Origin of the sequence: Streptococcus pneumoniae (genome assembly GCF_001457635.1) — a bacterium.
In the GTDB taxonomy this organism is placed as follows: Bacteria; Bacillota; Bacilli; order Lactobacillales; family Streptococcaceae; genus Streptococcus; species Streptococcus pneumoniae.
This window is the reverse complement of the sequence record NZ_LN831051.1, coordinates 230,686-286,121: the sequence shown is the minus strand read 5'-3', so window position 1 is coordinate 286,121 and position 55,436 is coordinate 230,686. Positions and strand designations below refer to the sequence as shown.

At 39.7% G+C, this 55,436-nt stretch carries 66 protein-coding genes and 2 pseudogenes (2 of these 68 only partly in view); 62 read left to right on the top strand and 6 right to left on the bottom strand.

Annotated features, from left to right (window positions below):
- From AT689_RS01465 to AT689_RS01245, 44 genes are all read left to right on the top strand, one after another.
- Positions 1 to 170, top strand: the 3' portion of a protein-coding gene (locus AT689_RS01465; protein WP_000507059.1) for an IreB family regulatory phosphoprotein. Its footprint begins 97 nt before the window's first position; only the last 170 of its 267 coding nucleotides appear in the window; the start codon falls outside the window, past its left edge; the stop codon is at positions 168 to 170.
- Between the two features lie 3 nt (positions 171 to 173).
- Positions 174 to 593, top strand: a complete 420-nt coding sequence (gene ruvX, locus AT689_RS01460) for a Holliday junction resolvase RuvX (protein ID WP_001808830.1) — start codon at positions 174 to 176, stop codon at positions 591 to 593.
- Between the two features lie 15 nt (positions 594 to 608).
- Positions 609 to 914 carry a DUF1292 domain-containing protein gene (locus AT689_RS01455; protein WP_000017620.1) on the top strand — a complete coding sequence of 102 codons (306 nt, stop codon included), beginning with the start codon at positions 609 to 611 and terminating at the stop codon, positions 912 to 914.
- A 258-nt stretch (positions 915 to 1,172) separates the two neighbouring features.
- Entirely contained in the window at positions 1,173 to 2,423 is a 1,251-nt protein-coding gene (locus AT689_RS01450) for a folylpolyglutamate synthase/dihydrofolate synthase family protein (protein ID WP_000464314.1), read from the top strand.
- An 83-nt stretch (positions 2,424 to 2,506) separates the two neighbouring features.
- A complete protein-coding gene (locus tag AT689_RS01445; RefSeq protein WP_000769493.1) occupies positions 2,507 to 2,965 on the top strand; it encodes an SP_0198 family lipoprotein in 459 nt (152 codons plus the stop codon).
- Positions 2,966 to 3,110: 145 nt separating this feature from the next.
- Positions 3,111 to 4,643 (top strand): cardiolipin synthase, encoded by a 1,533-nt coding sequence (gene cls / locus AT689_RS01440; RefSeq protein ID WP_000877334.1) that lies wholly within the window; start codon positions 3,111 to 3,113, stop codon positions 4,641 to 4,643.
- Positions 4,644 to 4,900: 257 nt separating this feature from the next.
- Positions 4,901 to 6,439: a hypothetical protein gene (locus AT689_RS01430; protein WP_000118079.1), complete on the top strand. Its 1,539-nt coding sequence runs from the start codon at positions 4,901 to 4,903 to the stop codon at positions 6,437 to 6,439.
- A 119-nt stretch (positions 6,440 to 6,558) separates the two neighbouring features.
- Positions 6,559 to 8,766: an anaerobic ribonucleoside-triphosphate reductase gene (nrdD, locus tag AT689_RS01425; protein WP_001836397.1), complete on the top strand. Its 2,208-nt coding sequence runs from the start codon at positions 6,559 to 6,561 to the stop codon at positions 8,764 to 8,766.
- A gap of 11 nt (positions 8,767 to 8,777) precedes the next feature.
- Positions 8,778 to 8,918, top strand: coding sequence for a hypothetical protein (locus AT689_RS01420; protein WP_000521619.1), 141 nt, complete (start codon positions 8,778 to 8,780; stop codon positions 8,916 to 8,918).
- A 43-nt stretch (positions 8,919 to 8,961) separates the two neighbouring features.
- A complete protein-coding gene (locus AT689_RS01415; RefSeq protein ID WP_000423426.1) occupies positions 8,962 to 9,468 on the top strand; it encodes a GNAT family N-acetyltransferase in 507 nt (168 codons plus the stop codon).
- Positions 9,461 to 10,051, top strand: a complete 591-nt coding sequence (nrdG, locus tag AT689_RS01410) for an anaerobic ribonucleoside-triphosphate reductase activating protein (protein ID WP_001064208.1) — start codon at positions 9,461 to 9,463, stop codon at positions 10,049 to 10,051. The genes AT689_RS01415 and nrdG overlap by 8 nt, the downstream gene beginning before the upstream one ends.
- Positions 10,048 to 10,665 (top strand): uridine kinase family protein, encoded by a 618-nt coding sequence (locus AT689_RS01405; protein WP_000725993.1) that lies wholly within the window; start codon positions 10,048 to 10,050, stop codon positions 10,663 to 10,665. Before nrdG ends, AT689_RS01405 begins: the two co-directional genes overlap by 4 nt.
- Before the next feature lie 265 nt (positions 10,666 to 10,930).
- The gene (gene rpsJ / locus AT689_RS01400; RefSeq protein WP_001284513.1) at positions 10,931 to 11,239 is read left to right on the top strand and encodes a 30S ribosomal protein S10; all 309 of its coding nucleotides are present in this window, start codon (positions 10,931 to 10,933) and stop codon (positions 11,237 to 11,239) included.
- 215 nt (positions 11,240 to 11,454) lie between these two features.
- Positions 11,455 to 12,081: a 50S ribosomal protein L3 gene (gene rplC / locus AT689_RS01395; protein ID WP_000160197.1), complete on the top strand. Its 627-nt coding sequence runs from the start codon at positions 11,455 to 11,457 to the stop codon at positions 12,079 to 12,081.
- Between the two features lie 24 nt (positions 12,082 to 12,105).
- Positions 12,106 to 12,729, top strand: coding sequence for a 50S ribosomal protein L4 (rplD, locus tag AT689_RS01390; RefSeq protein WP_000024543.1), 624 nt, complete (start codon positions 12,106 to 12,108; stop codon positions 12,727 to 12,729).
- On the top strand, positions 12,729 to 13,025 hold the full coding sequence (locus AT689_RS01385; protein ID WP_001055347.1) for a 50S ribosomal protein L23: 297 nt from the start codon (positions 12,729 to 12,731) through the stop codon (positions 13,023 to 13,025). Before rplD ends, AT689_RS01385 begins: the two co-directional genes overlap by 1 nt.
- A 17-nt stretch (positions 13,026 to 13,042) precedes the next feature.
- The gene (gene rplB, locus AT689_RS01380; RefSeq protein WP_000512911.1) at positions 13,043 to 13,876 is read left to right on the top strand and encodes a 50S ribosomal protein L2; all 834 of its coding nucleotides are present in this window, start codon (positions 13,043 to 13,045) and stop codon (positions 13,874 to 13,876) included.
- Between the two features lie 103 nt (positions 13,877 to 13,979).
- A complete protein-coding gene (gene rpsS, locus AT689_RS01375; RefSeq protein WP_000533766.1) occupies positions 13,980 to 14,261 on the top strand; it encodes a 30S ribosomal protein S19 in 282 nt (93 codons plus the stop codon).
- Positions 14,262 to 14,272: 11 nt separating this feature from the next.
- Complete coding sequence (gene rplV / locus AT689_RS01370; protein WP_000818137.1) at positions 14,273 to 14,617, top strand: 50S ribosomal protein L22; 345 nt, start codon at positions 14,273 to 14,275, stop codon at positions 14,615 to 14,617.
- A gap of 12 nt (positions 14,618 to 14,629) precedes the next feature.
- Positions 14,630 to 15,283: a 30S ribosomal protein S3 gene (rpsC, locus tag AT689_RS01365; protein ID WP_000529931.1), complete on the top strand. Its 654-nt coding sequence runs from the start codon at positions 14,630 to 14,632 to the stop codon at positions 15,281 to 15,283.
- Between the two features lie 3 nt (positions 15,284 to 15,286).
- Entirely contained in the window at positions 15,287 to 15,700 is a 414-nt protein-coding gene (gene rplP / locus AT689_RS01360; RefSeq protein WP_000960946.1) for a 50S ribosomal protein L16, read from the top strand.
- A gap of 9 nt (positions 15,701 to 15,709) precedes the next feature.
- Positions 15,710 to 15,916, top strand: a complete 207-nt coding sequence (rpmC, locus tag AT689_RS01355) for a 50S ribosomal protein L29 (RefSeq protein WP_000772918.1) — start codon at positions 15,710 to 15,712, stop codon at positions 15,914 to 15,916.
- 24 nt (positions 15,917 to 15,940) lie between these two features.
- Entirely contained in the window at positions 15,941 to 16,201 is a 261-nt protein-coding gene (gene rpsQ, locus AT689_RS01350; RefSeq protein ID WP_000440801.1) for a 30S ribosomal protein S17, read from the top strand.
- A 25-nt stretch (positions 16,202 to 16,226) separates the two neighbouring features.
- A complete protein-coding gene (gene rplN, locus AT689_RS01345) occupies positions 16,227 to 16,595 on the top strand; it encodes a 50S ribosomal protein L14 (protein ID WP_000616545.1) in 369 nt (122 codons plus the stop codon).
- A gap of 77 nt (positions 16,596 to 16,672) precedes the next feature.
- Positions 16,673 to 16,978, top strand: a complete 306-nt coding sequence (gene rplX, locus AT689_RS01340) for a 50S ribosomal protein L24 (protein ID WP_000497691.1) — start codon at positions 16,673 to 16,675, stop codon at positions 16,976 to 16,978.
- Between the two features lie 23 nt (positions 16,979 to 17,001).
- Entirely contained in the window at positions 17,002 to 17,544 is a 543-nt protein-coding gene (gene rplE / locus AT689_RS01335; protein WP_000013542.1) for a 50S ribosomal protein L5, read from the top strand.
- 17 nt (positions 17,545 to 17,561) lie between these two features.
- Positions 17,562 to 17,831 (top strand): 30S ribosomal protein S14, encoded by a 270-nt coding sequence (gene rpsN, locus AT689_RS01330; RefSeq protein WP_001085703.1) that lies wholly within the window; start codon positions 17,562 to 17,564, stop codon positions 17,829 to 17,831.
- A gap of 284 nt (positions 17,832 to 18,115) precedes the next feature.
- Entirely contained in the window at positions 18,116 to 18,514 is a 399-nt protein-coding gene (gene rpsH / locus AT689_RS01325; protein WP_000245505.1) for a 30S ribosomal protein S8, read from the top strand.
- A 191-nt stretch (positions 18,515 to 18,705) separates the two neighbouring features.
- The gene (gene rplF, locus AT689_RS01320; RefSeq protein ID WP_000086630.1) at positions 18,706 to 19,242 is read left to right on the top strand and encodes a 50S ribosomal protein L6; all 537 of its coding nucleotides are present in this window, start codon (positions 18,706 to 18,708) and stop codon (positions 19,240 to 19,242) included.
- Positions 19,243 to 19,325: 83 nt separating this feature from the next.
- Positions 19,326 to 19,682: a 50S ribosomal protein L18 gene (rplR, locus tag AT689_RS01315; protein ID WP_000624044.1), complete on the top strand. Its 357-nt coding sequence runs from the start codon at positions 19,326 to 19,328 to the stop codon at positions 19,680 to 19,682.
- A 17-nt stretch (positions 19,683 to 19,699) separates the two neighbouring features.
- Entirely contained in the window at positions 19,700 to 20,194 is a 495-nt protein-coding gene (rpsE, locus tag AT689_RS01310; protein WP_000874201.1) for a 30S ribosomal protein S5, read from the top strand.
- A 13-nt stretch (positions 20,195 to 20,207) separates the two neighbouring features.
- Entirely contained in the window at positions 20,208 to 20,390 is a 183-nt protein-coding gene (gene rpmD / locus AT689_RS01305; protein ID WP_000057241.1) for a 50S ribosomal protein L30, read from the top strand.
- Positions 20,391 to 20,534: 144 nt separating this feature from the next.
- Complete coding sequence (gene rplO / locus AT689_RS01300) at positions 20,535 to 20,975, top strand: 50S ribosomal protein L15 (protein ID WP_000766087.1); 441 nt, start codon at positions 20,535 to 20,537, stop codon at positions 20,973 to 20,975.
- A 12-nt stretch (positions 20,976 to 20,987) separates the two neighbouring features.
- Positions 20,988 to 22,298: a preprotein translocase subunit SecY gene (secY, locus tag AT689_RS01295; protein ID WP_000465397.1), complete on the top strand. Its 1,311-nt coding sequence runs from the start codon at positions 20,988 to 20,990 to the stop codon at positions 22,296 to 22,298.
- A 150-nt stretch (positions 22,299 to 22,448) separates the two neighbouring features.
- On the top strand, positions 22,449 to 23,087 hold the full coding sequence (locus AT689_RS01290) for an adenylate kinase (protein ID WP_001050431.1): 639 nt from the start codon (positions 22,449 to 22,451) through the stop codon (positions 23,085 to 23,087).
- A gap of 116 nt (positions 23,088 to 23,203) precedes the next feature.
- A complete protein-coding gene (gene infA / locus AT689_RS01285; RefSeq protein WP_001029883.1) occupies positions 23,204 to 23,422 on the top strand; it encodes a translation initiation factor IF-1 in 219 nt (72 codons plus the stop codon).
- 24 nt (positions 23,423 to 23,446) lie between these two features.
- Positions 23,447 to 23,563, top strand: coding sequence for a 50S ribosomal protein L36 (gene rpmJ / locus AT689_RS01280; protein WP_001808836.1), 117 nt, complete (start codon positions 23,447 to 23,449; stop codon positions 23,561 to 23,563).
- A gap of 17 nt (positions 23,564 to 23,580) precedes the next feature.
- A complete protein-coding gene (rpsM, locus tag AT689_RS01275) occupies positions 23,581 to 23,946 on the top strand; it encodes a 30S ribosomal protein S13 (RefSeq protein WP_000090781.1) in 366 nt (121 codons plus the stop codon).
- Between the two features lie 17 nt (positions 23,947 to 23,963).
- Entirely contained in the window at positions 23,964 to 24,347 is a 384-nt protein-coding gene (rpsK, locus tag AT689_RS01270; protein ID WP_001118385.1) for a 30S ribosomal protein S11, read from the top strand.
- A 42-nt stretch (positions 24,348 to 24,389) separates the two neighbouring features.
- A complete protein-coding gene (locus AT689_RS01265; protein ID WP_000568988.1) occupies positions 24,390 to 25,325 on the top strand; it encodes a DNA-directed RNA polymerase subunit alpha in 936 nt (311 codons plus the stop codon).
- An 11-nt stretch (positions 25,326 to 25,336) separates the two neighbouring features.
- A complete protein-coding gene (gene rplQ, locus AT689_RS01260) occupies positions 25,337 to 25,723 on the top strand; it encodes a 50S ribosomal protein L17 (protein WP_000331493.1) in 387 nt (128 codons plus the stop codon).
- Positions 25,724 to 25,987: 264 nt separating this feature from the next.
- Positions 25,988 to 26,254 (top strand): ACT domain-containing protein, encoded by a 267-nt coding sequence (locus tag AT689_RS01255; RefSeq protein ID WP_000644124.1) that lies wholly within the window; start codon positions 25,988 to 25,990, stop codon positions 26,252 to 26,254.
- Positions 26,255 to 26,263: 9 nt separating this feature from the next.
- On the top strand, positions 26,264 to 27,601 hold the full coding sequence (locus AT689_RS01250) for a PFL family protein (protein ID WP_000354884.1): 1,338 nt from the start codon (positions 26,264 to 26,266) through the stop codon (positions 27,599 to 27,601).
- Positions 27,602 to 27,844: 243 nt separating this feature from the next.
- Entirely contained in the window at positions 27,845 to 28,537 is a 693-nt protein-coding gene (locus tag AT689_RS01245) for a histidine phosphatase family protein (protein WP_000241536.1), read from the top strand.
- 102 nt (positions 28,538 to 28,639) lie between these two features.
- Here the strand turns inward: AT689_RS01245 and AT689_RS12765 are convergent.
- The 5 genes and pseudogenes from AT689_RS12765 to AT689_RS01210 all read right to left on the bottom strand — a co-directional run bounded on the left by AT689_RS12765 (position 28,640) and on the right by AT689_RS01210 (position 33,772).
- Positions 28,640 to 30,292: pseudogene (locus AT689_RS12765) on the bottom strand (ABC transporter permease).
- The gene (locus tag AT689_RS01230; protein WP_001289683.1) at positions 30,282 to 31,373 is read right to left on the bottom strand and encodes an ABC transporter ATP-binding protein; all 1,092 of its coding nucleotides are present in this window, start codon (positions 31,371 to 31,373) and stop codon (positions 30,282 to 30,284) included. Before AT689_RS01230 ends, AT689_RS12765 begins: the two are co-directional and overlap by 11 nt.
- A gap of 150 nt (positions 31,374 to 31,523) precedes the next feature.
- A pseudogene (locus tag AT689_RS13205) lies at positions 31,524 to 32,333 on the bottom strand (extracellular solute-binding protein); the annotation flags it as partial.
- A gap of 390 nt (positions 32,334 to 32,723) precedes the next feature.
- Positions 32,724 to 32,921 (bottom strand): helix-turn-helix domain-containing protein, encoded by a 198-nt coding sequence (locus AT689_RS01215; protein WP_001867511.1) that lies wholly within the window; start codon positions 32,919 to 32,921, stop codon positions 32,724 to 32,726.
- A 74-nt stretch (positions 32,922 to 32,995) separates the two neighbouring features.
- Positions 32,996 to 33,772 (bottom strand): glycyl-radical enzyme activating protein, encoded by a 777-nt coding sequence (locus AT689_RS01210; protein WP_000406171.1) that lies wholly within the window; start codon positions 33,770 to 33,772, stop codon positions 32,996 to 32,998.
- A 121-nt stretch (positions 33,773 to 33,893) separates the two neighbouring features.
- On the opposite strand from AT689_RS01210, the gene AT689_RS01205 reads away from it, so the two are divergent.
- The 11 genes from AT689_RS01205 (at position 33,894) to AT689_RS01155 (ending at position 46,472) form a co-directional block, all read left to right on the top strand.
- Positions 33,894 to 34,640, top strand: a complete 747-nt coding sequence (locus AT689_RS01205; RefSeq protein WP_000824975.1) for a DeoR/GlpR family DNA-binding transcription regulator — start codon at positions 33,894 to 33,896, stop codon at positions 34,638 to 34,640.
- 12 nt (positions 34,641 to 34,652) lie between these two features.
- A complete protein-coding gene (locus tag AT689_RS01200) occupies positions 34,653 to 35,633 on the top strand; it encodes a sugar-binding domain-containing protein (RefSeq protein WP_001070849.1) in 981 nt (326 codons plus the stop codon).
- Positions 35,634 to 35,827: 194 nt separating this feature from the next.
- Positions 35,828 to 36,148: a PTS lactose/cellobiose transporter subunit IIA gene (locus AT689_RS01195; RefSeq protein WP_000402908.1), complete on the top strand. Its 321-nt coding sequence runs from the start codon at positions 35,828 to 35,830 to the stop codon at positions 36,146 to 36,148.
- 45 nt (positions 36,149 to 36,193) lie between these two features.
- A complete protein-coding gene (locus tag AT689_RS01190) occupies positions 36,194 to 36,502 on the top strand; it encodes a PTS sugar transporter subunit IIB (RefSeq protein ID WP_000238716.1) in 309 nt (102 codons plus the stop codon).
- Positions 36,503 to 36,518: 16 nt separating this feature from the next.
- A complete protein-coding gene (locus AT689_RS01185; RefSeq protein ID WP_000041347.1) occupies positions 36,519 to 37,817 on the top strand; it encodes a PTS sugar transporter subunit IIC in 1,299 nt (432 codons plus the stop codon).
- Positions 37,818 to 37,967: 150 nt separating this feature from the next.
- On the top strand, positions 37,968 to 40,406 hold the full coding sequence (locus AT689_RS01180) for a glycyl radical protein (protein WP_000248310.1): 2,439 nt from the start codon (positions 37,968 to 37,970) through the stop codon (positions 40,404 to 40,406).
- Between the two features lie 18 nt (positions 40,407 to 40,424).
- On the top strand, positions 40,425 to 41,093 hold the full coding sequence (locus AT689_RS01175; RefSeq protein WP_000395438.1) for a fructose-6-phosphate aldolase: 669 nt from the start codon (positions 40,425 to 40,427) through the stop codon (positions 41,091 to 41,093).
- A gap of 17 nt (positions 41,094 to 41,110) precedes the next feature.
- On the top strand, positions 41,111 to 42,199 hold the full coding sequence (locus AT689_RS01170) for a glycerol dehydrogenase (RefSeq protein ID WP_001217828.1): 1,089 nt from the start codon (positions 41,111 to 41,113) through the stop codon (positions 42,197 to 42,199).
- A gap of 454 nt (positions 42,200 to 42,653) precedes the next feature.
- Complete coding sequence (gene leuS / locus AT689_RS01165) at positions 42,654 to 45,155, top strand: leucine--tRNA ligase (RefSeq protein WP_000011773.1); 2,502 nt, start codon at positions 42,654 to 42,656, stop codon at positions 45,153 to 45,155.
- A 193-nt stretch (positions 45,156 to 45,348) separates the two neighbouring features.
- The gene (locus tag AT689_RS01160) at positions 45,349 to 46,044 is read left to right on the top strand and encodes a GNAT family N-acetyltransferase (protein ID WP_001144916.1); all 696 of its coding nucleotides are present in this window, start codon (positions 45,349 to 45,351) and stop codon (positions 46,042 to 46,044) included.
- Positions 46,045 to 46,055: 11 nt separating this feature from the next.
- A complete protein-coding gene (locus AT689_RS01155; protein ID WP_000628392.1) occupies positions 46,056 to 46,472 on the top strand; it encodes a GNAT family N-acetyltransferase in 417 nt (138 codons plus the stop codon).
- Positions 46,473 to 47,286: 814 nt separating this feature from the next.
- Here the strand turns inward: AT689_RS01155 and AT689_RS11300 are convergent.
- Positions 47,287 to 47,379, bottom strand: coding sequence for a type I toxin-antitoxin system Fst family toxin (locus AT689_RS11300; RefSeq protein ID WP_000970381.1), 93 nt, complete (start codon positions 47,377 to 47,379; stop codon positions 47,287 to 47,289).
- A 133-nt stretch (positions 47,380 to 47,512) separates the two neighbouring features.
- Here AT689_RS11300 and ruvB point away from each other — a divergent pair, with 133 nt between their 5' ends.
- From ruvB to bglA, 7 genes are all read left to right on the top strand, one after another.
- A complete protein-coding gene (gene ruvB, locus AT689_RS01150; RefSeq protein ID WP_001809468.1) occupies positions 47,513 to 48,511 on the top strand; it encodes a Holliday junction branch migration DNA helicase RuvB in 999 nt (332 codons plus the stop codon).
- The gene (locus AT689_RS01145) at positions 48,492 to 49,064 is read left to right on the top strand and encodes a nucleotidyltransferase family protein (protein WP_001098895.1); all 573 of its coding nucleotides are present in this window, start codon (positions 48,492 to 48,494) and stop codon (positions 49,062 to 49,064) included. The genes ruvB and AT689_RS01145 overlap by 20 nt, the downstream gene beginning before the upstream one ends.
- A gap of 230 nt (positions 49,065 to 49,294) precedes the next feature.
- A complete protein-coding gene (locus AT689_RS01140; RefSeq protein WP_000466719.1) occupies positions 49,295 to 50,053 on the top strand; it encodes an isoprenyl transferase in 759 nt (252 codons plus the stop codon).
- An 8-nt stretch (positions 50,054 to 50,061) separates the two neighbouring features.
- The gene (locus AT689_RS01135; RefSeq protein WP_000189857.1) at positions 50,062 to 50,865 is read left to right on the top strand and encodes a phosphatidate cytidylyltransferase; all 804 of its coding nucleotides are present in this window, start codon (positions 50,062 to 50,064) and stop codon (positions 50,863 to 50,865) included.
- Between the two features lie 21 nt (positions 50,866 to 50,886).
- Positions 50,887 to 52,146, top strand: a complete 1,260-nt coding sequence (rseP, locus tag AT689_RS01130; RefSeq protein ID WP_000900660.1) for an RIP metalloprotease RseP — start codon at positions 50,887 to 50,889, stop codon at positions 52,144 to 52,146.
- A 12-nt stretch (positions 52,147 to 52,158) separates the two neighbouring features.
- Positions 52,159 to 54,012: a proline--tRNA ligase gene (locus AT689_RS01125; RefSeq protein WP_000814064.1), complete on the top strand. Its 1,854-nt coding sequence runs from the start codon at positions 52,159 to 52,161 to the stop codon at positions 54,010 to 54,012.
- 98 nt (positions 54,013 to 54,110) lie between these two features.
- On the top strand, positions 54,111 to 55,436 hold the 5' portion of the coding sequence (gene bglA / locus AT689_RS01120) for a 6-phospho-beta-glucosidase (RefSeq protein WP_000943512.1). The gene runs 54 nt beyond the window's last position; 1,326 of the gene's 1,380 nt are visible here — the first part of the coding sequence; it begins with the start codon at positions 54,111 to 54,113; its stop codon lies off the right edge, out of view.

Sequence of the window (55,436 nt, the reverse complement as noted above, 5' to 3'; positions counted from 1 at the left end):
ATAAGGGTTACAACCCAATTAACCAAATCGTAGGTTACGTATTGAGTGGAGACCCTGCCTACGTTCCTCGTTATAATAATGCACGAAATCAAATCCGTAAGTATGAGCGTGATGAAATCGTTGAGGAATTGGTTCGCTACTACCTCAAAGGACAAGGAGTCGATCTATAACCTATGAGAATTATGGGATTGGACGTCGGTTCAAAAACGGTAGGGGTGGCGATTAGCGATCCGCTTGGTTTTACAGCTCAAGGGCTTGAAATCATCCAGATAAATGAAGAACAAGGCCAATTTGGTTTTGACCGCGTTAAGGAATTGGTTGATACTTACAAGGTGGAACGATTTGTAGTGGGCTTGCCTAAAAACATGAACAATACAAGTGGACCGCGCGTAGAAGCTAGTCAAGCCTACGGAGCAAAGCTAGAAGAGTTTTTTGGTTTACCAGTAGACTATCAGGATGAACGCTTGACAACAGTGGCTGCTGAGCGCATGTTGATTGAACAAGCAGATATCAGTCGCAATAAGCGCAAGAAAGTCATTGATAAGTTAGCAGCTCAGTTGATTTTACAAAATTATTTAGATAGAAAATTTTAATATAAAGGAGAGGCTATGTCACACGATCATAACCACGACCACGAAGAACGTGAACTAATCACACTAGTAGATGAGCAAGGAAATGAAACCTTGTTTGAAATCCTTTTGACAATTGATGGAAAAGAAGAATTTGGTAAAAACTATGTTCTTCTAGTACCAGTTAACGCAGAAGAAGACGAAGACGGACAAGTTGAAATCCAAGCTTACTCATTCATTGAAAATGAAGATGGAACAGAAGGCGAATTGCAACCAATCCCAGAAGACTCAGAAGACGAATGGAACATGATTGAAGAAGTCTTCAACAGCTTTATGGAGGAGTGATACAGTCTGGGAGACTGTATCAGCCCAACTCCCAGAAATGGGGAAGAGTTGGAACGTCCAGTGAACATTTTTACCCCAACTCTTAGAAATTGAGAAGAGTTGGAACATCTAGTGGATGTTTTTAGCCCATATTCACATTCATAGTGGCTAGTTATTAGCTAACCAGGTAAGAGGTCGGGACGAAAATCCTGGCCTTGTTTTTATTAGTAACCATACTTTAATGCGATAATTGATTGGACTTTTGTCAAGGAGATGTGTATGTTTGAAGTAGAAGAATGGCTTCATAGTCGGATTGGTTTGAATTTTCGATCAGGTTTGGGCCGAATACAGCAAGCGGTGGATTTGTTAGGAAATCCTGAGCAGTCTTACCCTATTATCCACGTAACAGGGACTAATGGGAAAGGATCTACCATTGCTTTTATGAGGGAATTATTTATGGGGCATGGCAAAAAAGTTGCGACCTTTACCTCCCCTCATATCGTCTCTATCAATGACCGAATCTGCATTAATGGGCAACCTATAGCAGACGCAGACTTTATCCGTTTGACTGATCAGGTCAAGGAGATGGAGAAAACGCTTCTGCAAACTCCTGCCCAGTTGTCCTTTTTTGAATTGCTGACCTTAGTTGCTTTTCTTTATTTTAGGGAGCAAGAGGTGGATTTGGTTTTATTAGAAGTGGGAATTGGTGGCTTACTTGACACGACCAATGTGGTAACTGGAGAGCTTGCTGTCATCACCTCCATTGGGCTTGACCATCAAGAAACCTTGGGTGATAGTCTAGAAGCAATTGCAGAGCAGAAAGCTGGTGTTTTCAAGGCTGGTAAGAAGGCAGTGATTGCGAAATTGCCTCCAGAAGCTAGGCTTGTCTGTCAGAAAAAAGCCGAATCTTTAGCTGTTAACCTTTATCAGGCAGGTCAAGATTTTTTAATGCTGAATGGTGATTTTTCAAGCTCTTTACTAAATCTTTCACAGCTGAACATAGGCTTAGAAGGAGTCTATCAGCAGGAGAATGCGGCCTTGGCGTTGCAAACTTTTCTTCTTTTTATGGGAGAAAGAAAGGAAGCTATTGATGAACAGTCTGTAAGAAAGGCCTTGGAACAGACCCATTGGGCTGGTCGCTTGGAGCGTATTCGCCCACAGATTTACTTGGATGGTGCTCATAACCTCCCTGCCTTGACTCGCTTGGTTGAGTTTATCAAAGAAAAAGAGCAGGAAGGCTATCGACCTCAAATCCTCTTTGGATCCTTGAAACGTAAGGATTATCAAGGGATGTTGGGTTATCTGACTGAAAATTTACCTCAAGTGGAACTCAAAATGACCGGCTTTGACTATCAAGGGTCTTTGGACGAGACAGATGTAACAGGTTACCATGTAATTCCCTCTTACCGAGAATTTATCAGCAGTTTCGAAGAAAGGGCAGACGCTCAAGACTTGCTGTTCGTTACAGGGTCTCTCTATTTTATCTCAGAAGTACGGGGCTACCTGCTGGACCGTGAGCAGATAAATTGACCCCCTTTTTTGAACTTGTTATACTAGGGGAATTGCTGGTTAGAGAAAATTTCTCTAAATTGGTAGCAGAAAGGAAATTCATCATGAAATTAAAAAGATTCACACTTTCTCTTGCTTCTCTAGCAAGTTTTAGTCTCTTAGTAGCTTGTTCACAAAGAGCTCAACAGGTTCAACAGCCTGTTGCTCAGCAGGTCCAACAGCCTGCTCAACAGAATACCAATACTGCAAATGCAGGAGGTAACCAACAAAATCAAGCGGCTCCAGTACAAAACCAACCTGTTGCTCAACCGACCGATATTGATGGGACTTATACTGGTCAGGATGACGGAGACCGTATCACTTTAGTGGTAACTGGAACGACTGGTACATGGACTGAGCTCGAATCTGACGGGGATCAGAAAGTCAAACAGGTTACATTTGATTCAGCAAATCAACGCATGATTATTGGCGATGATGTCAAAATTTACACTGTAAACGGTAATCAAATCGTCGTAGATGATATGGATAGAGACCCATCGGACCAAATCGTTTTAACTAAATAAGACTATGCAAGTAGAAAGGGCTGGATTTTTCAGCCTTTTTACTTTTACCTAGAAAATAATCATAAATACTTGCCTTCTACCGAATACCTGCGTTATACTAGTATCAATTACTTGTTTTTAGCATTCAAACTATCAAGGAGGGGATATGAAATATAGGAAATTTCAATTATTGATGTCCAAGTATGGCTTTAGTCTTTCGATTATGCTACTTGAACTTTGTCTTGTTTTTGGTCTCTTTCTTTATTTAGGACGCATGGCTCCCATTTTATGGATTACTGTCCTCATTCTACTGAGTATCATCACAATCATTTCGATAGTCAACCGTAATACGACTCCTGAGAATAAGGTAACCTGGTTGTTAGTAGCCTTTGTGCCAGTATTTGGTCCCTTGCTCTATCTGATGTTTGGTGAAAGGCGATTGTCCAAAAAAGAAATCAAACAACTGAAGAAGCTAGGCTCTATGCATTTCCAAGAAGCAAATAGCCAGCTACTAAAAGAGAAATTAAAAGAAAGTGACAAGGCAGCTTATGGAGTCATCAAGTCCTTATTGAGTATGGATACCAATGCTGACATCTATGATCAAACTGCCTCTACATTTTTTCCTAACGGAGAAGCTATGTGGAAAAAGATGGTAGAAGATCTTAAAAAGGCTGAGAAATTTATTTTCTTGGAATATTACATTATAGAAGAAGGTTTGATGTGGAATCGCATACTAGATATACTAGAGCAAAAGGTAGCTCAGGGTGTAGAGGTTAAGATGCTCTATGATGATATCGGCTGTATGGCTACTTTAACAGGAGATTATGCACATCGACTTCGTCAGCTGGGCATCGAGGCCCATAAATTCAATAAAGTTATTCCTCGTTTGACAGTGGCTTATAATAACAGAGATCATAGAAAAATATTGATTGTTGATGGTCAGATAGCCTATACTGGTGGGGTCAATCTGGCAGATGAGTACATTAACCACGTCGAGAGATTTGGTTATTGGAAGGATAGTGGAATTCGCTTAGACGGACTAGCAGTAAAAGCTCTGACACGCTTATTTTTGACCACTTGGTACATTAATCGAGGAGAAATTAGTGATTTTGATCAATATCATTTAGAAAATCATTCTATCCCGAGTGACGGTTTAACCATTCCATACGGAAGTGGACCCAAGCCAATTTTTCGAGCGCAGGTAGGGAAAAAAGTTTATCAGAGTTTAATCAATCAAGCAACAGAATCGGTCTATATTACGACACCTTATTTGATTATAGATTATGATTTAACAGAGACAATCAAAAATGCAGCTATGAGAGGGGTCGATGTTCGAATTATCACCCCTTACATACCAGATAAGAAGTTCATTCAGTTAGTCACGAGAGGAGCTTATCCCGACCTTCTTTCTGCTGGTGTTCGGATTTATGAGTATAGTCCAGGTTTTATTCATAGTAAGCAGATGTTGGTAGACGAAGATTTTGCGGTGGTGGGGACAATCAATCTCGACTACCGGAGCTTGGTACACCATTATGAAAATGCAGTCTTACTCTATAAAACTCCTTCTATAAGGGAAATCGCCCGAGATTTTCGAAATATATTTGCAGATTCTCAGGAAGTCTATCCTCATTCTATCAAAACGAGCTGGTATCAAAAGCTTGTAAAAGAAATCGCCCAACTATTCGCCCCTATCTTATAAAAAATCTAGAACTTAGGATACAAACCCGACCTATTTTTCTTGTCTTTTACAAATAGAAAGAAAGAGGAGGGGAATTCATGCTAACTAAGGAAGAAGTGAATGATATGATTGAGTTCAAACAGACACATTTACACCGCTTTCGGGAAATTGAAACCTTTGTGAAACTATGCAAAAAATCACTCAAACAGCCATCGCAAGCTGACAATCCTAGGACTTTTTGATATACTAAGACAGATAAATTGAATAGGAGAAACGATATGAGTGTGTATGGTAGAGTAGAAGAAGTTCATAAGGAGAATCGTGAACCTCTAGAATACCAAATTGAACAAGAATCGCATCATCGTGAATCAAGTCGTCTTCCTTTGGTGAAAATTTTACTATGGAGTACGCTTGTAACGGGGATAACTCTAGGAGTACCGCTATTACTCGACTTAATGAGTGCACAAGAAGTGCAGGATTTTTATGCAGGTTGGGCGCTTCATCAGACAGGGAAGATTTACAGCGACTATTATGGAAGTCAAGGTTTGCTTTATTATTTGCTGACTTACGTGAGTCAGGGCGGATTTTTCTTTGCCATCTTTGAGTGGTTAGCCTTGGTAGCAGGAGGATTTTTCCTTTTTAGATCAGCGGACACCTTGACAGAGCAAGGAGACCAAGCTGGACATCTGGTGACTATTTTTTACATGCTAGTTACAGGTCTTGCTTTTGGTGGAGGCTATGCGACTCTTTTAGCGCTTCCTTTCTTATTCGCAGCCTTTAGTTTAGTTGCGGCTTACCTAAGCAATCCAAGCCATGATAAGGGATTTGTACGGATTGGGCTAGCTTTGGCAGGCGGATTTTTCTTTGCTCCCTTATCATCGCTCCTGTTTATTGCTGTAGTGAGTTTAGGCTTGTTGGTCTTTAACCTTGGGCATAGACGCTTTGCGCATGGGTTTTATCAGTTTCTTGCAGTGGCTTTAGGTTTTTCACTTGTCTTTTATCCAACTGCCTACTATAGTGCTGCAACAGGAAGTTTTGGGGATGCGATTAGTGGTATTCGTTATCCTATTGACAGTATTCGCTTTGATTTTACTTCTAAAATTTTAGAGAATATGTTTTTTTATGGCTTGTTGTCCCTTGGTTTGGGATTTGTGGTTTGTATCTTTTTAGGTCTCTTTCAATCCAAACCCTTTAAACTATACGTCATTTCGGTTCCTGCAAGTCTTGTGGTAATTTTAGGTTTGATTTTACTTTTCTTTTCACAAGAGCCTCTGCACGCTTCTTATTTGATGGTCGTCTTCCCTGTTTTCCTACTTTTATTGGTAACCAATATTAAGAGTCAACAGAGGGGGCGTAGTGCTAGAAGAAGCCGAAGAGAAACGCCAGTTAGCCTATGGAGTCGTTTCTTCAAAGGAAATCTATATCTGCTAGTTTTTGGGTTTGTCTATCTTTTGTCTGTTCCTTTTTTGATGAAGTTTGTCCTTTATCCAGTACCTTATCAAGAACGTAATCGTCTTGCTGATTTGGTAAAAGAGGAGACAAATACGGAAGATGCTATCTATGCATGGGATGATACTGCGACTCTTTATCGTAAGAGTGAGCGCTTGTCGCCATCGGCGATTTTGTCCCCGTTGCACTATACAGCAACTGAGGAAAATCGTAATAAGTTACTTAATGACTTGAAAGAAAAACAACCTAAGGTGATTGTGGTAAATGACAAGGTGGTAGTCTGGTCTGAAGTGGAAACACTCTTAAAAGAAAATTACCAACAAGTAAAGACTGATTACTCAGAGTTTAAAGTCTATAAAATTAAATAACCAAATCAATATCTTGTGTATTTTTAAAAATTTTAGGATTTTTAACACAAGATATTGATTTTTCTTTTTAGAGTGGTATAATACTTTTTAGAAAGAACATTTTAGAAAAGAGCATGCGTATGATTGCACTAGAAGAAAAAATTACAATTTTGCCAACTCTCTTCGTCGAGAAACGAGATGGGAGACGTGTTGTATTTGATGTGGACAAGATTGACAAGGCTCTCCACAAGGCGGCTGACAAGGTTATGGATGTGACACCCCTGGTTGAAAAACGCCTCAATGATCTGACTGAGCGAATTATTACAGAAATTCATAGTCGCTTTCCACAGGGAATTAAGATTTACGAAATTCAAAATATCGTAGAACATGAACTCCTTGAAGCCAAAGAATATGCGCTGGCTGAGGAGTATATTACTTATCGGACACAGAGGGATTTTGAGCGCTCAAAAGCGACGGATATCAACTTTAGTATTCATAAACTTCTCAACAAAGACCAGACAGTTGTCAATGAAAATGCTAATAAAGACAGTGATGTCTTTAACACTCAGCGTGATTTGACAGCAGGGATTGTTGGGAAATCAATCGGACTGCAAATGCTTCCTAAGCACGTAGCCAATGCCCACCAAAAGGGGGATATCCACTATCACGATTTGGACTACAGTCCCTATACCCCTATGACCAACTGCTGTTTGATTGATTTTAAGGGTATGTTGGAAAATGGTTTTAAGATTGGAAATGCAGAGGTAGAGAGTCCCAAGTCTATCCAGACTGCGACAGCACAGATTTCTCAAATCATTGCCAACGTTGCTTCTAGCCAGTACGGTGGCTGTTCAGCTGACCGTATCGATGAAATTTTGGCGCCTTATGCAGAGAAGAATTATCAAAAACATCTCAAAGATGCAGAAGAGTGGGTATTGCCTGAAAAACGGGAAGATTACGCTTGGAAGAAAACGCAAAAGGACATCTACGATGCCATGCAATCTCTTGAGTATGAAATCAATACTCTCTTCACTTCAAATGGACAAACACCTTTTACTTCGTTAGGTTTTGGTCTGGGAACCAGTCGTTTTGAACGAGAAATTCAAAAAGCTATTTTAAACATTCGCATCAAGGGTCTTGGTTCAGAACACCGTACGGCTATCTTTCCTAAACTTATTTTCACTCTGAAAAGAGGCCTTAATTTAGAGGAAGGAACTCCCAACTACGACATCAAGCAGTTGGCTCTTGAGTGTGCAACCAAACGGATGTATCCAGATGTTTTATCTTACGATAAGATTGTTGACTTGACAGGATCCTTCAAGGTGCCTATGGGTTGCCGTTCTTTCCTCCAAGGATGGAAGGGTGAAAATGGTGTAGAAGTCAATTCAGGTCGCATGAATCTGGGTGTTGTGACGGTTAATCTGCCTCGTATTGCTCTTGAGTCTGAAGGTGATATGAATAAGTTCTGGGAAATCTTCAACGAGCGAATGAATATCGCAGAAGATGCTCTTGTTTACCGTGTCGAACGCACTAAAGAGGCGACACCAGCAAATGCTCCTATTCTTTATCAGTACGGTGCTTTTGGCCATCGTCTAGGTAAAGAAGAAAGTGTTGACCAGCTCTTTAAGAATCGTCGTGCTACCGTTTCGCTGGGCTATATCGGCTTGTATGAAGTAGCGACAGTTTTCTTTGGTAACAGCTGGGAAAGTAATCCAGATGCTAAGGAATTCACGCTAGACATCATTCACGATATGAAACGCCGTGTAGAAGAGTGGTCAGACCAATATGGCTACCATTTCTCTATCTACTCAACACCATCCGAAAGTCTGACAGACCGTTTCTGCCGACTAGATATAGACAAGTTTGGCTCTATTCCTGATATCACAGACAAGGAATACTACACCAACTCTTTCCACTACGATGTTCGTAAAAATCCAACACCGTTTGAAAAATTGGACTTTGAGAAAGTCTATCCAGAAGCAGGTGCGTCAGGTGGTTTCATCCATTATTGTGAGTATCCAGTCCTTCAGCAAAATCCAAAGGCCTTGGAAGCTGTCTGGGATTATGCTTATGACCGTGTAGGCTATCTAGGCACCAATACTCCGATTGACCGTTGCTACAAGTGTGACTTTGAAGGGGATTTTGAACCAACTGAGAGAGGGTTTGCTTGTCCAAACTGTGGCAATAGCGACCCTAAAACAGTAGATGTGGTGAAGCGAACTTGTGGCTACCTAGGTAATCCTCAAGCAAGACCGATGGTCAACGGGCGTCACAAGGAAATCGCTGCGCGTGTCAAACATATGAATGGTTCAACGATTAAAATAGCTGGGCATCAAGTAACAAATTAGAAAGAAATGAAATGGGAAAATATCAACTAGACGATAAGGGGCGCGCACAAGTGACCCGTTATCACGAGAAACACTCTAAAGGTGGAGCTGGTAAGAAAGAACGCTTGCTTAGCTTCAGAGAACAATTTTTAAACAAGAACAAGAAAAAATAAAAGTGAGAGCCAGCTCTCGCTTTTCTCATAGTGGGAGGTAAGGATGGAATTACGCAGACCAAGATTAGCGGATAAGAAAGCTGTTTTAGATATGATGACAGAGTTTGAAAAGAGCCAATCAGCCCATGATGGAGGATTTTGGGATGTTGAGGATTTTTCTTACGAGGAGTGGCTAGAAGGTAACCGTAATAAAGAAATGGGAATATGGCTACCTGAAAATCGCGTTCCATCGATACAGTTCGTATTGTTTGGTGAATCAGGTTGTGCTCTAGGATTTTTGAATCTGCGATTGAGACTGAATGAGGGGTTACTGAATTATGCTGGCCACATTGGCTACTCCATCCGTCCATCTGAAAGAGGCAAGGGTTATGCAAAAGAGACTCTCCGTCAGGGCTTGCAAGTTGCTAAGGAAAAGAACATCAAGAAAGCTCTGGTGACCTGTAGCGTGAATAATCCTGCTAGCAGAGCAGTCATTCTAGCAAATGGTGGAATATTTGAGGATGCTCGCAATGGAGTCGAGCGTTATTGGATAGAGGTAGCGAATGAATAATCCAAAACCACAAGAATGGAAAAGCGAGGAACTTAGTCAAGGTCGTATCATTGACTACAAGGCCTTTAACTTTGTTGATGGCGAAGGCGTGCGTAACTCTCTCTATGTAGCAGGCTGTATGTTTCACTGCGAGGGGTGTTATAATGTAGCGACCTGGTCCTTCAATGCAGGCATTCCCTATACAGCTGAGTTGGAAGAACAGATTATGGCAGATCTTGCCCAGCCTTATGTTCAGGGGTTAACCTTACTAGGAGGGGAGCCTTTTCTTAATACTGGGATTCTCTTGCCACTTGTTAAGCGGATTCGGAAGGAATTGCCAGACAAGGACATCTGGTCCTGGACGGGCTACACTTGGGAAGAAATGATGTTGGAAACTCCAGATAAACTGGAACTCTTGTCACTGATTGACATTCTTGTCGATGGAAGATATGATCGAACTAAGAGAAATCTTATGCTCCAGTTTCGAGGTTCGTCTAACCAACGAATTATCGATGTGCAAAAATCGCTCAAAAGTGGGCAAGTAGTGATTTGGGACAAGCTCAATGACGGAAAAGAAAGCTATGAACAGGTGAAGAGAGAATGAAGAAAAAAGACTTAGTAGACCAACTAGTCTCAGAGATCGAGACGGGGAAAGTCAGGACACTGGGAATATACGGTCATGGAGCTTCAGGTAAATCAACCTTTGCACAGGAATTGTACCAAGCTTTAGATTCTACTACAGTAAATTTGCTAGAAACAGATCCCTATATCACCTCCGGACGCTATTTGGTAGTACCCAAGGACGCGCCGAATCAAAAGGTGACAGCCAGTCTGCCAGTGGCGCATGAACTGGAGAGTTTGCAGAGAGATATCCTTGCCTTGCAGGCGGGTATGGATGTCTTGACAATTGAAGAACCTTGGAAGGCTAGTGAGGTCTTGTCTGGAGCCAAACCAATTTTGATTGTCGAAGGGATGTCTGTTGGCTTTCTACCCAAGGAACTCTTTGAAAAAACCATCTGTTTCTACACGGATGAGGAGACCGAATTAAAGCGACGCCTTGCTAGAGATACGACTGTGAGAAATCGCGATGCATCCTTTATATTGGCTAGCCATCAGATGAGACGGGAGCAGTATCTGCGATACTATAAAGAAACTGAGTCTAAGGCGGATATCTTAGTGGACCAATCAGAAGATAAATTTGATGTCAAGAGGACTTAACTTATGTATAGAAGAAATATAGAAGAAAATCCCTAATTTTAGAAAGAAAAAGTAGGAAAACAGTTTCATCCCCAAAAAACGAAAAAACCTAACAAATCCCTTGCAATCGCAGGGGATTTGTGTTATTCTATTATGGTGCTGTAAATTACAGCCTTAGTTTTGATGCAAGAGGTTGCGACACGCTCGGTTGCATTGCCACGCAACACCGCGTCGGTTTTCTTGTGGAGCTAGCCTATTATCTTAAATAGACGAAAAGGAGAAAAAGATGGCAAACAAAAAAATCCGTATCCGTTTGAAAGCTTACGAACACCGTACGCTTGACACAGCGGCTGCAAAAATCGTAGAATCAGCTACTCGTACAGGTGCACAAGTTGCGGGTCCAATCCCACTTCCAACTGAACGTAGCCTCTACACAATCATTCGTGCGACTCACAAATACAAAGACTCTCGCGAACAATTTGAAATGCGTACACACAAACGTTTGATCGATATCGTTAACCCAACTCAAAAAACAGTTGATGCCTTGATGAAATTGGATCTTCCAAGTGGTGTAAACGTAGAAATCAAACTTTAATCTAAAATATAAAAGAGCAGAGGCTGGTGTTTCAATCTAATTGAACACGGGCTAAACTCGGTGTGAAAAAGATAAACTTCCTCGCGTCTGCTAGACACTGTGTCAGTTTCCTATTTTCACGTTGAGTTTGACGCCCTTTGTATCTTAGACTTGAGCATAAAAAACGCTCGTTAAAAACTTTTTGAATAAAAATATAGAAAAGGAACTATTTTCTCATGACAAAAGGAATCTTAGGGAAAAAAGTGGGAATGACTCAAATCTTCACTGAAGCTGGCGAATTGATCCCTGTAACAGTTATTGAAGCAACTCCAAACGTTGTTCTTCAAGTTAAAACTGTTGAAACAGACGGATACAACGCTATCCAAGTTGGTTTCGATGACAAACGCGAAGTATTGAGCAACAAACCTGCTAAAGGACATGTAGCGAAAGCTAACACGGCTCCTAAGCGCTTCATTCGTGAATTCAAAAACGTTGAAGGCTTGGAAGTTGGTGCTGAAATTACAGTTGAAACATTCGCAGCTGGAGACGTTGTTGACGTAACTGGTACTTCTAAAGGTAAAGGTTTCCAAGGTGTTATCAAACGCCACGGACAATCACGTGGACCAATGGCTCACGGTTCTCGTTACCACCGTCGTCCAGGTTCTATGGGACCTGTTGCACCTAACCGCGTATTCAAAGGTAAAAACCTTGCAGGGCGTATGGGTGGCGACCGCGTAACAATTCAAAACCTTGAAGTTGTACAAGTTGTTCCAGAAAAGAACGTTATCCTTATCAAAGGTAACGTACCAGGTGCTAAGAAATCTCTTATCACTATCAAATCAGCAGTTAAAGCTGGTAAATAATAAAGAAAGGGGAAATCAGTCACAATGGCAAACGTAACATTATTTGACCAAACTGGTAAAGAAGCTGGCCAAGTTGTTCTTAGCGATGCAGTATTTGGTATCGAACCAAATGAATCAGTTGTGTTTGATGTAATCATCAGCCAACGCGCAAGCCTTCGTCAAGGAACACACGCTGTTAAAAACCGCTCTGCAGTATCAGGTGGTGGACGCAAACCATGGCGTCAAAAAGGAACTGGACGTGCTCGTCAAGGTTCTATCCGCTCACCACAATGGCGTGGTGGTGGTGTTGTCTTCGGACCAACTCCACGTTCATACGGCTACAAACTTCCACAAAAAGTTCGTCGCCTAGCTCTTAAATCAGTTTACTCTGAAAAAGTTGCTGAAAACAAATTCGTAGCTGTAGACGCTCTTTCATTTACAGCTCCAAAAACTGCTGAATTTGCAAAAGTTCTTGCAGCATTGAGCATCGATTCTAAAGTTCTTGTTATCCTTGAAGAAGGAAATGAATTCGCAGCTCTTTCAGCTCGTAACCTTCCAAACGTGAAAGTTGCAACTGCTACAACTGCAAGTGTTCTTGACATCGCAAATAGCGACAAACTTCTTGTCACACAAGCAGCTATCTCTAAAATCGAGGAGGTTCTTGCATAATGAATTTGTATGATGTTATCAAAAAACCTGTCATCACTGAAAGCTCAATGGCTCAACTTGAAGCAGGAAAATATGTATTTGAAGTTGACACTCGTGCACACAAACTTTTGATCAAGCAAGCTGTTGAAGCTGCTTTCGAAGGTGTTAAAGTTGCCAATGTTAACACAATCAACGTAAAACCAAAAGCTAAACGTGTTGGACGTTACACTGGTTTTACTAACAAAACTAAAAAAGCTATCATCACACTTACAGCTGATTCTAAAGCAATCGAGTTGTTTGCTGCTGAAGCTGAATAATCTAAGGAGGAAATATCGTGGGAATTCGTGTTTATAAACCAACAACAAACGGTCGCCGTAATATGACTTCTTTGGATTTCGCTGAAATCACAACAAGCACTCCTGAAAAATCATTGCTTGTTGCATTGAAGAGCAAGGCTGGTCGTAACAACAACGGTCGTATCACAGTTCGTCACCAAGGTGGTGGACACAAACGTTTTTACCGTTTGGTTGACTTCAAACGTAATAAAGACAACGTTGAAGCAGTTGTTAAAACAATCGAGTACGATCCAAACCGTTCTGCAAACATCGCTCTTGTACACTACACTGACGGTGTGAAAGCATACATCATCGCTCCAAAAGGTCTTGAAGTAGGTCAACGTATCGTTTCAGGTCCAGAAGCAGATATCAAAGTCGGAAACGCTCTTCCACTTGCTAACATCCCAGTTGGTACTTTGATTCACAACATCGAGTTGAAACCAGGTCGTGGTGGTGAATTGGTACGTGCTGCTGGTGCATCTGCTCAAGTATTGGGTTCTGAAGGTAAATATGTTCTTGTTCGTCTTCAATCAGGTGAAGTTCGTATGATTCTTGGAACTTGCCGTGCTACAGTTGGTGTTGTCGGAAACGAACAACATGGACTTGTAAACCTTGGTAAAGCAGGACGTAGCCGTTGGAAAGGTATCCGCCCAACAGTTCGTGGTTCTGTAATGAACCCTAACGATCACCCACACGGTGGTGGTGAAGGTAAAGCACCAGTTGGTCGTAAAGCACCATCTACTCCATGGGGCAAACCTGCTCTTGGTCTTAAAACTCGTAACAAGAAAGCGAAATCTGACAAACTTATCGTTCGTCGTCGCAACGAGAAATAATATTAAACTAGTCGCTTAAGCAACTAGTAAATCCGCCAGCTCGGTAGCGCTCCATAGGAGTGCAAGCCGCTGTGGTACAACATTTAAAGGAGAAAATATAAAAATGGGACGCAGTCTTAAAAAAGGACCTTTCGTCGATGAGCATTTGATGAAAAAAGTTGAAGCTCAAGCTAACGACGAAAAGAAAAAAGTTATTAAAACTTGGTCACGTCGTTCAACGATCTTCCCAAGTTTCATTGGTTACACTATTGCAGTTTATGACGGACGTAAACACGTACCTGTTTACATCCAAGAAGACATGGTAGGCCACAAACTTGGTGAATTTGCACCAACTCGTACTTACAAAGGTCACGCTGCAGACGACAAGAAAACACGTAGAAAATAAGGAGAACATAAATGGCAGAAATTACTTCAGCTAAAGCAATGGCTCGTACAGTACGTGTTTCACCTCGTAAATCACGTCTTGTTCTTGATAACATCCGTGGTAAAAGCGTAGCCGATGCAATCGCAATCTTGACATTCACTCCAAACAAAGCTGCTGAAATCATCTTGAAAGTTTTGAACTCAGCTGTAGCTAACGCTGAAAACAACTTTGGTTTGGATAAAGCTAATTTGGTAGTATCTGAAGCATTCGCAAACGAAGGACCAACTATGAAACGTTTCCGTCCACGTGCGAAAGGTTCAGCTTCACCAATCAACAAACGTACAGCTCACATCACTGTAGCTGTTGCAGAAAAATAAGGAGGTAAAATCGTGGGTCAAAAAGTACATCCAATTGGTATGCGTGTCGGCATCATCCGTGATTGGGATGCCAAATGGTATGCTGAAAAAGAATACGCGGATTACCTTCATGAAGATCTTGCAATCCGTAAATTCGTTCAAAAAGAACTTGCTGACGCAGCAGTTTCAACTATTGAAATCGAACGCGCACTAAACAAAGTTAACGTTTCACTTCACACTGCTAAACCAGGTATGGTTATCGGTAAAGGTGGTGCTAACGTTGATGCACTCCGTGCAAAACTTAACAAATTGACTGGAAAACAAGTACACATCAACATCATCGAAATCAAACAACCTGATTTGGATGCTCACCTTGTAGGTGAAGGAATTGCTCGTCAATTGGAGCAACGTGTTGCTTTCCGTCGTGCACAAAAACAAGCAATCCAACGTGCAATGCGTGCTGGAGCTAAAGGAATCAAAACTCAAGTATCAGGTCGTTTGAACGGTGCAGATATCGCCCGTGCTGAAGGATACTCTGAAGGAACTGTTCCGCTTCACACACTTCGTGCAGATATCGATTACGCTTGGGAAGAAGCAGATACTACATACGGTAAACTTGGTGTTAAAGTATGGATCTACCGTGGTGAAGTTCTTCCAGCTCGTAAAAACACTAAAGGAGGTAAATAACCAATGTTAGTACCTAAACGTGTTAAACACCGTCGTGAGTTCCGTGGAAAAATGCGCGGTGAAGCAAAAGGTGGAAAAGAAGTAGCATTCGGTGAATACGGTCTTCAAGCTACAACTAGCCACTGGATCACTAACCGCCAAATCGAAGCTGCTCGTATCGCCATGACTCGTTACATGAAACGTGGTGGTAAAGTTTGGATTAAAATCTTCCCACACAAATCATACACTGCTAAAGCTATCGGTGTGCGTATGGGATCTGGTAAAGGGGCACCTGAAGGTTGGGTAGCACCAGTTAAACGTGGTAAAGTGATGTTCGAAATCGCTGGTGTATCTGAAGAGATTGCACGTGAAGCGCTTCGACTTGCTAGCCACAAATTGCCAGTTAAATGTAAATTCGTAAAACGTGAAGCAGAATAAGGAGAAGGCATGAAACTTAATGAAGTAAAAGAATTTGTTAAAGAACTTCGTGGTCTTTCTCAAGAAGAACTCGCGAAGCGCGAAAACGAATTGAAAAAAGAATTGTTTGAACTTCGTTTCCAAGCTGCTACTGGTCAATTGGAACAAACAGCTCGCTTGAAAGAAGTTAAAAAACAAATCGCTCGTATCAAAACAGTTCAATCTGAAGCGAAATAATAGACTAGGGAAGGAGAAATTTCAATGGAACGCAATAATCGTAAAGTTCTTGTTGGACGTGTTGTATCTGACAAAATGGACAAGACAATCACAGTTGTAGTTGAAACAAAACGTAACCACCCAGTCTATGGTAAACGTATTAACTACTCTAAAAAATACAAAGCTCATGATGAAAACAATGTTGCCAAAGAAGGCGATATCGTACGTATCATGGAAACTCGCCCGCTTTCAGCTACAAAACGTTTCCGTCTTGTAGAAGTTGTTGAAGAAGCGGTCATCATCTAATCAAACCTGAAAGGAGAAAACTGAAATGATTCAAACAGAAACTCGTTTGAAAGTCGCAGACAACAGCGGTGCTCGCGAAATCTTGACTATCAAAGTTCTTGGTGGTTCAGGACGTAAATTTGCAAACATCGGTGATGTTATCGTGGCATCTGTAAAACAAGCTACTCCTGGTGGTGCGGTTAAAAAAGGTGACGTTGTTAAAGCAGTTATCGTTCGTACTAAATCAGGTGCTCGTCGTGCTGATGGTTCATACATCAAATTTGACGAAAACGCAGCAGTTATCATCCGTGAAGACAAAACTCCTCGCGGAACACGTATCTTTGGCCCAGTTGCACGTGAATTGCGTGAAGGTGGCTTCATGAAGATCGTGTCACTTGCTCCAGAAGTACTTTAATTTTTAGGAACAAACTAGTCCCCTAGCTTCAAGCTAGGGTGCCCTTATGGGCGTAAGAAAAATCAAGGAGAAACCTAATGTTTGTAAAAAAAGGCGACAAAGTTCGCGTAATCGCTGGTAAAGATAAGGGAACAGAAGCTGTTGTCCTTACTGCCCTTCCAAAAGTAAACAAAGTTATCGTTGAAGGTGTTAACATTGTTAAGAAACACCAACGTCCAACTAACGAGCTTCCTCAAGGTGGTATCATCGAGAAAGAAGCAGCTATCCACGTATCAAACGTTCAAGTTTTGGACAAAAATGGTGTAGCTGGTCGTGTTGGTTACAAATTTGTAGACGGTAAAAAAGTTCGCTACAACAAAAAATCAGGCGAAGTGCTTGATTAATCACGAAGGAAAGGAGAAGTATAATGGCAAATCGTTTAAAAGAAAAATATCTTAATGAAGTAGTTCCTGCTTTGACAGAACAATTCAACTACTCATCAGTGATGGCTGTGCCTAAAGTAGATAAGATTGTTTTGAACATGGGTGTTGGTGAAGCTGTATCAAACGCTAAAAGCCTTGAAAAAGCTGCTGAAGAATTGGCACTTATCTCAGGTCAAAAACCACTTATCACTAAAGCTAAAAAATCAATCGCCGGCTTCCGTCTTCGTGAAGGTGTTGCGATCGGTGCAAAAGTTACCCTTCGTGGTGAACGTATGTACGAATTCTTGGATAAATTGGTATCAGTTTCACTTCCACGTGTACGTGACTTCCACGGTGTTCCAACAAAATCATTTGATGGACGCGGGAACTACACACTTGGTGTGAAAGAACAATTAATCTTCCCAGAAATCAACTTCGATGACGTTGACAAAACTCGTGGTCTTGACATCGTTATCGTAACAACTGCTAACACTGACGAAGAGTCACGTGCATTGCTTACAGGCCTTGGAATGCCTTTTGCAAAATAATATAGGAGGTAAATCTAATGGCTAAAAAATCAATGGTAGCTAGAGAGGCTAAACGCCAAAAAATTGTTGACCGTTATGCTGAAAAACGTGCTGCATTAAAGGCGGCAGGGGACTACGAAGGTTTATCTAAATTACCTCGCAACGCCTCACCGACTCGTTTACATAATCGTTGTAGAGTTACGGGGCGCCCACATTCAGTTTACCGCAAATTTGGTCTGAGTCGTATCGCTTTTCGCGAACTTGCGCATAAAGGTCAAATTCCTGGTGTAACAAAAGCATCTTGGTAATTTAAGATATCAAGAGCGTCAAAACTCCAAGTAAAAATAGGAAACTTGACGAAGAAACTAAAGTTTCTAGGAAAGTTTATCTTTTTCACACAGAGTTTAGCCCGGGTTCAATTGGGCTTGCCAATTTGAACACGAGCTACAGCTTTGGCAAAAAAGACCAATTTGCTTTGGAGCATTGCTTCTGCATTAAATTGTCTATTTTTGCTCGTGCTGTTACGCTCTTTGTATCATGTATTAACTAGCAAGTGCAACTTGCAAACTACTAGTAAGAGGAGAAAAACAAAATGGTTATGACTGACCCAATCGCAGACTTCCTAACTCGTATTCGTAATGCTAACCAAGCTAAACACGAAGTACTTGAAGTACCTGCATCAAACATCAAAAAAGGGATTGCTGAAATCCTTAAACGCGAAGGTTTTGTAAAAAACGTTGAAATCATTGAAGATGACAAACAAGGCGTCATCCGTGTATTTCTTAAATACGGACCAAATGGTGAGAAAGTTATCACTAACTTGAAACGTGTTTCTAAACCAGGACTTCGTGTCTACAAAAAACGTGAAGACCTTCCAAAAGTTCTTAACGGACTTGGAATTGCCATCCTTTCAACTTCTGAAGGTTTGCTTACTGATAAAGAAGCACGCCAAAAGAATGTTGGTGGTGAGGTTATCGCTTACGTTTGGTAAAATCAAGATACAAAGCTCGTAAAGAACAAAGCAAAATTAGGAAGTTGGAGAAGTTTGTTTACAAACAAGCCAACTTATCTATTTTGCACAGTTCTTAGAGCGTGTTCAGTTCAGCTCTTGAACTAAATAAGTATCTGAACCCCGTGAAAACTGGCCGTTCTGGCCTGACAATTTAACAGGAGAAAATAAACATGTCACGTATTGGTAATAAAGTTATCGTGTTGCCTGCTGGTGTTGAACTCGCTAACAATGACAACGTTGTAACTGTAAAAGGACCTAAAGGAGAACTTACTCGTGAGTTCTCAAAAGATATTGAAATCCGTGTGGAAGGTACTGAAATAACTCTTCACCGTCCAAACGATTCAAAAGAAATGAAAACTATCCACGGAACTACTCGTGCCCTTTTGAACAACATGGTTGTTGGTGTATCAGAAGGATTTAAGAAAGAACTTGAAATGCGTGGGGTTGGTTACCGTGCACAGCTTCAAGGATCTAAACTTGTTTTGGCTGTTGGTAAATCTCATCCAGACGAAGTTGAAGCTCCAGAAGGAATTACTTTTGAACTTCCAAACCCAACAACAATCGTTGTTAGCGGAATTTCAAAAGAAGTAGTTGGTCAAACAGCTGCTTACGTACGTAGCCTTCGTTCACCAGAACCATATAAAGGTAAAGGTATCCGTTACGTTGGTGAATTCGTTCGCCGTAAAGAAGGTAAAACAGGTAAATAATGTTGAGTGGTTGATCATCAACCACCAACCTATTTTCCAACTTTGTGCATAGCACACGATTTAAAACTAAAGAGGTGAAAACTGTGATTTCAAAACCAGATAAAAACAAACTCCGCCAAAAACGCCACCGTCGCGTTCGCGGAAAACTCTCTGGAACTGCTGATCGCCCACGTTTGAACGTATTCCGTTCTAATACAGGCATCTACGCTCAAGTGATTGATGACGTAGCGGGTGTAACGCTCGCAAGTGCTTCAACTCTTGATAAAGAAGTTTCAAAAGGAACTAAAACTGAACAAGCCGTTGCTGTCGGTAAACTCGTTGCAGAACGTGCAAACGCTAAAGGTATTTCAGAAGTGGTGTTCGACCGCGGTGGATATCTATATCACGGACGTGTGAAAGCTTTGGCTGATGCAGCTCGTGAAAACGGATTGAAATTCTAATAGGAGGACACTAGAAAATGGCATTTAAAGACAATGCAGTTGAATTAGAAGAACGCGTAGTTGCTGTCAACCGTGTTACAAAAGTTGTTAAAGGTGGACGTCGTCTTCGTTTCGCAGCTCTTGTTGTTGTTGGTGACCACAATGGTCGCGTAGGATTTGGTACTGGTAAAGCTCAAGAAGTTCCAGAAGCAATCCGTAAAGCAGTAGATGATGCTAAGAAAAACTTGATCGAAGTTCCTATGGTTGGAACAACAATCCCACACGAAGTTCTTTCAGAATTCGGTGGAGCTAAAGTATTGTTGAAACCTGCTGTAGAAGGTTCTGGAGTTGCCGCTGGTGGTGCAGTTCGTGCCGTTGTGGAATTGGCAGGTGTGGCAGATATTACATCTAAATCACTTGGTTCTAACACTCCAATCAACATTGTTCGTGCAACTGTTGAAGGTTTGAAACAATTGAAACGCGCTGAAGAAATTGCTGCCCTTCGTGGTATTTCAGTTTCTGATTTGGCATAAGAAAGGGGATAAAATGGCTCAAATTAAAATTACTTTGACTAAGTCTCCAATCGGACGCATTCCATCACAACGTAAAACTGTTGTAGCACTTGGACTTGGCAAATTGAACAGCTCTGTTATTAAAGAAGATAACGCTGCTATCCGTGGTATGATTACAGCAGTATCTCACTTAGTAACAGTTGAAGAAGTAAACTAATGAAGTTTTAGGGGATGTGCACTGTACCATCCCCTAAAACTAGATATAGTCATCTATGATGACATCGTATAGGCGAGTTGATGGGGGAGACAACCTTTTCTCCCTTATCGGCGCTAGCATTTTACAAAAGAGGAGAAAATAAAAATGAAACTTCATGAATTGAAACCTGCAGAAGGTTCTCGTAAAGTACGTAACCGCGTTGGTCGTGGTACTTCATCAGGTAACGGTAAAACATCTGGTCGTGGTCAAAAAGGTCAAAAAGCTCGTAGCGGTGGCGGAGTTCGCCTTGGTTTTGAAGGTGGACAAACTCCATTGTTCCGTCGTCTTCCAAAACGTGGATTCACTAACATCAACGCTAAAGAATACGCAATTGTGAACCTTGACCAATTGAACGTCTTTGAAGATGGTGCTGAAGTAACTCCAGTTGTTCTTATCGAAGCAGGAATTGTTAAAGCTGAAAAGTCAGGTATTAAAATTCTTGGTAACGGTGAGTTGACTAAGAAATTGACTGTGAAAGCAGCTAAATTCTCTAAATCAGCTGAAGAAGCTATCACTGCTAAAGGTGGTTCAGTAGAAGTCATCTAAGAGAGGTGACCTATGTTTTTTAAATTATTAAGAGAAGCTCTTAAAGTCAAGCAGGTTCGATCAAAAATTTTATTTACAATTTTTATCGTTTTGGTCTTTCGTATCGGAACTAGCATTACAGTTCCTGGTGTGAATGCCAATAGCTTGAATGCTTTAAGTGGATTATCCTTCTTAAACATGTTGAGCTTGGTGTCGGGGAATGCCCTAAAAAACTTTTCGATTTTTGCCCTAGGAGTTAGTCCCTATATCACCGCTTCTATTGTTGTCCAACTCTTGCAAATGGATATTTTACCCAAGTTTGTAGAGTGGGGTAAACAAGGGGAAGTAGGTCGAAGAAAATTGAATCAAGCTACTCGTTATATTGCTCTAGTTCTCGCTTTTGTGCAATCTATCGGGATTACAGCTGGTTTTAATACCTTGGCTGGAGCTCAATTGATTAAAACTGCTTTAACTCCACAAGTTTTTCTGACGATTGGTATCATCTTAACAGCTGGTAGTATGATTGTCACTTGGTTGGGTGAGCAAATTACAGATAAGGGATACGGAAACGGTGTTTCCATGATTATCTTTGCCGGGATTGTTTCCTCAATTCCAGAGATGATTCAGGGCATCTATGTGGACTACTTTGTGAACGTCCCAAGTAGCCGTATCACTTCATCTATCATTTTCGTAATCATTTTGATTATTACTGTATTGTTGATTATTTACTTTACAACTTATGTTCAACAAGCAGAATACAAAATTCCAATCCAATATACTAAGGTTGCACAAGGTGCTCCATCTAGCTCTTACCTTCCGTTAAAGGTAAACCCTGCTGGAGTTATCCCTGTTATCTTTGCCAGTTCGATTACTGCAGCGCCTGCGGCTATTCTTCAGTTTTTGAGTGCCACAGGTCATGATTGGGCTTGGGTAAGGGTAGCACAAGAGATGTTGGCAACTACTTCTCCAACTGGTATTGCCATGTATGCTTTGTTGATTATTCTCTTTACATTCTTCTATACGTTTGTACAGATTAATCCTGAAAAAGCAGCAGAGAGCCTACAAAAGAGTGGTGCCTATATCCATGGAGTTCGTCCTGGTAAAGGTACAGAAGAATATATGTCTAAACTTCTTCGTCGTCTTGCAACTGTTGGTTCCCTCTTCCTTGGTGTGATTTCCATTTTACCGATTGCAGCTAAAGATGTATTTGGTCTTTCTGATGTTGTTGCCTTTGGTGGAACAAGTCTCTTGATCATTATCTCTACAGGTATCGAAGGAATCAAGCAATTGGAAGGTTACCTATTGAAACGTAAGTATGTTGGTTTCATGGACAGAACAGAATAAAAGTATTTACTGAATCAGTAAATACTGAGGGAGTGGAGGTTTAAACTCTGACATTTGTAAGAGTTGGATCTCCCCTCTTCTATTTTGTTTTTAAATAGGGGTGAAAAGACTTTTTGCTTCTATTTAAAAATAAAATAAGGAGATCAAATCATGAATCTTTTGATTATGGGCTTACCTGGTGCAGGTAAGGGAACTCAAGCAGCAAAAATCGTAGAACAATTCCATGTTGCACATATCTCAACAGGTGATATGTTCCGCGCTGCAATGGCAAATCAAACTGAAATGGGTGTTCTTGCTAAGTCATATATTGACAAGGGTGAATTGGTTCCTGACGAAGTTACAAATGGAATCGTAAAAGAACGCCTTTCACAAGATGATATTAAAGAAACAGGATTCTTATTGGATGGTTACCCACGTACAATTGAACAAGCTCATGCCTTGGACAAAACATTGGCTGAACTTGGCATTGAACTAGAAGGTATTATCAATATTGAAGTGAACCCTGACAGCCTCTTGGAACGTTTGAGTGGCCGTATCATCCACCGCGTAACTGGAGAAACTTTCCACAAGGTCTTTAACCCACCAGTTGACTATAAAGAAGAAGATTACTACCAACGTGAAGATGATAAGCCTGAGACAGTAAAACGTCGTTTGGATGTTAATATTGCTCAAGGAGAACCAATCATTGCTCACTACCGTGCCAAAGGTTTGGTTCATGACATCGAAGGTAATCAAGATATCAATGATGTCTTCTCAGATATTGAAAAAGTATTGACAAATTTGAAATAAAGCGTTTTTCGCACTTGCAAAAATCTGCTACAAATGTTATACTGAGATAGTCTGACTTATAATTGTTGTCTCTGTGTCTAGAGGCATCGAATCGAAATTTATGGAGGTGCTTTTGCGTGGCAAAAGACGATGTGATTGAAGTTGAAGGCAAAGTAGTTGATACAATGCCGAATGCAATGTTTACGGTTGAACTTGAAAATGGACATCAGATTTTAGCAACAGTTTCTGGTAAAATTCGTAAAAACTATATTCGTATTTTAGCGGGAGATCGTGTTACTGTCGAAATGAGTCCATATGACTTGACACGTGGACGTATCACTTACCGCTTTAAATAATCGAAAAACTTGGAGGGATAAGAAATGAAAGTAAGACCATCGGTCAAACCAATTTGCGAATACTGTAAAGTTATTCGTCGTAATGGTCGTGTTATGGTAATTTGCCCAGCAAATCCAAAACACAAACAACGTCAAGGATAAGATAGAAAGGAGAAAACATGGCTCGTATTGCTGGAGTTGATATTCCAAATGACAAACGCGTAGTAATCTCATTGACTTATGTTTATGGTATCGGACTTGCAACATCTAAGAAAATTTTGGCTGCTGCTGGAATCTCAGAAGATGTTCGTGTACGTGATCTTACATCAGATCAAGAAGATGCTATCCGTCGTGAAGTGGATGCAATCAAAGTTGAAGGTGACCTTCGTCGTGAAGTAAACTTGAACATCAAACGTTTGATGGAAATCGGTTCATACCGTGGTATCCGTCACCGTCGTGGACTTCCTGTCCGTGGACAAAACACTAAAAACAACGCCCGCACTCGTAAAGGTAAAGCTGTTGCGATTGCTGGTAAGAAAAAATAATATAGGAGGTAAAAGTCTTGGCTAAACCAACACGTAAACGTCGTGTGAAAAAGAATATCGAATCTGGTATTGCTCATATTCACGCTACATTTAATAACACTATTGTTATGATTACTGATGTGCATGGTAATGCAATTGCTTGGTCATCAGCTGGTGCTCTTGGTTTCAAAGGTTCTCGTAAATCTACACCATTCGCTGCTCAAATGGCTTCTGAAGCTGCTGCTAAATCTGCACAAGAACACGGTCTTAAATCAGTTGAAGTTACTGTAAAAGGTCCAGGTTCTGGTCGTGAGTCAGCTATTCGTGCGCTTGCTGCCGCTGGTCTTGAAGTAACAGCAATTCGTGATGTGACTCCAGTGCCACACAATGGTGCTCGTCCTCCAAAACGTCGCCGTGTATAATCATCGCATTACACTGCTTTTCGTTTAAGAGGGAGTAACTAAATGATCGAGTTTGAAAAACCAAATATAACAAAAATTGATGAAAATAAAGATTATGGCAAGTTTGTAATCGAACCACTTGAACGTGGCTACGGTACAACTCTTGGTAACTCTCTTCGTCGTGTACTTCTAGCTTCTCTACCAGGAGCAGCTGTGACATCTATCAACATTGATGGTGTGTTACATGAGTTTGACACAGTTCCAGGTGTTCGTGAAGACGTGATGCAAATCATTCTGAACATTAAAGGAATTGCAGTGAAATCGTACGTTGAAGACGAAAAAATCATCGAACTGGATGTTGAAGGTCCTGCTGAAGTAACAGCTGGTGACATTTTGACAGATAGCGATATTGAAATTGTAAATCCAGATCATTATCTCTTTACAATCGGTGAAGGTTCTTCTCTAAAAGCGACTATGACTGTTAACAGTGGTCGTGGATATGTACCTGCTGATGAAAATAAAAAGGATAATGCACCAGTTGGAACACTTGCTGTAGATTCTATTTATACACCAGTTACAAAAGTCAACTATCAAGTGGAACCTGCTCGTGTAGGTAGCAATGATGGTTTCGACAAATTAACCCTTGAAATCTTGACAAATGGAACAATTATTCCAGAAGATGCTTTAGGGCTTTCAGCACGTATTTTGACAGAACATCTTGATTTGTTTACAAATCTTACTGAGATTGCTAAGTCAACTGAAGTGATGAAAGAAGCTGATACTGAATCTGACGACCGTATTTTAGATCGTACGATTGAGGAACTGGACTTGTCTGTGCGTTCATACAACTGTTTAAAACGTGCCGGTATCAATACTGTGCATGATTTGACAGAAAAATCTGAAGCAGAGATGATGAAAGTACGAAATCTTGGACGCAAGAGTTTGGAAGAAGTGAAACTCAAACTCATTGATTTGGGTCTTGGATTAAAAGATAAATAAAGGAGGAATACATGGCTTACCGTAAACTAGGACGCACTAGCTCACAACGTAAAGCAATGCTTCGCGATTTGACAACTGACCTTTTGATCAACGAATCAATCGTGACAACTGAAGCTCGTGCTAAAGAAATCCGTAAAACTGTTGAAAAAATGATTACTCTAGGTAAACGTGGTGATTTGCATGCACGTCGTCAAGCAGCTGCTTTCGTACGTAATGAAATCGCATCTGAAAACTATGATGAAGCAACTGATAAGTACACTTCTACTACAGCACTTCAAAAATTGTTCTCAGAAATCGCACCTCGTTATGCTGAACGTAACGGTGGATACACTCGTATCCTTAAAACTGAACCACGTCGTGGTGATGCAGCGCCAATGGCGATCATCGAATTAGTATAAAATCATCAATTTTGTTGAGTGTTATGATGATGGAGTCTTGTGCTCTTAGTCTAGCTCTGGTCTACCGCTAGGATTTCGGTCCTAGCGGGAACACTCATCATAAGTTGGGATAGTAGACGCTTGTTTACGAAATTGTTTTTTTCTTAAGAACAACTTCGTAAGCAGGCGTTTTTGAGTATTTTCGTTAGAATTATGCTATACTATTTGAAAAGAATCCTGTTTAATGTTAAGGTTTCTTATTTTAAGAAGAATTGGAGTTTACTTATGAAAGCCATTATAACTGTTGTTGGTAAAGATAAATCTGGAATTGTTGCAGGTGTTTCTGGTAAAATTGCAGAATTAGGATTGAATATTGACGATATCTCTCAAACTGTCTTAGATGAATATTTTACGATGATGGCTGTTGTATCTAGTGATGAAAAGCAAGATTTTACCTATCTTCGTAATGAATTTGAAGCTTTTGGGCAAACTTTGAATGTAAAAATCAATATTCAGAGTGCAGCGATTTTCGAAGCTATGTATAATATCTAGGAGGTCATCATGGATATTAGACAAGTTACTGAAACCATCGCCATGATTGAGGAGCAAAACTTCGATATTAGAACCATTACCATGGGGATTTCTCTTTTGGACTGTATCGATCCAGATATCAATTGTGCTGCGGAGAAAATCTATCAAAAAATTACGACAAAGGCGGCTAATTTAGTAGCTGTTGGTGATGAAATTGCGGCTGAGTTGGGAATTCCTATCGTTAATAAGCGTGTATCGGTGACACCTATTTCTCTGATTGGGGCAGCGACAGATGCGACGGACTACGTGGTTCTGGCAAAAGCGCTTGATAAGGCTGCGAAAGAGATTGGTGTGGACTTTATTGGTGGTTTTTCTGCCTTAGTACAAAAAGGTTATCAAAAGGGAGATGAGATTCTCATCAATTCCATTCCTCGCGCTTTGGCTGAGACGGATAAGGTCTGCTCGTCAGTCAATATCGGCTCAACCAAGTCTGGTATTAATATGACGGCTGTGGCAGATATGGGACGAATTATCAAGGAAACAGCAAATCTTTCAGATATGGGAGTGGCCAAGTTGGTTGTATTCGCTAATGCTGTTGAGGACAATCCATTTATGGCGGGTGCCTTTCATGGTGTTGGGGAAGCAGATGTTATCATCAATGTCGGAGTTTCTGGTCCTGGTGTTGTGAAACGTGCTTTGGAAAAAGTTCGTGGACAGAGCTTTGATGTAGTAGCCGAAACAGTTAAGAAAACTGCCTTTAAAATCACTCGTATCGGTCAATTGGTTGGTCAAATGGCCAGTGAGAGACTGGGTGTGGAGTTTGGTATTGTGGACTTGAGTTTGGCACCAACCCCTGCGGTTGGAGACTCTGTGGCACGTGTCCTTGAGGAAATGGGGCTAGAAACAGTTGGCACGCATGGAACGACAGCTGCCTTGGCCCTCTTGAACGACCAAGTTAAAAAGGGTGGAGTGATGGCCTGTAACCAGGTCGGTGGTCTATCTGGTGCCTTTATCCCTGTTTCTGAGGATGAAGGAATGATTGCTGCAGTGCAAAATGGCTCTCTTAATTTAGAAAAACTAGAAGCTATGACGGCTATCTGTTCTGTTGGATTGGATATGATTGCCATCCCAGAAGATACGCCTGCTGAAACTATTGCGGCTATGATTGCGGATGAAGCAGCAATCGGTGTTATCAACATGAAAACAACAGCTGTTCGTATCATTCCCAAAGGAAGAGAAGGCGATATGATTGAGTTTGGTGGTCTATTAGGAACTGCACCCGTTATGAAGGTTAATGGGGCTTCGTCTGTCGACTTCATCTCTCGCGGTGGACAAATCCCAGCACCAATTCATAGTTTTAAAAATTAAGAAAATAGGAGAAATTTTAAGTTCTATTTAAGATTAGATGTGTATACTATAATCATTAAATAAAGACCTCCTAATATTATTTGAAACAGATAACACTGAATTAGTTTGAATTTGATTTTCATCTAATATCTTTATTTAATGAACTCCTAAACTTTTTCATAATAATCTCCTTCAAAAGTCGCCTGTATGGGTGGCTTTTATTTTATCATTCATGATATAATAGAAGCAAACGGAGGACGGAAAATGGTAAAAGTACGATTGTATTTGGTACGTCATGGCAAGACCATGTTTAACACGATTGGTCGCGCGCAAGGTTGGAGCGATACTCCCTTAACTGCTGAAGGTGAACGAGGGATTCAAGAGTTAGGAATCGGTTTGCGAGAATCTGATCTACAGTTTGAGCGCGCTTATTCGAGTGATTCTGGTCGTACCATTCAGACCATGGGAATTATACTTGAAGAACTTGGCTTGCAGGGGAAAATCCCTTATCGCATGGACAAGCGTATCAGAGAATGGTGTTTCGGTAGTTTTGATGGAGCCTATGATGGCGATCTTTTCATGGGCATTATTCCTCGTATCTTTAATGTGGACCACGTTCACCAATTGTCTTATGCTGAACTGGCTGAGGGCTTGGTAGAGGTCGATACAGCTGGTTGGGCTGAAGGTTGGGAAAAACTCAGTGGCCGAATCAAGGAAGGCTTTGAAATAATTGCAAAAGAAATGGAAGATCAAGGTGGAGGTAACGCCCTTGTTGTCAGCCATGGAATGACTATTGGAACCATTGTTTATCTGATTAATGGCATGCATCCGCATGGTCTAGATAATGGTAGCGTGACGATTCTTGAATATGAGGACGGTCAGTTTAGGGTTGAAGTTGTCGGTGACCGTAGTTACCGAGAGCTAGGACGTGAGAAGATGGAAGAAGGCTCTATTTAATCAGTCTAGACTTGCTTGCCATGAGCTAGGGATTTGATAAGAATATCAAGATAAGAAAAAACAGCCGAGGGTACTCCTTTCGGCTGTTTTTGATGTGGAAAACTAAAGTGTAATGCTATTGCTTTTAGAGATTTTCATAAACAAGAGCAAGGAACCTACTGTTAGAACAGTCAGGATAGTTGACAAGGCTGCGGCTACACCGTAATTTCCTCTGAGAACCTCTGTATAAATAGCTACAGTCATTGTTCTTGTTTTGACATTGTAGAGGAGGATAGAGGATAGAAGTAGAGAGTTCTGAAATCAGTGTGACCCAAGATAGGATGGCTCCAGAAATAATACCCGATAGCATCATTGGAGTTGTAATCTTAGCAAAGGTATTGAGACGACTACTTCCTAAGCTTTCAGCAGCTTCTTCAATACTTGGTGCTATTTGTTGTAAGCTAGCAACAGATGAGCGAATAGTATACGGTAATCTTCTGACAGATAGAGACATAATCAAGATGAAAGCAGTCCCTGTAATCATAAGAAATCCACTTCCAAATAGACCAGTATTGAAGGAAGAAATGAAGGCAATCCCTAGAACGGTTCCTGGTACAATATAAGGTACCATACTGAGGCTGTCAATTAAGTTTGTAAATAAATTCCGTTTTCTAACGGCTAGGTAGGAGATAAATGTCGCAAATAGAACAACTAGAACTAAGGCAATCAAAGGGATACGAATGGTATTGAAAATAGCAGATCCCATACGATTGAAAGCTACCTTGTAACTGTTTGGAGAATAACCTTTAACAAATACCATACCTGATGTTTTTAGGAAAGAGGTATAAATTAAGTAGATTTGAGGTAAAACAGAGATAAAGATAATTCCGTAGACTGTTGCATAAATGGCAGCCATTTTTCCTTTTGTAGTTTTTTTAGGCTCAATTGGATGGAGCGGATTCATGCTGAAACTGTAGCGGTTTGCAATGTGTTTTTGGATAAGGAAAATTGCCAAGGCAATGATAATCGCCATAATTGCAAAAGCAGAATTTCCTCCAACCTCGCTAATAAATTGGGTATAAATCAGGACAGGGAAAGTCCGATATCCTTCGCCAATCAACATAGGCGTTCCAAAGTCTGAGAATGCTCTCATAAATACAAGCAAGGGGCTGCTAGTAAGGTTGGAACTAGGAGAGGTAAAACAACCGTTACGATAGGTTTAAATCCGAAGGATCCCATGCTTTCAGCAGCTTCAAGTAGAGAATTGTCAATACTGTTCATTGTTCCAGCAACATATAGAAATACCAGTGGGAATAGTTGCAGTGTAAAGACAAGTATAATTCCTTTGAATCCATAAATATCGATAGCTGGAAGATGAAGGGCATTTGTCAAAAATTTAGTGATGACCTCATTTCGTCTCAGCAAGAGAATCCAGGAGTAGGCTCCTACGAAAGGAGCTGACATGGAAGCAATGATAATCAATATTTGTAGAAATTTCTTCCCCTTGAAGTCATACATAGAGAAGAGATAAGCTAATAGGGTTCCTACAACTAAGGAAGTGACAGTAGCGGTAATGGAAACCCTGAAACTGTTGACTAGTGTCTCAGAGTAGTAGGTTTTACTAAAGAAAGTGACAAAATTAGCTAGTGAGAATTATCCTTCATGTATAAGTGCTTACTTGAGCACGGTAACGATAGGATAAACGAGAAAGACAAGATAGGTAAGAAAGATGAAGAAAGAGGAGGCTGTCCAAATATTTAGTTTTTTACGTTCCATGGTTGACTCCTTTTATCAGGTTTTGGGAACCATCTGCAGAAAAGATGTTTAATTTTTGCGTATTGATTCGTAGACGAATACGATTGCCTTTTTGTAGTTCTTCTTCAAAAGTTGATTCTTCACTAACTTGAATTTTTGAGGCAAAACCTGTCTCAATGAAATACTCCGTATTTAGTCCAAGATAGACGCTATCGCTAATAGTTCCTTCAATATCTCCAGATTCATCTTTGATAAACTCTTCGGGACGAATGCTTACATGAATAGCTTGCTCCTCAACCTGATCAAGAGCTAGCATTCGAAGGGCATAGCCATCTGAAAAGACGATATAAGCGCCGTCGCTCCGTTTTTCAAGATTGGCAGGGATAATATTTGTGCGTCCGATAAAGGTTGCCACAAACTCATTAGCTGGTTTATGATAGAGTTCTTTTGGTCGGCCGATTTGTTGGATCACCCCATCTTTCATAACAGCAATTTGGTCTGAAATAGCCATGGCTTCTTCTTGGTCGTGGGTTACATAAACAGTTGTAATTCCCACTTCGTGTTGGATTTCTCGGATGGCTTGACGTATATCCAAGCGAAGTTTGGCCTCCAGATTACTAAGTGGCTCGTCCATGAGGAGAACACTTGGATTAACCGCTAAGGCGCATGCCAAGGTGACACGTTGTTGTTGTCCACCACTGAGTTTATCGGGCTTTCGATCCGCATATTGAGCAATTTGCATGAGTTCAAGATACTTGTTGGTCTGTTGAATCAATTCTTCTTTTGGAACCTTCTTTTGCATAAGACCAAAAGCAACGTTGTCTCGGACAGTCAAATGTGGGAAAATAGCGTAGTTTTGGAAAACCATCCCGATATTGCGTTTGCTGGGTTCCATATTATTGATTTTTGTATCATCGAAGTAAAATTCTCCACCTTCGATACTGTTGAAACCTGCAATCATACGAAGAAGGGTTGTTTTCCCACATCCTGAGGGTCCAAGAAGGGTAAAGAGACTTTCTTTTGGAATTGTAATGTTCAAATTCTCAATAACAGGGACATCGTGGTAGATTTTTTTGGCGTTAATAATTTTGATCTCACTCATAGTGAACCTCTTTTACTGTTTAGATTGGATATCTGTAAAGACTTCGTTGTATTTCTTAACGATATCTGATTTATTCTTGATGACATAATCATAATCTTCAGTGAGTGTTTTGATTTTGTCAATTGGTTTCATGTTTTCGCTTGTTTTAGCATTTTTACGAACAGGACGGTTAGTAGTGGTTGTACCAAGTGTATCTTGTACTTCTTGAGAGATAATAAAATCGATAAATTTCTTGGCATTTTCCATATTTTTAGATTTTTTAACGATAGCAGCACTAGCAGGTAGGAAGACGGTTCCTTCTTTTGGATAGACTACCTTAATGTTAGCTCCGTCATTTAAGAGTTTAACTGCTGGATCTTCATAAGAGAGACCAACAGTCATTTCTCCATCAGCGACTGCTTTATAGACACCAGATGAACTTAAACCGATTTTATAGTATATTGAAACTAGAATAGTACACATCTACTTCTAAAACATTGTTAGAAATCGATTTGACTGTCCTGATTAACTTGTCCTGTTCTTATTTCATTTTACTATACCATCAATAAGTGTGAAAAGATCTTTTACATAAGACCAAGCCTTATCATCTTTGTAACCACCTTGAGCTTGTAGCATATTTGTTAATTGAGCAAAGGCGCTAGAAGAGTTTGCTGGGTCAGCAGTTGCGATTTTTCCTTTTAGTTCAGGTTTGAGAAGGTCGCTATATCCTTCGATGTTCATGCCTTTAGTTAAATCAGGGTGGACGATTAAAACACTACCATCTAGTGTATAAGGAGTAGAGAAGCCAGTTGTGTTTTGATATTCTTTGATAACATTATCATTTTCTTTTGAAATATAGTTTTCAAAGAGTTCTCCGTGGGTAGCATATTGTGTATAAGAACCACCAAAGATAACATCAGCTACAGGAACTTCTTTTTCTGACTCTAGTTTTTTGAAAAGTTCTCCAGTACCAGCTTGAATCAGTTCTATTTTGATACCATATTTTTCTTCAAAGGCAGGAATAGTTGCTCCAATTAAGCCTTCTGAGTTTGGTCAATAAACGACTAGCGAATCACCGTCTCCTTTATCAGATGAACTGTCATCGGCAGATTCATTAGAAGAACAAGCAGCATAATACATCCATTTCTTTTTCATGATGGATACCTCCGTTGTGTTATTTAAGTTTATTTTAAAACAATGTAAGCGTTTTTAAAACCTGCAATTCTATTCTATAGTGCATTGAATCTATAATAGTACACCTTGACTGCTAAAATATTTCTATAAATTAATTTGACTTTCCTGATAGAGATGTTCACATCTTATTTCAATTCACTATATTAGAGTAAAATTCTCTACAAAAAGAAGAATAGCCTATTTTACTATTCTTCCGAGTGATTTCAATTTTTTTGGGGAAATATGGAGATACTTTTTAAATACTTTGGCAAAATATTTATAGTCTGAAAATCCAACTTGGTCAGAGATATCGCTTAAAGAGGAGTTGGGAGATTCAGTCATCTTATCTATAGCTTGTTTCAGGCGATATTGTAAGATATATTCATTTAGAGTCATGGGGAAGTCTTCTTTGATAACCTTATATAGATGCTTGTTATCTGCAAATAGCTAGAGCGTTTCAAGGAAATGAACTAGAAATAACAATTAATATGGTGGTTCAGAAATACCTTTTGATAATCAATAAGATCTTCAGGATGAAGTGCGTTGACTCCATCCATTTCATATTTCCGATTTAATAAACGATATTTGTTTTCACCAAATTGATGAAAAGGGAGTAGTTGAACTTGGTCGATATTTAATGAGTTAAATAGAGTAGCGAATTTTTCTGCATCCTCTAAACTATTGTTAAAATTAGGAATAACTGGGATTCTTAAAACGATAGTTTTATTTTGAGAAAAAGCATAATGAATGTTTTTAATAATCATTTGATTAAAAACCCCAGTCACTTTTTTATGTTTTATAGAATTATAATGTTTTAGGTCTGTGTAGATAAAATCCACATATTGAATTAAATCGATAAATTTTTCATGATCAACAAAGGCAGTAGTTTCAATGGCAGTGTGTATGTGATGTTCTTTAGCTGATTTTAAGATGGCTTTAGCAAATTCAAACTGAGCAAATATTTCACCTCCTGATAAAGTTAAACCTCCACCGGATTCTTCGTAAAATTCTTTGTCTTTTAATACCTCTGTAATAATTTCTTCTACAGTCTTTTCTTCACCGACTAAGGTGAATTTCTCTCGTTGAGCATCTTTCATTTTTTCAGGTTTCATTCTTTGAGATTCAGGGTTAGAACACCATGGACAGCGCAGAGGACATCCTTTTAAAAAAACAGTTGTACGAATACCCGGGCCGTCATGAATTGAAAAGTGTTGAATATTAAAAATAATTCCTTTAGATATTTCCATAAGAGTTCCTCCTCTTCATAAGTCTATCCTATCACAAAAACGAAAGGAAAACAATTACGAACGAAAGTTTAATTTGTTGTTTTTTGCTTTTTATTTTGGTAGAATAAAACGGAGGTGTAAAATGAAAAGATTGGAACAAATTATTAAATTAGTATCAGAATATGAAAAGATCGACGTTAATACATTATCGGAAAAATTAAATGTATCGAAAGTAACGATTAGAAAAGATTTAGATAAATTAGAGTCAAAAGGTTTATTACACAGAGAGCATGGATATGCTGTATTAAATAGTGGAGATGACTTAAATGTACGTTTGTCAATTAATTATGAAACTAAGAGAAAAATTGTTCAGGAAGCAGTAAAATTGGTGTCAGATAATGAAACAATAATGATAGAATCTGGATCGACCTGTGCTTTACTTGCTGAGGAAATTTGCAAGCAAAAAAGAAATGTTACGATTGTAACAAATTCGTTTTTTATAGCAAATTTTGTGAGAGCTTATGATTCATGTCGTGTTATTGTTCTTGGTGGTGAGTTTCAGAAAGATTCACAGGTGACTGTAGGACCTTTATTAAAAGAAATGATACAGACTTTTCATGTGTGTCAAGCTTTTGTTGGGACAGATGGTTACGATAAAGAGATGGGCTTTACCGGAAAAGATTTAATGCGCAGTGAGGTAGTTCAATATATTTCAGCAGTGTCGGATAAAGTCATTGTCCTAACTGACTCAAGTAAATTTGATAAAAGAGGTACAGTAAGAAGATTTGCTTTAAGTCAAGTCTATGAAGTAATAACAGACGAAAAACTTTCTAAACAAAATATAGCTACATTAGAAAATGCTGGGATAATGGTTAAGGTAGTTTCGTAAGAGGTTAAGTGTATGAATCAAGATAGGAATAAACTGCTTTCTAAAATTGCTTATCTGTATTATATTGAAAACTTAAATCAGTCACAAATAGCAGCAAAATTAGGAATTTATAGAACCTCTATTAGTAGAATGTTAACAGAAGCAAGGAATGTAGGAATTGTTAAAATTGAAATAGAGAATTTTGATACCAATATGTTTAAGTTGGAAAATTATGTAAAAGAAAAATACAGTTTGGAAAGTTTAGAAATTATTCCAAATGAATTTGATGATACTCCAACAATTTTATCTGAAAGAATTTCTCAAGTTGCAGCAGGCGTCCTTAGGAATCTAATTGATGATAATATGAAAATTGGCTTTTCTTGGGGGAAAAGTTTAAGTAATTTAGTAGATTTAATTCACAGTAAAAGTGTCCGAAATGTTCACTTCTATCCTCTAGCAGGTGGTCCTAGTCACATACACGCTAAATACCATGTGAATACACTGATTTATGAAATGTCTAGAAAATTTCATGGAGAGTGTACATTTATGAATGCAACGATTGTGCAAGAAAATAAATTGTTAGCAGATGGTATTTTGCAATCAAGATATTTTGAAAATTTGAAAAATAGTTGGAAAGATTTAGATATAGCTGTAGTCGGAATTGGTGATTTTAGCAATAAAGGGAAACATCAATGGTTAGACATGCTTACAGAGGATGACTTTAAAGAATTGACCAAAGTTAAAACTGTAGGAGAAATTTGTTGTCGATTTTTTGATTCAAAAGGTAAAGAAGTCTATGAAAACTTACAGGAAAGAACGATAGCCATCTCTTTGGAAGATTTAAAAAATATTCCTCAAAGTTTAGCTGTTGCTTACGGTGATACGAAAGTATCTTCGATTCTTTCTGTCTTGCGTGCTAATTTAGTAAATCATTTGATTACAGATAAAAATACAATTTTAAAAGTTTTGGAAGAAGATGGTGATTTGACTTTTAGAGAGATTCTAGGTGAGTGAAAATGATAGACTGATCAGTTTATCGTTTTTTCTTTTTAGTCGATTGCACATTTGTGCTTATATAAACAAAAATAGTTTATCTGTTGTTTTTGGATTGACAACTTTATTATGTAGTTGTATTCTATAGTTACAAAAGAAAATTTTAAAATTTCAAATGAAAAAAGCTTTTTACATAGTGAAATGAGGAGGAATTTATGGAAATTATTGTTCCAGATCAAATTATCATGGGTTTAATTTTATATGCTGGCGATGCGAAACAACATATTTATAAAGCATTAGATTACATAAAGAACGGTACATGTGAACGATGTGAAGAAGAAATCCAGTTAGCTGATGCCGCCTTATTAGAAGCTCATAATCTACAAACAAAATTCTTGGCACAGGAAGCGTCTGGTACAAAGACAGAAATTACAGCTCTCTTTGTTCATTCACAAGATCATCTCATGACTAGTATGACGGAGATTAATTTAATCAAAGAAATTATTAGTTTGAGAAAAGAACTTCATAAAAAATAATACTAGAGTATTATCATTGTTATTAACATAGAGGAGGAAAACATAATGGTGAAGATTGGTTTGTTTTGTGCAGCAGGTTTTTCTACTGGTATGCTTGTAAATAATATGAAAATTGCAGCGCAAGCTAGTGGAGTTGAGGCAGAAATAGAGGCGTTTTCTCAGTCTAAATTAGCGGATTATGCGCCAAATATAGATGTTGCACTATTGGGTCCACAAGTTGCTTATACATTAGATAAATCAAAAGAAATTTGTGATAAGTGTGATGTTCCGATAGCTGTTATTCCGATGATGGACTATGGTATGTTAGATGGGAAAAAAGTATTAGATTTGGCCCTATCTTTGATTAGTGGGTAAGAAAAGGAGATTTATTATGTCAAAGATGGATGTTCAGAAAATCATTGCACCGATGATGAAGTTTGTGAATATGCGTGGCATTATAGCTCTAAAAGATGGGATGTTAGCAATTTTGCCATTGACAGTAGTTGGTAGTTTGTTCTTGATTATGGGACAATTGCCGTTCGAAGGATTAAATAAGAGCATTGCTAGTGTTTTTGGAGCTAATTGGACAGAGCCGTTTATGCAAGTATATTCAGGAACTTTTGCTATTATGGGTCTAATTTCTTGTTTTTCAATTGCCTATTCTTATGCTAAGAATAGCGGAGTAGAGGCTTTACCAGCTGGAGTTCTATCTGTATCTGCATTCTTTATTTTGCTAAGATCATCTTATATCCCTAAACAAGGTGAGGCGATTGGGGACGCTATTAGTAAAGTTTGGTTTGGAGGCCAAGGAATTATCGGTGCTATCATTATAGGTTTGGTAGTAGGAAGTATTTATACCTTCTTTATAAAGAGAAAAATTGTTATTAAGATGCCAGAACAAGTTCCACAAGCTATTGCCAAACAGTTTGAAGCAATGATTCCAGCATTTGTAATTTTCTTATCTTCTATGATTGTATATATTTTAGCGAAGTCATTGACTAATGGCGGAACATTCATAGAAATGATTTATTCTGCTATTCAAGTTCCGTTGCAAGGTTTAACTGGATCTTTGTATGGTGCTATTGGAATTGCATTCTTTATATCATTTTTGTGGTGGTTTGGTGTTCATGGGCAATCGGTAGTAAATGGAGTAGTGACAGCTCTGCTTTTATCTAATCTTGACGCTAATAAAGCTATGTTAGCCTCTGCTAATCTATCATTAGAAAATGGTGCACATATTGTTACTCAACAATTTTTAGATTCATTTTTAATTCTATCAGGTTCAGGGATTACGTTTGGTCTTGTAGTTGCCATGCTTTTTGCAGCAAAATCAAAACAATACCAAACCTTAGGAAAAGTTGCAGCTTTTCCAGCAATATTTAACGTAAATGAGCCAGTTGTATTTGGATTTCCGATTGTCATGAATCCAGTTATGTTTGTACCTTTCATTCTTGTTCCTGTACTTGCAGCTGTGATAGTATATGGAGCTATTGCAACAGGTTTCATGCAGCCATTCTCAGGGGTAACATTGCCTTGGAGTACACCAGCTATTCTATCAGGATTTTTGGTGGGTGGATGGCAAGGTGTTGTGACTCAGTTATTAGTATTGGTGATATCTACAGTGGTTTACTTTCCATTCTTTAAGATACAAGATCGTTTAGCTTACCAAAATGAAATCAAACAATCTTAGAGGTATTTGTGTGTTACTGTTAAACTCACACATTTGTGCTAAAAATTAGAGAGTTAAAATTTTTCTAGTTAAAAGCTTGAAAATTTCTATAAAAATCGGTATTATATTTTCGAAAGAAATAAAAATATTTTCGAAAGAAAGGTGCTTACGATGGTAAATACAGAAGTAGCAAGAACAACAATCAAGACAGAATATTTTGGCAGCCTTACTGAAAGGATGAACAAATATCGAGAAGATGTTTTAAATAAAAAACCTTATATTGATGCTGAGAGAGCAGTTCTAGCAACACGCGCCTATGAACGATACAAGGAACAACCTAATGTCCTAAAACGTGCATATATGCTGAAAGAAATTTTGGAAAATATGTCTATCTATATTGAAGAAGAATCTATGATTGCGGGAAATCAAGCTTCTTCCAATAAAGATGCTCCTATTTTTCCGGAATATACGCTAGAATTTGTTCTCAATGAGTTGGATCTTTTTGAAAAGCGTGATGGAGATGTTTTCTATATTACAGAAGAAACAAAAGAACAACTTAGAAGTATTGCTCCGTTTTGGGAAAATAATAATTTACGTGTTAGAGCTGGTGCCTTATTACCTGAAGAAGTGTCAGTTTATATGGAAACAGGATTCTTCGGTATGGAAGGTAAGATGAATTCTGGAGATGCTCACTTAGCAGTTAACTATCAGAAACTTTTGCAATTTGGTTTAAGAGGTTTTGAAGAGCGGGCTCGTAAAGCAAAAGTAGCTCTAGATTTAACAGATCCAGCAAGTATTGATAAATATCATTTTTACGACTCTATATTTATCGTAATCGATGCTATTAAAGTATATGCAAAGCGCTTTGTTGCTCTTGCTAAAAGTTTAGCCGAAAATGCAAATCCTAAACGTAAGAAAGAATTACTTGAGATTGCAGATATTTGCTCTAGAGTCCCATATGAACCGGCAACTACTTTTGCAGAAGCTATTCAATCAGTTTGGTTTATTCAATGTATTTTACAAATTGAATCTAATGGCCACTCTCTTTCATATGGCCGTTTTGATCAATATATGTATCCATATATGAAGGCTGATTTAGAAAGTGGTAAAGAAACAGAAGATAGCATTGTTGAACGTCTGACAAATCTTTGGATTAAGACAATTACAATTAATAAGGTTCGCAGTCAATCACATACATTTTCTTCAGCAGGAAGTCCTTTATATCAAAATGTTACAATTGGTGGACAGACTCGAGATAAGAAGGATGCTGTTAACCCATTATCTTATTTGGTATTAAAATCAGTTGCACAAACCCATCTACCGCAACCTAATCTAACTGTACGTTACCATGCAGGTTTAGATGCTCGTTTCATGAATGAGTGTATTGAAGTGATGAAACTTGGTTTTGGTATGCCTGCATTTAATAATGATGAGATTATTATTCCTTCTTTTATTGCAAAAGGAGTATTGGAAGATGATGCTTATGATTACAGTGCCATTGGATGTGTTGAAACGGCAGTTCCGGGGAAATGGGGCTATCGTTGCACAGGTATGAGTTATATGAACTTCCCTAAGGTTCTACTTATCACGATGAATGATGGAATTGATCCGGCTTCGGGTAAACGGTTTGCACCAAGCTTTGGTCATTTTAAGGATATGAAGAACTTTTCTGAATTAGAAAATGCTTGGGATAAAACACTAAGATATTTGACACGAATGAGTGTTATTGTTGAAAATTCTATTGATTTATCATTGGAACGAGAAGTTCCTGATATTCTATGTTCAGCATTGACTGATGATTGTATTGGTCGTGGAAAACACCTTAAAGAAGGTGGAGCAGTATATGATTATATATCAGGATTGCAAGTTGGAATTGCAAATTTGTCGGATTCATTAGCTGCAATTAAAAAATTGGTGTTTGAGGAAGAACGTATAAGCCCAAGTCAGCTTTGGCATGCACTGGAAACAGATTATGCCGGAGAAGAAGGTAAGGTCATTCAAGAAATGTTGATTCATGATGCACCTAAGTATGGTAATGATGATGATTATGCTGACAAATTGGTTACTGCTGCTTATGACATTTATGTTGATGAAATTGCTAAATATCCTAATACACGTTATGGAAGAGGGCCTATTGGAGGAATTCGTTATTCAGGAACATCTTCTATATCAGCCAACGTAGGGCAGGGACGTGGAACATTAGCAACTCCAGATGGACGCAACGCGGGTACACCGTTAGCAGAGGGTTGTTCACCATCACATAATATGGATCAACACGGCCCTACATCTGTTTTAAAATCTGTTTCAAAATTACCAACAGATGAAATCGTAGGTGGGGTTCTCTTAAATCAGAAAGTAAATCCTCAAACGTTAGCCAAAGAAGAAGATAAATTAAAACTAATTGCTTTGTTACGAACATTCTTTAATCGTTTACATGGGTACCATATTCAATACAATGTTGTTTCCAGAGAGACGTTGATTGACGCTCAGAAACATCCTGAAAAACACAGAGACTTAATTGTTCGTGTTGCAGGATACTCTGCATTCTTCAATGTTCTTTCTAAGGCAACCCAAGATGACATTATAGGACGTACTGAGCATACTTTGTAAAATAAAGAGGTTCTTTTTATGGAATTTATGCTTGACACATTAAATTTAGATGAGATTAAAAAGTGGTCTGAAATTTTGCCGCTAGCTGGGGTAACTTCAAATCCCACTATTGCAAAAAGAGAGGGTTCTATTAATTTTTTTGAACGAATCAAAGATGTAAGAGAATTGATTGGCTCTACACCCTCTATTCATGTTCAGGTGATTTCTCAAGATTTTGAAGGCATCTTAAAGGACGCTCATAAAATTCGAAGACAAGCAGGAGATGATATATTTATCAAAGTACCTGTTACTCCAGCTGGATTACGTGCAATAAAGGCGCTAAAAAAAGAGGGCTACCATATCACTGCAACAGCTATTTATACAGTTATTCAGGGATTATTAGCTATCGAAGCAGGAGCGGATTACCTAGCTCCATATTATAATAGAATGGAAAATCTGAACATTGATTCAAATTCTGTCATTCGTCAATTAGCTCTTGCTATTGATAGACAGAACTCTCCTAGTAAGATTTTAGCTGCATCCTTTAAAAATGTAGCACAAGTAAATAATGCTTTAGCTGCAGGTGCGCATGCTGTTACAGCAGGAGCAGATGTTTTTGAATCAGCTTTCGCCATGCCATCTATCCAAAAGGCGGTTGATGATTTTTCTGACGATTGGTTTGTTACTCAAAATAGTCGTTCCATTTAGATAGAGAGGAAATACATATGAGAATTTTTGCTAGTCCTTCTAGATATATTCAGGGGGAAAATGCCTTGTTTGAAAATGCCAAATCAATTTTGGATTTGGGAAATTACCCTATTCTATTATGCGATCAGTTGGTTTATGATATTGTTGGAAAACGATTTGAAGATTATCTACATAGGTATGGTTTCCATATTGTTCTGGCGCTATTTAATGGTGAAGCTTCTGACAATGAAATCAATCGAGTTGTTGCCTTGGCTGAGAAAGAAAATTGTGATAGTATTATCGGTCTTGGTGGGGGAAAGACGATTGATAGCGCAAAAGCTATTGCAGATTTGATTGAAAAGCCTGTTATTATTGCTCCAACAATTGCATCGACCGACGCACCTGTATCTGCTTTATCTGTTATTTATACAGATGAAGGTGCATTTGATCATTATCTATTTTATTCTAAAAATCCAGATTTAGTTTTGGTTGATACAAAAGTTATTTCACAAGCCCCTAAGCGTTTATTAGCGTCTGGTATTGCAGATGGTTTAGCAACTTGGGTTGAGGCGCGTGCGGTTATGCAGGCAAATGGAAAAACTATGTTGGGACAACAGCAAACATTGGCTGGAGTTGCAATTGCGAAGAAATGTGAAGAAACGCTGTTTGCAGATGGTTTACAGGCTATGGCAGCTTGTGAAGCTAAAGTGGTGACACCAGCATTAGAAAATATTGTTGAAGCTAATACTTTATTGAGTGGCCTAGGTTTTGAAAGTGGAGGATTAGCTGCGGCGCATGCAATTCATAATGGTTTTACTGCATTGACAGGCGACATTCATCATTTAACACATGGTGAAAAAGTAGCTTATGGAACTTTAGTACAACTATTATTGGAAAATAGACCTAAAGAAGAACTTGATAAGTATATTGAGTTTTACAAAAAAATTGGTATGCCAACAACTCTAAAAGAAATGCATTTGGATCAAGTTGGATATGATGATTTAATAAAAGTTGGTAAACAAGCAACTATGGAGGGTGAGACAATTCATCAGATGCCGTTTAAGATTTCGCCCTCAGATGTTGCTCAAGCTATTATCGCTGTAGATGCCTATGTAAATTCAAAATAAACAATAAGGACTACTGTTTTCCAAATGGTAGTCTTTTATTGATCCCTGTATTGAATTCTATAGAAGATTGAAATAGGATGAGAACAAATCGATTGGGAAAGTAAAATTAATTTCTATAAATGTTTTAGCAATTGTTTCGTACTATTTCAGATTCAGTCTACTATACGTTCTTCATAAATCAAAAAGCGACATAGGTAGTCGGCTATTTATTGTGAATACATTAATTAGCATTCCAGTTTTATCTTCGGTCTAAAATAAGTATTTTGTGCTATACGAGATAAGCTTCTTGACTTACTCCTTGATTTACTGCATAACAATGGGATAAAAAGTGGGAGATAGAGCAATTCATAGTCATCAAAATTAATGAGATACAGTATACAGTTTTTCCTTTAAACACATTTCAAATTCCCTCAAAAATGGTATAATAGTAACATCACAAAATTGGAGAGAGACCATGAGTTTTTACAATCATAAAGAAATTGAGCCTAAGTGGCAGGGCTACTGGGCAGAACATCATACATTTAAGACAGGAACAGATGCATCAAAACCTAAGTTTTATGCGCTTGATATGTTCCCTTATCCGTCTGGAGCTGGTCTGCACGTAGGACACCCAGAAGGTTATACTGCAACCGATATCCTCAGTCGTTACAAACGTGCGCAAGGCTACAATGTCCTTCACCCAATGGGTTGGGATGCTTTTGGTTTGCCTGCAGAGCAATACGCTATGGATACTGGTAATGACCCAGCAGAATTTACAGCGGAAAACATTGCCAACTTCAAACGTCAAATCAATGCGCTTGGATTTTCTTATGACTGGGATCGTGAAGTCAACACAACAGATCCAAACTACTACAAGTGGACTCAATGGATTTTCACCAAGCTTTACGAAAAAGGCTTGGCCTATGAAGCTGAAGTGCCAGTAAACTGGGTTGAGGAATTGGGAACTGCCATTGCCAATGAAGAAGTGCTTCCTGACGGAACTTCTGAACGTGGAGGCTATCCAGTTGTCCGCAAACCAATGCGCCAATGGATGCTCAAAATCACGGCTTACGCAGAGCGCTTGCTCAATGACTTAGATGAACTAGATTGGTCAGAGTCTATCAAGGATATGCAACGCAACTGGATTGGTAAATCAACTGGTGCCAATGTAACTTTCAAAGTAAAAGGAACAGACAAGGAATTTACAGTCTTTACTACTCGTCCGGACACACTTTTCGGTGCGACTTTCACTGTTTTGGCTCCTGAACATGAATTAGTAGATGCCATCACAAGCACAGAGCAAGCAGAAGCAGTAGCAGACTACAAACACCAAGCCAGCCTTAAGTCAGACTTGGCTCGTACCGACCTTGCCAAAGAAAAAACTGGTGTATGGACTGGTGCTTATGCCATCAATCCTGTCAATGGTAAGGAAATTCCAATCTGGATTGCGGATTACGTTCTTGCTAGCTATGGTACAGGTGCGGTAATGGCTGTGCCTGCCCACGATCAACGTGACTGGGAATTTGCCAAACAATTTGACCTTCCAATCGTCGAAGTACTTGAAGGTGGAAATGTTGAAGAAGCTGCCTACACAGAAGATGGCCTTCACGTTAATTCAGACTTCCTAGATGGACTCAACAAAGAAGACGCTATTGCCAAGATTGTGGCTTGGTTGGAAGAAAAAGGCTGTGGACAAGAGAAGGTAACCTACCGTCTCCGCGACTGGCTCTTTAGCCGTCAACGTTACTGGGGTGAGCCAATCCCAATCATTCATTGGGAAGATGGAACTTCAACAGCTGTCCCTGAAAGTGAATTGCCACTTGTCTTGCCTGTAACTAAGGATATCCGTCCCTCAGGTACTGGTGAAAGTCCACTAGCTAACTTGACAGACTGGCTTGAAGTGACTCGTGAAGATGGTGTCAAAGGTCGTCGTGAAACAAATACTATGCCACAATGGGCAGGTTCAAGCTGGTACTACCTCCGCTATATTGACCCACACAATACTGAGAAATTGGCTGACGAGGATCTGCTCAAACAATGGTTGCCAGTAGATATCTACGTGGGTGGTGCGGAACATGCTGTACTTCACTTGCTTTACGCTCGTTTCTGGCATAAATTCCTCTATGACCTCGGTGTTGTTCCAACTAAGGAACCATTCCAAAAACTCTTTAACCAAGGAATGATTTTGGGAACAAGCTATCGTGACCACCGTGGGGCTCTTGTGGCGACTGACAAGGTTGAAAAACGTGATGGTTCTTTCTTCCATGTGGAAACAGGGGAAGAGTTGGAGCAAGCGCCAGCCAAGATGTCTAAATCGCTCAAGAACGTTGTCAACCCAGACGATGTGGTGGAACAATACGGTGCTGATACCCTTCGTGTCTATGAAATGTTCATGGGACCACTCGATGCTTCGATTGCTTGGTCAGAAGAAGGTCTGGAAGGAAGTCGTAAGTTCCTTGACCGTGTTTACCGTTTGATTAGAAGTAAGGAAATTGTTGCGGAAAACAATGGCGCTCTTGACAAGGTTTACAACGAAACTGTTAAAGCTGTCACAGAGCAAATTGATTCCCTCAAATTCAACACAGCCATTGCCCAACTTATGGTCTTTGTCAATGCGGCTAACAAGGAAGACAAGCTCTATGTTGACTATGCCAAAGGATTTATCCAATTGATTGCCCCATTTGCACCTCACTTGGCAGAAGAACTCTGGCAAACTGTTGCTGCAACAGGTGAGTCAATCTCTTACGTGACTTGGCCAACATGGGACGAAAGTAAACTGGTTGAAGACGAAATCGAAATCGTTGTCCAAATCAAAGGTAAAGTCCGTGCCAAACTCATGGTCGCTAAAGACCTATCACGTGAAGAATTGCAAGAAATTGCTCTAGCGGATGAAAAAGTCAAAGCAGAAATTGACGGTAAGGAAATCGTGAAAGTGATTAGTGTACCAAATAAATTGGTTAATATTGTTGTAAAATAACCAATTTATTTGCTGATTTCCAACCTCAAACAGTTTCCCAAACTGTTTGAGCCAACTAAACTCGTTAATATCGTTGTGAAATAAGGTAGGAATCCTTCAGAGTAGAATCTGGAGGATTTTTTGAATCTTCTTATGAAAGTATGGTATACTATGGGCAACTATAAAGTTTGAAAAGTGAAAAAAGGAGAAAGCTATGCCAGTAAATGAATATGGTCAAATGATTGGGGAGTCAATGGAAGGTTATACACCAGGTGAACTGCCTTCTATTGATTTCTTAGAAGGGCGTTATGCTAGGATAGAGGCTCTTTCAGTGGAAAAGCATGCGGAGGATTTGCTAGCTGTTTATGGGCCTGATACGCCTCAGGAGATGTGGACCTACCTTTTTCAGGAGCCAGTAGCAGAGATGGGGGAGCTGGTTAGCCTTTTACATCAGATGTTGGCTCGTAAGGACCGTTTTTACTATGCAATCATAGACAAGGCGACTGGTAAGGCTTTGGGATCTTTTTCTCTCATGCGCATTGACCAGAATAACCGAGTAATAGAAGTCGGAGCAGTCACTTTTTCTCCAGATCTAAGGGGTACACGGATAGGAACTGAAGCTCAGTATCTCCTAGCTCGCTATGTTTTTGAGGAGCTAAACTATCGTCGCTACGAGTGGAAATGCGATGCCTTAAATCTGCCATCCAGACGAGCTGCGGAGCGTTTGAGCTTTATTTATGAAGGAACCTTCCGTCAGGCAGTGGTTTATAAGGGACGTACGAGAGATACGGATTGGTTGTCTATGATTGATAAGGACTGGCCTCAAGTCAAAGATCGTTTGGAAACATGGTTGCGTCCTGAAAATTTTGATAAAAATGGACAGCAGTACAAGAGCTTGAGAGAACTTTAAGAGGTGTTGAGATGATTACTATTAAAAAGCAAGAAATTGTCAAGCTAGAGGATGTTTTACATCTCTATCAGGCTGTCGGTTGGACAAATTATACCCATCAACCAGAGATGCTGGAGCAGGCCTTATCTCATTCATTAGTAATTTATCTGGCACTTGATGGTGATGCTGTGGTGGGCTTGATTCGTTTGGTTGGAGATGGATTCTCATCAGTATTGGTTCAGGATTTAATCGTTTTACCAATCTATCAGCGTCAAGGAATTGGTAGTGCCTTGATGAAAGAGGCTTTAGAGGATTACAAAGATGCCTATCAAGTCCAGCTGGTGACAGAAGAGACAGAAAGAACCTTGGGCTTCTATCGTTCTATGGGCTTTGAAATCTTATCCACCTATAATTGTATAGGGATGACTTGGATGAATCGTAAAAAATAACAAAACTTGTTTTTTCTTAAGCAAAATTTAAGGATGGTCTAGTATTATATAGTCATTAAATAAAGACCTCCTAACTTTATTTAATAAAATCCTAAACTTTTTTCATCACAATCTCCTAATGAAGCCACCCAATCAGGTGGCTTTTTTGCGTGGTGAGGTGCTGGTGATAGAAATTTTTTGCAAAATAGTAAAATTTTAGAAAAGTTAAGCTAGTTTTAAGTTTCGTCTTGTATCATGTAGTTATTAAATAAAGACCTCCTAACTTTATTTAATAAAATCCTAAACTTTTCTTTTTCATAATAATCTCCCTTAACTCCACCCAATCAGGTGGAGTTTTTTAGCTCTATTTCAGGCTTTTGGGGACTATTCTAAAAATAATTTTTCGATATTTTTCGGTATTTTTCGGATTTTGGTCGGGGAATTGGCGGGGACTTTTTTAGCGAATATAACTAAGAAATAGGTCTGTGGTCGCTTCAGCTAGTTCAAACTCAATTTGATTGTAAGTGACTGTTAATTGAAGAACTGGAACTACTGTAATAATGATTTTGCTTGTCTAGTAGTGGCGTATTAAATGAGAAGTGACATGTAAGATTGTCTCTTCGTTTACGAAATCAAAATTTCTATGAAATTGATAGAATCCCTAACGTTCTCTTAATCTTAACCGTCTTGTCGTACAGCGGTTGAAGAAAATGTAAACCTTTGACAAAATTCGTGAACTATGGGATAATAAAAAGGAATTGAGTACTAGTTCTATATCATAGGTTAGAAAAGACCCCAAGCTCACGACCAAATAAGCTTGAGGTCTTTTTTGACACTATTTGTCCTTGTTTAGCCATTTATCGACTATACGAAGAACGACACCGACCACAATTGGTCCGATGATAGTTTTGAGTACTAATTCCATCATGGGCTATCTCACCTCCTTTCGTAGGCGGTGTAGCAGTGTCGTAGAATATTATACCACATAAGTGCTAAACTTAGGAGTCACCCAATCAGGTGGCTTTTTTGTTTGTGGCTTGGTTTTTTGATATAATAGAGCCATGAGTAGAATTTTAGATAATGAGATAATGGGGGATGAGGAGTTAGTAGAACGCACGCTCCGTCCTCAGTATTTACGTGAATATATCGGACAGGATAAGGTCAAGGACCAGCTACAAATCTTTATTGAAGCTGCCAAAATGCGGGATGAAGCGCTGGATCATGTGCTCTTATTTGGGCCTCCAGGTCTCGGGAAAACGACCATGGCCTTTGTTATTGCCAACGAACTGGGAGTCAATCTTAAGCAGACGTCGGGTCCAGTCATTGAAAAAGCCGGAGATCTGGTAGCTATTTTGAATGAGTTAGAGCCTGGGGATGTACTTTTTATTGATGAGATCCATCGTTTGCCAATGTCAGTGGAAGAGGTGCTTTATAGTGCTATGGAGGACTTCTACATAGATATTATGATTGGGGCTGGTGAGGGTAGTCGTAGTGTTCATTTGGAGTTACCACCTTTTACCTTGATTGGTGCGACGACTCGGGCTGGTATGCTCTCCAATCCGCTACGGGCACGTTTTGGGATTACAGGCCATATGGAGTATTATGCCCATGCTGACTTGACAGAAATTGTCGAGCGGACGGCAGATATTTTTGAGATGGAAATCACTCATGAGGCAGCATCTGAGTTGGCTCTACGTAGTCGTGGGACCCCTCGTATTGCCAATCGTCTCCTCAAGCGCGTGCGCGATTTTGCCCAGATAATGGGGAATGGGGTAATTGATGATATTATTACCGATAAGGCTTTGACTATGCTGGATGTTGACCATGAAGGTTTGGACTATGTGGATCAAAAAATCCTTCGTACCATGATTGAGATGTACAGTGGAGGACCTGTTGGTCTAGGAACTCTTTCTGTGAATATCGCCGAAGAGCGTGAGACAGTTGAAGATATGTATGAGCCTTACTTGATTCAAAAAGGTTTTATCATGCGGACACGGTCTGGACGGGTGGCGACTGCTAAGGCATATGAGCACTTAGGTTATGAATACAGTGAAAAATAAGCAAGAAATCTTAGAGGCTTTTAGAGAAAATCCAGATATGATGGCCATTCTGACGATCATCCGAGACCTTGGTCTGAAAGACTCGTGGTTGGCAGCAGGTTCTGTCAGAAATTTCATTTGGAATCTTTTGTCAGACAAATCCCCTTTTGATCATGAAACAGATATAGATGTGATTTTCTTTGATCCAGATTTTTCTTATGAGGAAACCTTATTACTGGAGAAAAAGCTGCGAGAGGATTTTCCTCAGTACCAGTGGGAATTGAAAAATCAGGTCTATATGCATCAGCACAGTCCTCACACTGCTTCCTATACCAGTTCTCGTGATGCTATGAGTAAGTATCCAGAACGGTGTACGACAGTTGGACTGCGCTTGAATGAAGAATCAGATTTTGAACTCTATGCACCTTATGGTTTGGAGGATATTTTGAATTTTCAAGTTCGTCCAACTCCTCATTTCTTAGAAAATGAAGACCGAATGGAACTCTATCAAACACGTTTATCCAAGAAAAATTGGCAGGAGAAATGGAAAAATTTGATTTTTAAAAATACTTAAGGAAACTTTAAGCTAGGGAGTGTACACTAAGTTCATAAGTTAAGAAGACCTTAACTTAAACTCCTAAAACTTTTTCATAATAATCTCCCTATAAAAATAAAGTCGCCCAATCAGGCGGCTTATTTTTTTGAAAAATGGGCTTGGTGCCTGAGAATAAATAGCTTAGTGATAGAAGAAAATGGGGAAATATGGTATAATAAAACGATAGATTTTTGAATAGGAATAAGATCATGTTTGGATTTTTTAAGAAAGATAAGGCTGTGGAAGTAGAGGTTCCGACACAGGTTCCTGCTCATATCGGCATCATCATGGATGGCAATGGCCGTTGGGCTAAAAAACGTATGCAACCGCGAGTTTTTGGACATAAGGCGGGCATGGAAGCATTGCAAACCGTGACCAAGGCAGCCAACAAACTGGGCGTCAAGGTTATTACGGTCTATGCTTTTTCTACGGAAAACTGGACCCGTCCAGATCAGGAAGTCAAGTTTATCATGAACTTGCCAGTAGAGTTTTATGATAATTATGTCCCGGAACTACATGCGAATAATGTTAAGATTCAAATGATTGGGGAGACAGACCGCCTGCCTAAGCAAACCTTTGAAGCTTTAACCAAGGCTGAGGAATTGACTAAGAACAACACAGGATTGATTCTTAATTTTGCTCTTAACTATGGTGGACGTGCTGAGATTACACAGGCGCTTAAGTTGATTTCCCAGGATGTTTTAGATGCCAAAATCAATCCAGGTGACATCACAGAGGAATTGATTGGTAACTATCTCTTTACCCAGCATTTGCCTAAGGACTTACGAGACCCAGACTTGATTATCCGTACTAGTGGAGAATTGCGTTTGAGCAATTTCCTTCCATGGCAGGGAGCCTATAGTGAGCTTTATTTTACGGACACCTTATGGCCTGATTTTGACGAAGCGGCCTTGCAGGAAGCTATTCTTGCCTATAATCGTCGTCATCGCCGATTTGGAGGAGTTTAGGAGGAAATATGACCCAGGATTTACAGAAAAGAACCTTGTTTGCAGGGATTGCCCTGGCTATTTTCCTACCAATTTTAATGATTGGGGGCCTCTTGCTTCAGATAGCAATCGGAATCATAGCCATGCTAGCCATGCATGAACTTTTGAAGATGAGAGGTCTAGAGACCATGACGATGGAGGGCCTCTTGACCCTCTTTGCAACCTTTGCATTGACCATTCCCTTGGAGAATTACCTGACTTTTTTGCCAGTTGATGGGAATGTGGTTGCCTATAGTGTTTTGATTTCAATCATGTTAGGAACGACCGTTTTTAGCAAGTCTTATACGATTGAGGATGCGGTTTTCCCTCTTGCTATGAGCTTCTACGTGGGCTTTGGATTTAATGCTTTACTAGATGCTCGTGTTGCAGGTTTGGACAAGGCTCTCTTAGCCTTGTGTATCGTCTGGGCGACAGACAGTGGTGCCTATCTTGTTGGGATGAACTATGGGAAACGAAAGTTAGCACCAAGGGTATCGCCTAATAAAACCCTTGAGGGTGCCTTGGGTGGTATTTTAGGAGCAATTTTAGTAACCATTATCTTTATGATAGTTGACAGTACAGTTGCTCTTCCATATGGAATTTACAAGATGTCAGTCTTTGCTATTTTCTTTAGCATTGCTGGACAATTTGGTGATTTACTAGAAAGTTCGATCAAACGTCATTTTGGTGTTAAGGATTCTGGGAAATTTATCCCTGGACATGGTGGTGTTTTGGATCGTTTCGATAGTATGTTGCTTGTATTTCCAATCATGCACTTATTTGGACTCTTTTAATCAAAAGACGGAGGAAACGCTATGCTCGGAATTTTAACCTTTATTCTGGTTTTCGGGATTATTGTAGTGGTGCACGAGTTCGGGCACTTCTACTTTGCCAAGAAATCAGGGATTTTAGTACGTGAATTTGCCATCGGTATGGGACCTAAAATTTTTGCTCACATTGGCAAGGATGGAACGGCCTATACCATTCGAATCTTGCCTCTGGGTGGCTATGTCCGCATGGCCGGTTGGGGTGATGATACAACTGAAATCAAGACAGGAACGCCTGTTAGTTTGACACTTGCTGATGATGGTAAGGTTAAACGCATCAATCTCTCAGGTAAAAAATTGGATCAAACAGCCCTCCCTATGCAGGTGACCCAGTTTGATTTTGAAGACAAGCTCTTTATCAAAGGATTGGTTCTGGAAGAAGAAAAAACATTTGCAGTGGATCACGATGCAACGGTTGTGGAAGCAGATGGTACTGAGGTTCGGATTGCACCTTTAGATGTTCAATATCAAAATGCGACTATCTGGGGCAAACTGATTACCAATTTTGCAGGCCCTATGAACAATTTTATCTTAGGTGTCGTTGTTTTTTGGGTTTTAATCTTTATGCAGGGTGGTGTCAGAGATGTTGATACCAATCAGTTCCATATCATGCCCCAAGGTGCCTTGGCCAAGGTAGGAGTACCAGAAACGGCACAAATTACCAAGATTGGCTCACATGAGGTTAGCAACTGGGAAAGCTTGATCCAAGCTGTGGAAACAGAAACCAAAGATAAGACGGCACCGACTTTGGATGTGACTATTTCTGAAAAGGGGAGTGACAAACAAGTCACTGTTACACCCGAAGATAGTCAAGGTCGTTACCTTCTAGGTGTTCAACCGGGGGTTAAGTCAGATTTTCTATCCATGTTTGTAGGTGGTTTTACAACTGCTGCTGACTCAGCTCTCCGAATTCTCTCAGCTCTGAAAAATCTGATTTTCCAACCGGATTTGAACAAGTTGGGTGGACCTGTTGCTATCTTTAAGGCAAGTAGTGATGCTGCTAAAAATGGAATTGAAAATATCTTGTACTTCTTGGCAATGATTTCCATCAATATTGGGATTTTTAATCTTATTCCGATTCCAGCCTTGGATGGTGGTAAGATTGTGCTCAATATCCTAGAAGCCATCCGCCGCAAACCATTGAAACAAGAAATTGAAACCTATGTCACCTTGGCCGGAGTGGTCATCATGGTTGTCTTGATGATTGCTGTGACTTGGAATGACATTATGCGACTCTTTTTTAGATAATCGAGGAATATTATGAAACAAAGTAAAATGCCTATCCCAACGCTTCGCGAAATGCCAAGCGATGCTCAAGTTATCAGCCATGCTCTTATGTTGCGTGCTGGTTATGTTCGCCAAGTTTCAGCAGGTGTTTATTCTTATCTACCACTTGCCAACCGTGTGATTGAAAAAGCTAAAAACATCATGCGCCAAGAATTCGAAAAGATTGGTGCTGTTGAGATGTTGGCTCCAGCCCTTCTTAGTGCAGAATTGTGGCGTGAATCAGGTCGTTACGAAACCTATGGTGAAGACCTTTACAAACTAAAAAACCGTGAAAAATCAGACTTTATCTTAGGTCCAACTCACGAGGAAACCTTTACAGCTATTGTCCGTGATTCTGTTAAATCTTACAAGCAATTGCCACTCAACCTTTATCAAATTCAGCCCAAGTATCGTGATGAAAAACGCCCACGTAATGGACTTCTTCGTACACGTGAGTTTATCATGAAGGATGCTTATAGTTTCCACGCTAACTATGATAGTTTGGATAGTGTTTATGATGAGTACAAAGCAGCCTATGAGCGTATTTTCACTCGTAGTGGTTTAGACTTCAAGGCTATTATTGGTGACGGTGGAGCCATGGGTGGTAAGGATAGCCAAGAATTTATGGCCATTACATCTGCTCGTACAGACCTTGACCGCTGGGTTGTCTTGGACAAGTCAGTTGCCTCATTTGACGAAATTCCTGCAGAAGTGCAAGAAGAAATCAAGGCAGAATTGCTCAAATGGATAGTCTCTGGTGAAGATACCATTGCTTACTCAAGTGAGTCTAGCTATGCAGCTAACTTAGAAATGGCAACAAACGAGTACAAACCAAGCAACCGTGTTGTCGCTGAAGAAGAAGTTATTCGTGTTGCAACGCCAGATGTTAAATCAATTGATGAAGTTGCAGCTTTCCTCAATGTTCCAGAAGAACAAACGATTAAAACCCTCTTCTACATTGCAGATGGTGAGCTTGTTGCAGCCCTTCTAGTTGGAAATGACCAACTCAACGAAGTCAAGTTGAAAAACCACTTAGGAGCAGATTTCTTTGACGTTGCTAGCGAAGAAGAAGTGGCGAATGTTGTTCAAGCAGGATTTGGTTCACTTGGACCAGTTGGTTTGCCAGAGAATATTAAAATTATTGCAGATCGTAAGGTGCAAGATGTTCGCAATGCAGTTGTCGGTGCTAACGAAGATGGCTACCACTTGACTGGTGTGAACCCAGGCCGTGATTTTACTGCAGAATATGTGGATATCCGTGAAGTTCGTGAGGGTGAAATTTCCCCAGATGGACAAGGTGTCCTTAACTTTGCGCGTGGTATTGAGATTGGTCATATTTTCAAACTCGGAACTCGCTACTCAGCAAGCATGGGAGCAGATGTCTTGGATGAAAATGGTCGTGCTGTGCCAATCATCATGGGATGTTACGGTATCGGTGTCAGCCGTCTTCTTTCAGCAGTGATGGAGCAACACGCTCGCCTCTTTGTTAACAAAACGCCAAAAGGTGAATACCGTTACGCTTGGGGAATCAATTTCCCTAAAGAATTGGCACCATTTGATGTGCATTTGATTACTGTCAATGTCAAGGATGAAGAAGCGCAAGCCTTGATAGAAAAACTTGAAGCAAGCTTGATGGGAGATGGTTATGAAGTCTTGACAGATGACCGTAACGAACGTGTCGGTGTTAAATTTAGCGATAGTGACTTGATTGGTCTTCCAATCCGTATCACTGTTGGTAAAAAAGCGGCCGATGGCATTGTAGAAGTTAAGATCAAGGCAACTGGTGACACCATTGAGGTTCATGCAGATAACGTGCTTGAAACGCTTGAAATCCTAAGCAAGAAATAAAAACTATAATCAGAAGAAAAACAAGGAAAAAATGTAACTAGTTTTTACCTTGTTTTTTCTGTATAATGGGAGAAATGAGTAGATAAAGAGGTAAATGTATGCTAAGATTTCCAAAGGATTTTGTCTGGGGATCCTCTACTTCTGGACCGCAGACAGAAGGACGTGTAGCTGGTGACGGCAAGGGAGACAATCTCTGGGATTACTGGTTCCAAGTGGAGCCAAATCGTTACTATAATGGGATTGGTTCAGATAAGACATCGACTTTTTATGAAAATTGGGAGCGGGATATTGAGCTTTTGTTAGAGACTGGTCACACAGCCTTTCGGACTTCTATTCAGTGGTCACGGATTTTTCCACAAGGCTGTGGAAAAGTCAACCCTCAAGGTGTGGATTTTTATCGTAAGGTCTTTGAGGCTATTAAGGCTAAAGGAATTCGTCTGTTAGTCAATCTCTATCATTTTGATTTACCTTTTGCCCTTCAAGAGGATGGTGATGGTTGGGAAAATAAGGCGACAGTCTCAGCCTATGAAGACTATGCTCGTTTTTGTTTTGAGACTTATGGAGATTTAGTGGATCAATGGATTACCTTTAACGAGCCCATCGTTCCTGTAGAATTTGGTTATTTTTATGATGCCCATTATCCACATAAGGTGGATGCAGAGGCAGCTGTTAAGGTAGCCTATCATACACAATTGGCCAGCAGCCGGGCTGTTAAGGCTTGCCATGAACTTTTGCCTGATTCCAAGATTGGGATTGTCCTCAACTTGACACCGGCTTATCCACGTAGCCAGCATCCTGCTGATGTCAAGGCAGCTCGTATTGCGGCCCTTTTTCAGGCCCAATCTTTCTTAGATCCATCTGTCTTGGGGACTTATCCACAGGAGTTGGTAGAAATCTTGCATGAACACGGTCTTTTACCTGATGCTACAGAGGAAGAGTTGGAACTCATTCGTGATAATACGGTGGACATCCTTGGTGTGAACTACTATCAACCTTTGCGTGTTATGGCTCCTCGATTTGCTAAGCATCCAGATAGTCCACTCTTACCAGAACATTTTTACGAGCCTTATGTGATGCCTGGACGTAAAATCAATTCTCACCGTGGTTGGGAGATTTATGAGCAAGGAATTTATGACATCGCCCAAAATATCAAGGAAAATTATGGCAATATTGAGTGGATGTTGACTGAGAATGGTATGGGTGTTGAAGGAGAAGAAAAATTCCGTCAAGATGGAATGATTCAAGATGATTACCGTATTGACTTTGTAAAAGGTCATCTTCGTGAACTTCACCGTGCCATTGAAGATGGTGCCAACTGTAAGGGCTACTTGATTTGGACCTTTATTGACTGCTGGTCATGGCTCAACAGCTATAAAAATCGCTATGGTTTGGTCGAATTAGACTTGGAAACGCAAGAACGTCGT

What these genes read in the sequence shown, in the direction of transcription:
- ruvX (WP_001808830.1), top strand. Translation starts at nt 174, where the DNA reads ATGAGAATTATGGGATTGGACGTCGGTTCAAAAACGGTAGGGGTGGCG.
- AT689_RS01455 (WP_000017620.1), top strand. Translation starts at nt 609, where the DNA reads ATGTCACACGATCATAACCACGACCACGAAGAACGTGAACTAATCACA.
- AT689_RS01450 (WP_000464314.1), top strand. Translation starts at nt 1,173, where the DNA reads ATGTTTGAAGTAGAAGAATGGCTTCATAGTCGGATTGGTTTGAATTTT.
- AT689_RS01445 (WP_000769493.1), top strand. Translation starts at nt 2,507, where the DNA reads ATGAAATTAAAAAGATTCACACTTTCTCTTGCTTCTCTAGCAAGTTTT.
- cls (WP_000877334.1), top strand. Translation starts at nt 3,111, where the DNA reads ATGAAATATAGGAAATTTCAATTATTGATGTCCAAGTATGGCTTTAGT.
- AT689_RS01430 (WP_000118079.1), top strand. Translation starts at nt 4,901, where the DNA reads ATGAGTGTGTATGGTAGAGTAGAAGAAGTTCATAAGGAGAATCGTGAA.
- nrdD (WP_001836397.1), top strand. Translation starts at nt 6,559, where the DNA reads ATGATTGCACTAGAAGAAAAAATTACAATTTTGCCAACTCTCTTCGTC.
- AT689_RS01420 (WP_000521619.1), top strand. Translation starts at nt 8,778, where the DNA reads ATGGGAAAATATCAACTAGACGATAAGGGGCGCGCACAAGTGACCCGT.
- AT689_RS01415 (WP_000423426.1), top strand. Translation starts at nt 8,962, where the DNA reads ATGGAATTACGCAGACCAAGATTAGCGGATAAGAAAGCTGTTTTAGAT.
- nrdG (WP_001064208.1), top strand. Translation starts at nt 9,461, where the DNA reads ATGAATAATCCAAAACCACAAGAATGGAAAAGCGAGGAACTTAGTCAA.
- AT689_RS01405 (WP_000725993.1), top strand. Translation starts at nt 10,048, where the DNA reads ATGAAGAAAAAAGACTTAGTAGACCAACTAGTCTCAGAGATCGAGACG.
- rpsJ (WP_001284513.1), top strand. Translation starts at nt 10,931, where the DNA reads ATGGCAAACAAAAAAATCCGTATCCGTTTGAAAGCTTACGAACACCGT.
- rplC (WP_000160197.1), top strand. Translation starts at nt 11,455, where the DNA reads ATGACAAAAGGAATCTTAGGGAAAAAAGTGGGAATGACTCAAATCTTC.
- rplD (WP_000024543.1), top strand. Translation starts at nt 12,106, where the DNA reads ATGGCAAACGTAACATTATTTGACCAAACTGGTAAAGAAGCTGGCCAA.
- AT689_RS01385 (WP_001055347.1), top strand. Translation starts at nt 12,729, where the DNA reads ATGAATTTGTATGATGTTATCAAAAAACCTGTCATCACTGAAAGCTCA.
- rpsS (WP_000533766.1), top strand. Translation starts at nt 13,980, where the DNA reads ATGGGACGCAGTCTTAAAAAAGGACCTTTCGTCGATGAGCATTTGATG.
- rplV (WP_000818137.1), top strand. Translation starts at nt 14,273, where the DNA reads ATGGCAGAAATTACTTCAGCTAAAGCAATGGCTCGTACAGTACGTGTT.
- rplP (WP_000960946.1), top strand. Translation starts at nt 15,287, where the DNA reads ATGTTAGTACCTAAACGTGTTAAACACCGTCGTGAGTTCCGTGGAAAA.
- rpmC (WP_000772918.1), top strand. Translation starts at nt 15,710, where the DNA reads ATGAAACTTAATGAAGTAAAAGAATTTGTTAAAGAACTTCGTGGTCTT.
- rpsQ (WP_000440801.1), top strand. Translation starts at nt 15,941, where the DNA reads ATGGAACGCAATAATCGTAAAGTTCTTGTTGGACGTGTTGTATCTGAC.
- rplN (WP_000616545.1), top strand. Translation starts at nt 16,227, where the DNA reads ATGATTCAAACAGAAACTCGTTTGAAAGTCGCAGACAACAGCGGTGCT.
- rplX (WP_000497691.1), top strand. Translation starts at nt 16,673, where the DNA reads ATGTTTGTAAAAAAAGGCGACAAAGTTCGCGTAATCGCTGGTAAAGAT.
- rplE (WP_000013542.1), top strand. Translation starts at nt 17,002, where the DNA reads ATGGCAAATCGTTTAAAAGAAAAATATCTTAATGAAGTAGTTCCTGCT.
- rpsN (WP_001085703.1), top strand. Translation starts at nt 17,562, where the DNA reads ATGGCTAAAAAATCAATGGTAGCTAGAGAGGCTAAACGCCAAAAAATT.
- rpsH (WP_000245505.1), top strand. Translation starts at nt 18,116, where the DNA reads ATGGTTATGACTGACCCAATCGCAGACTTCCTAACTCGTATTCGTAAT.
- rplF (WP_000086630.1), top strand. Translation starts at nt 18,706, where the DNA reads ATGTCACGTATTGGTAATAAAGTTATCGTGTTGCCTGCTGGTGTTGAA.
- rpsE (WP_000874201.1), top strand. Translation starts at nt 19,700, where the DNA reads ATGGCATTTAAAGACAATGCAGTTGAATTAGAAGAACGCGTAGTTGCT.
- rpmD (WP_000057241.1), top strand. Translation starts at nt 20,208, where the DNA reads ATGGCTCAAATTAAAATTACTTTGACTAAGTCTCCAATCGGACGCATT.
- rplO (WP_000766087.1), top strand. Translation starts at nt 20,535, where the DNA reads ATGAAACTTCATGAATTGAAACCTGCAGAAGGTTCTCGTAAAGTACGT.
- secY (WP_000465397.1), top strand. Translation starts at nt 20,988, where the DNA reads ATGTTTTTTAAATTATTAAGAGAAGCTCTTAAAGTCAAGCAGGTTCGA.
- AT689_RS01290 (WP_001050431.1), top strand. Translation starts at nt 22,449, where the DNA reads ATGAATCTTTTGATTATGGGCTTACCTGGTGCAGGTAAGGGAACTCAA.
- rpmJ (WP_001808836.1), top strand. Translation starts at nt 23,447, where the DNA reads ATGAAAGTAAGACCATCGGTCAAACCAATTTGCGAATACTGTAAAGTT.
- rpsM (WP_000090781.1), top strand. Translation starts at nt 23,581, where the DNA reads ATGGCTCGTATTGCTGGAGTTGATATTCCAAATGACAAACGCGTAGTA.
- AT689_RS01265 (WP_000568988.1), top strand. Translation starts at nt 24,390, where the DNA reads ATGATCGAGTTTGAAAAACCAAATATAACAAAAATTGATGAAAATAAA.
- rplQ (WP_000331493.1), top strand. Translation starts at nt 25,337, where the DNA reads ATGGCTTACCGTAAACTAGGACGCACTAGCTCACAACGTAAAGCAATG.
- AT689_RS01255 (WP_000644124.1), top strand. Translation starts at nt 25,988, where the DNA reads ATGAAAGCCATTATAACTGTTGTTGGTAAAGATAAATCTGGAATTGTT.
- AT689_RS01250 (WP_000354884.1), top strand. Translation starts at nt 26,264, where the DNA reads ATGGATATTAGACAAGTTACTGAAACCATCGCCATGATTGAGGAGCAA.
- AT689_RS01245 (WP_000241536.1), top strand. Translation starts at nt 27,845, where the DNA reads ATGGTAAAAGTACGATTGTATTTGGTACGTCATGGCAAGACCATGTTT.
- AT689_RS01230 (WP_001289683.1), bottom strand. Translation starts at nt 31,373, where the DNA reads ATGAGTGAGATCAAAATTATTAACGCCAAAAAAATCTACCACGATGTC.
- AT689_RS01215 (WP_001867511.1), bottom strand. Translation starts at nt 32,921, where the DNA reads ATGACTCTAAATGAATATATCTTACAATATCGCCTGAAACAAGCTATA.
- AT689_RS01210 (WP_000406171.1), bottom strand. Translation starts at nt 33,772, where the DNA reads ATGGAAATATCTAAAGGAATTATTTTTAATATTCAACACTTTTCAATT.
- AT689_RS01205 (WP_000824975.1), top strand. Translation starts at nt 33,894, where the DNA reads ATGAAAAGATTGGAACAAATTATTAAATTAGTATCAGAATATGAAAAG.
- AT689_RS01200 (WP_001070849.1), top strand. Translation starts at nt 34,653, where the DNA reads ATGAATCAAGATAGGAATAAACTGCTTTCTAAAATTGCTTATCTGTAT.
- AT689_RS01195 (WP_000402908.1), top strand. Translation starts at nt 35,828, where the DNA reads ATGGAAATTATTGTTCCAGATCAAATTATCATGGGTTTAATTTTATAT.
- AT689_RS01190 (WP_000238716.1), top strand. Translation starts at nt 36,194, where the DNA reads ATGGTGAAGATTGGTTTGTTTTGTGCAGCAGGTTTTTCTACTGGTATG.
- AT689_RS01185 (WP_000041347.1), top strand. Translation starts at nt 36,519, where the DNA reads ATGTCAAAGATGGATGTTCAGAAAATCATTGCACCGATGATGAAGTTT.
- AT689_RS01180 (WP_000248310.1), top strand. Translation starts at nt 37,968, where the DNA reads ATGGTAAATACAGAAGTAGCAAGAACAACAATCAAGACAGAATATTTT.
- AT689_RS01175 (WP_000395438.1), top strand. Translation starts at nt 40,425, where the DNA reads ATGGAATTTATGCTTGACACATTAAATTTAGATGAGATTAAAAAGTGG.
- AT689_RS01170 (WP_001217828.1), top strand. Translation starts at nt 41,111, where the DNA reads ATGAGAATTTTTGCTAGTCCTTCTAGATATATTCAGGGGGAAAATGCC.
- leuS (WP_000011773.1), top strand. Translation starts at nt 42,654, where the DNA reads ATGAGTTTTTACAATCATAAAGAAATTGAGCCTAAGTGGCAGGGCTAC.
- AT689_RS01160 (WP_001144916.1), top strand. Translation starts at nt 45,349, where the DNA reads ATGCCAGTAAATGAATATGGTCAAATGATTGGGGAGTCAATGGAAGGT.
- AT689_RS01155 (WP_000628392.1), top strand. Translation starts at nt 46,056, where the DNA reads ATGATTACTATTAAAAAGCAAGAAATTGTCAAGCTAGAGGATGTTTTA.
- AT689_RS11300 (WP_000970381.1), bottom strand. Translation starts at nt 47,379, where the DNA reads ATGATGGAATTAGTACTCAAAACTATCATCGGACCAATTGTGGTCGGT.
- ruvB (WP_001809468.1), top strand. Translation starts at nt 47,513, where the DNA reads ATGAGTAGAATTTTAGATAATGAGATAATGGGGGATGAGGAGTTAGTA.
- AT689_RS01145 (WP_001098895.1), top strand. Translation starts at nt 48,492, where the DNA reads ATGAATACAGTGAAAAATAAGCAAGAAATCTTAGAGGCTTTTAGAGAA.
- AT689_RS01140 (WP_000466719.1), top strand. Translation starts at nt 49,295, where the DNA reads ATGTTTGGATTTTTTAAGAAAGATAAGGCTGTGGAAGTAGAGGTTCCG.
- AT689_RS01135 (WP_000189857.1), top strand. Translation starts at nt 50,062, where the DNA reads ATGACCCAGGATTTACAGAAAAGAACCTTGTTTGCAGGGATTGCCCTG.
- rseP (WP_000900660.1), top strand. Translation starts at nt 50,887, where the DNA reads ATGCTCGGAATTTTAACCTTTATTCTGGTTTTCGGGATTATTGTAGTG.
- AT689_RS01125 (WP_000814064.1), top strand. Translation starts at nt 52,159, where the DNA reads ATGAAACAAAGTAAAATGCCTATCCCAACGCTTCGCGAAATGCCAAGC.